Genomic DNA, 50,328 nt, shown 5'->3' with positions numbered 1-50,328 from the left:
CGGGCGGGTTCCGTCGCGACGACCGCGGCGACCGCCCCTCCTACCCCCGTCGTGACGACCGCGGTTCCGACCGCCCGTCCTTCCGCCGCGACGACCGCAGCGAGCGCCCCTCGTACCCGCGTCGCGACGACCGCCCGTCCTACCCGCGCCGTGACGACCGCGGTGGCGACCGCCCGCCGTTCCGCCGCGACGACCGGGGCGACCGTCCGTCGTACCCGCGCCGTGAGGACGACCGTCCGTCGTTCCGCCGGGACGACGACCGCGGCGGGTTCCGTCGCGACGACCGCGGCGACCGCCCCTCCTACCCCCGTCGTGACGACCGCGGTTCCGACCGCCCGTCCTTCCGCCGCGACGACCGCGGCGACCGCCCGTCGTACCCGCGTCGCGACGACCGCCCGTCCTACCCGCGCCGTGACGACCGCGGTGGCGACCGCCCGCCCTTCCGTCGCGACGACCGCGGCGAGCGGCCCTCGTACCCGCGTCGCGACGACCGGCCCTCGTACGGCCGGCGTGACGACCGCGGCGGCGACCGCCCGCCCTTCCGCCGCGACGACCGGGGCGACCGGGGCGACCGGCCCTCGTTCCGCCGGGACGACGACCGAGGCGGACGCCCCTCCTACGGGCGCCGTGACGACCGGGGCGGCGACCGCGGAGGCTACCGCGGGCGCGACGACCGCGGCGGCCACCGCGGCGGCGACCGGGACTTCCGGGCCGACCGCGACCGCGAGCCCGTCAAGCGGCTCCCCATCGACGACGACGTGACCGGCATGGAGATCGACGCCGACGTCCGCCAGGAACTCCTGAGCCTGCCCAAGGGCCTCGCCGAGGAGGTCTCCCGGAACCTCGTCATGGTCGCCCGCCTGATCGACGAGGACCCCGAGCAGGCGTACGCCTACTCGCGTATCGCCCTTCGCCTGGCCTCCCGCGTCGCCGCCGTCCGCGAGGCCGCCGGCTTCGCCGCGTACGCCACGCAGAAGTACAGCGAGGCCCTCGCCGAGTTCCGCGCCGCGAAGCGCATGACCGGCTCCGTCGAACTGTGGCCCGTCATGGCCGACTGCGAGCGCGGCCTCGGCCGCCCCGAGCGCGCCCTGGCCATGGCCGGCGAGCCCGAGGTGCAGAAGCTCGACAAGGCCGGCCAGGTCGAGATGCGGCTCGTCGCCGCCGGCGCCCGCCGCGACATGGGCCAGCTCGACGCCGCCATCGTCACCCTCCAGAGCCCCGAACTCGCCTCCCACTCCGTCCAGCCGTGGACCGCGCGCCTGCGCTACGCGTACGCCGACGCACTCCTCGCCGCCGGCCGCGAGGACGAGGCCCGCGAATGGTTCGCCAAGACGATCGAGGCCGACAAGGACGGCGCCACCGACGCCTCCGACCGCCTCGCCGAACTCGACGGCGTCGAATTCGTCGACGCCCTCGACGCGTCGCACGACGAGGACGAGGACGGCGACGACGACCAGGACGCGGCCGAAGTGGCCGCCGCCGAACGCGCCGCCGACCAGACCGAGTACTACGACGAGGACGACGACGAGTACGAGCCGCTCGACGCCCCGGAGGCCGACGCCGACGCCGGCCCGGCCGACGAAGCGGACCGTCCCGGCGACAGCGCCTGAGCGCGGAACCGACGCAAGGAGGGCGGCACCCCGACCGGGGTGCCGCCCTCCGGCGTCGTCCGGCGGCCCTCAGCCCAGGCTGCGCAGGACCAGGCCCGTCGCCGGCTTCGGACCGAACGACGTCGACTTGCGGGGCATCATCACACCCTGCCGGGCCAGCCCCCGCACGACATCCTCCCGCACCGGATGCATCAGCACCGCCGTCCCGCCGTGCCGCTCCGCCATCTCCACCGTGGCCGCCGCGTCATGGATGTACGTGATCTGGTCGGGGCTGTCCGGGATCTGCCACAGGCCGTCCAGAAGCGTCGCGTGCAGCACCGTCGCATCCAGCCGCCGCCACGCCTCCGGCCGGTCCCGGCGGACCGTCCGCTCCAGGAGATCCGGATCCGGGTCCGTCACCAGGTGGAACGAGCCGTCCCCGGCGACGAGGAAGGCGTTGCCGCGCTCCGCGGCATCCGCCAGCGCCTCCAAGGCCAGCGGCAGCGGGCCCTCCACCGGGCGCACCCGGAACGAGCCCCCCACCGCGGCCAGCGCGTCCGCCGGAGCCAGCCGGCGCAGCATCCGGTGGATCGCCCGCACCTCCAGCGGATAGCGCACCGTGTCCACCAGCAGCACCAGCCCGAAATCCCAGTCCGTCGGCGACGGGTGCTCCTCCCGGAGGCGCAGATACGTCGCCCACCGGTGGTGCCCGTCCGCGATCAGGGCCTGCCGGCGGCCCAGGTCCGCGGCGACGGCCTCCTGGTCGGCGGGATCCGTGACCGCCCACAGGCGGTGCCGGACCCCGTCCTCCGTGGTCGTCGCCAGCAGCGGCGCCCCCAGCGCCGTCCGCTCCACGACCTCCGCCGCACCGCCGCCCGCGTCCCCGCCTCGGTACGTCAGCAGCAGCGGCTCCAGGTTCGCCGAGGTGGCGCGCATCAGCCCGGCCCGGTCCGTCACCACGTGCGGCATGACGTCCTCGTGCGGCAGGACCACGCCCGCGTCCGCCCCCGACAGGGCCAGCGCACCGATGAGGCCGCGCTGCACCATCGGCCCCCTGCGCTGCTCGTACACGTACAGGGCCGGCTCCGGGTCCGCGCTCAGCACGCCCTTCTCCCGCCAGTCCCGCAGCGTGCGCGCCGCCTGCTCATTGCGCGCCGCCGGAGTGTCGGCCTGAGGCAGGATCAGCCGGACGATGTTGTGCGGATCGGCCGACTCCAGGTAGTCGACGCCGTCGGGGCGCACCACCACGTCGTACGGGGGAGAAGTGACCGCGGCCAGGCTGCCGACGCGTTCCGGGACGTAGCGCAGTCCGTGGAAGGGGAGCAGGCGCAGCCCGGCGGGCACGGTGGCAGAAGTGGTCATTGGTGCATGGTAAGGGGCGTCTCGGCATGCGGGATGATCGTGTGGAAAAGATCTCGGAGCACATGCGGCAGGATTCGGTCGGAGACGATCGGGCCGGGCGGACAAAGGGAGCGGACAGGATGACGCGGCGGAGCAGGACCATGCCGGCGGGCAGCGAGCGCAGCCTCCACGAGGCGTACGACACGGCCCTGCTCGACCTCGACGGCGTGGTCTACGCGGGCGGTGAGGCCATCGCGTACGCGGTGGAGTCGCTGGCCGCGGCCCGCGACGGCGGCATGCACCTGGCGTACGTCACGAACAACGCGCTGCGAACTCCGGACGCGGTCGCCGCGCAGCTGAGCGAGCTGGGCATCCCGGCCGGCGCCGACGACGTGATCACCTCGGCGCAGGCGGTGGCCCGGCTGGTCTCGGAGCAGGTGGAGCCGGGGGCGAAGGTACTGGTGATCGGCGGGGAGGGGCTGCGGGTCGCGCTGACCGAACGCGGGCTGGTGCCCGTCGACTCCGCCGACGAGGAGGGGCTCGCCGCGGTCGTCCAGGGCTACGGGGGGCCCGAACTGCCGTGGGGGCGCTTCGCGGAGGCCTCGTTCGCGATCAGGCGCGGCGTGCCGTGGTTCGCGTCCAACACGGACCTGACGATCCCGCAGGCGCGGGGCATCGGGCCGGGCAACGGGGCGGCGGTCGAGGTCGTGCGGATCGCCACCGGCGCCGAACCGCAGGTGGCCGGCAAGCCGCTGCCGCCGATGCACCGCGAGACGGTCCTGCGGACCGGGGCGCGGCGGCCGCTGGTCGTCGGTGACCGGCTGGACACCGACATCGAGGGGGCGTTCAACGGGGACGTCGACTCGCTGCTCGTCCTCACCGGCATCGCCGACGGCGCGCAGCTGCTGCGGGCCGAGCCGCGCCACCGGCCCACGTACGTCGACCGCGACCTGCGCGGGCTGCTGACCGGGCAGCCCCGGGTGGAGGCGGCCGGGGACGGCTTCCGGTGCGGCGGCTGGACGGCGGCAGCCGCGGACGGCGCCCTGCGCCTCGACGGCGCGGGCGACCCCGTCGACGGGCTGCGGGCGCTGTGCGCGGCAGCCTGGACGGAGGCTGGAGACGGCTCCTGCACGCTCGACGCGGCCGCGGCGCTGGGCCGGACCGGGCTGTGACAGGCGGCGGGCCGCCGGGCGCGGGAGCGCAGGTCGGAGGGCATCCGATGGCCGAAAATCGCGGAGGCTAGGCTAACCTAACCGCGTGTTGGTCGAGAGTCCTCCCGAACAGAGCGCGGCGCCCGGCGCCGCAGCCATCCGCAAGCGGCACGCCGCGCGCGCCGCCGGCCTGCTGGCCGCCCTGGCGGTGCTGGCGCTCGTCCTCGTGGCGAGCATCGCCGTCGGCGCCAAGCAGATGCCCCTCGACGAGGTGTGGCACGGGCTCTTCCACTACTCGGGGACCACGTCCGACGTGGTCGTCCGGGACCTGCGCGTACCGCGGACCATCCTCGGGCTGATGGTCGGCCTCGGCCTCGGCCTCTCCGGGGCCGTCATGCAGGCGCTCACCCGCAACCCGCTGGCCGAGCCCGGCATCCTCGGCGTCAACGCGGGCGCCGCGGCCGCCGTGGTGTCCGCCATCAGCTTCCTCGGGGCCTCGACCCTCACCGAGTACGTGTGGTTCGCGCTCCTCGGCGCCGCCGCCGTCTCCGTCGTCGTGTACGTGCTCGGCGGCAGCCGCAGCGCGACGCCGGTCCGGCTGGCGCTCGCCGGCACGGCGGCCAGCGCCGCCCTGGTCGGCTACATCAACGCCGTGCAGCTGATGGACAGCAAGGCGCTCGACAAGCTCCGCTTCTGGACGGTCGGTTCGCTGGCCTCCGCCAACATGGACACCGTCCGGCAGGTGGCGCCCTTCCTGCTGGCCGGGGCGGTGCTCGCGGCGGCGCTCGGCCGACCGCTGAACGCCATGTCCATGGGCGACGACACGGCGCGCGCGCTCGGCGCGAACCTCACCCGGACCCGAGTCGGGGCCATGGTCGCCATCACCCTGCTGTGCGGGGCGGCGACGGCGGCCTGCGGGCCGATCGTCTTCATCGGGCTGATGATCCCGCACCTCGCGCGCCTGATCACCGGGCCCGACATGCGGTGGGTGCTCGCCTACTCGGCGGTCCTGTCGCCGGTGCTGCTGCTCGGCGCGGACGTCGTCGGCCGGATCGTCACCCGGCCCGCGGAACTCCAGGTGGGCGTCGTGACCGCGCTCATCGGAGGCCCCGTCTTCATCTACCTCGTCCGGCGCAAGAGGATGGCCCAGCTGTGACCGTCGAACTCCCCACCGGCCGGACCCGGTCCCGGTCCCGGACCGTGCGCGCACCCGGCGGGCTGTCCCTGCGGGCCGAGCCGCGGGCCCTGCTGACGGGGCTGCTCCTCGCCGCCGCCGCGGCGGCCCTGTCGGTCGTGCTGATCGGCACCGGCGACTTCGAGATCGCCCCCGCGGACGTCGTACAGACCCTCCTCGGCAACGGCACCCCCGCGCAGGACTTCATCGTCAACGACCTGCGGCTGCCGCGGGTCCTGGTCGCCCTCCTCGTGGGCGCCGCGCTCGGCATGGCCGGCGCCGTCTTCCAGTCCGTCTCCCGCAACCCGCTCGGCTCCCCGGACCTGCTCGGCTTCGGATACGGCTCCGTCGTCGGCGCGCTCCTCGTGATCGTGCTGTTCAAGGGCGGTGCGACGGCCGTGGCCGGCGGCGCCCTCGCGGGCGGCCTGGCCACCGGCGTCGTGATCTACCTGCTGTCCTACAAGCAGGGCGTGCACGGCTACCGTCTCGTGCTGGTCGGCATCGGCTCCTCCGCGATGCTCATCGCGGTCATCCAGTGGTTGCTGACCAAGGCCCAGTTCATCGAGGCGACCCGCGCGATGGTCTGGCTGACCGGCTCGCTCGCCGGCCGCGACTGGAGCCAGGTGTGGCCGCTGCTGGCCACCTGCGCCGTGCTGTTCCCGCTCGTCCTCTCCCAGGGGCGGGCGCTGCGGATCGCGGAGATGGGCGACGACGCCGCGTACGCCCTCGGCGTCCGGGTCGAGCGGATGCGGATGCTGCTGATGCTCGCGGCGGTCCTGCTGACCACCGCCGCCGCGGCCGCTGCCGGGCCGATCAGCTTCGTCGCGCTGGCCGCACCGCAGCTCGCCCGGCGCCTGACCCGCTCGCCCGGCTCGAACCCGGTCACCGGCGCGCTGATGGGCTCCGTCCTGCTGCTGCTGTCCGACTGGGCCTCGCAGCGGGCCTTCGGCGCCGACCAGCTGCCCGTCGGCGTGCTGACCGGGCTGGTCGGCGGCGCCTATCTGCTCTGGCTGCTCGTCACCGAGCGCAGGGCGGGACGTATATGACGAACTCAAGGAGTACGCACGTGCAGCGGCTGTCCGCGCAGAACGTCACCCTCGGCTACGAGCAGCGGGTCATCGCCGAGAACCTGTCGGTGGAGATACCCGACAACTCGTTCACGGTGATCGTCGGCCCCAACGCCTGCGGCAAGTCCACGCTGCTGCGCGCCCTGTCGCGGATGCTGAAGCCGTCCGCCGGGCAGGTGCTGCTCGACGGGCACGCCATCGGCTCCCTGCCCGCCAAGAAGGTCGCCAAGACCCTCGGCCTGCTGCCGCAGTCCTCGGTCGCGCCGGACGGGATCACCGTCTTCGACCTCGTCTCCCGCGGCCGCTACCCCCACCAGGGGCTGCTGCGGCAGTGGTCGCAGGAGGACGAGCGGGTCGTCCTGGAGTCGATGGCCGCGACGGGCGTCGCCGAACTCGCCGACCGCACCGTCGACGAGCTGTCCGGCGGGCAGCGGCAGCGCGTGTGGATCGCGATGGCGCTCGCCCAGCAGACGCCGCTGCTGCTGCTGGACGAGCCGACGACGTACCTGGACATCCAGCACCAGATCGACGTGCTGGACCTCTGCGCCGAACTGCACGAGAACCAGGGCCGGACCCTCGTCGCCGTGCTCCACGACCTCAACCACGCCGCCCGCTACGCCACGCACCTGATCGCCATGCGCGGCGGCAAGGTCGTCGCGGAGGGCCCGCCGGCCGAGGTGGTGACCGCGGAACTCGTGGAGAAGGTGTTCGGGCTGCGCTGCCAGATCATCGACGACCCGGAGACGGGCACGCCGCTGGTCATCCCCGCCGCCCGCAAGCCGGCCCGGCCGCAGGCCGCGCCCGCCGCACCCGCACCCGCGGTGGAGGCGGCCGCCGGCGCCTGAGCCGGAGGCGGTGGGAGCCACAGCATCAGAGGAGCTTCTTCAGCCGGAGCAGGTCGCGCAGGCCCGCCTCCAGCCTGACCCGGCCCGAGGCCCACGCGCGGGCGAAGTTCAGCTCCCCCGCGACCAGCGCCACCAGGTCGTCGCCCGTCATCGCGAGCCGGATGTCCGCCTTGCCGGCCGGCGGGCCCGCCGCGACGCCGTCCACCCGGATCCGGCCCCCGTCGACGCGGCCGGTGAAGGTGCGGTCCAGGTCGGTGATGTGGCAGCTCAGGGAGCGGTCGAGCGCGGCCGCGCCGCGCACGTCGCCGTCGGCCCGCGCCAGGTTGCCGGAGAGTCGGTCGAGTGCGGCTCGGCACTCCTCGATCGTAGCCATCGTGATCTCGACCGTACCGCAGAGAGGTGCGGCCGCGCCCGCGCGCTTCGGGGTAGCGTCGGGGCATGACCGACGAAGCCGCCGCCGCACCGGCGGAGCCCGCCGGGGCCCCCGCGGAGCCGGTGGAGCCCGCCGCGCCGGCGCCGCTGGGCGTCGTCCGCACGCCCACCGGGCACCCCGGCGTCGACGCCTGCCTGGAGCGCCTGGCGGACGCCGACCACCTCCCGGCGGACGGGCACGCCGCCGTGTACGAGGATGTGCACAGGGGCCTGCGCGAGGCGCTGACCGCGCTGGACGCACCGCCCGCCCCCGGACCGAACGACAACAGGAGCTGAACCGAACGTGGCAGGAGTGGCACGCCGCCGCCTGGACGCCGAACTGGTACGCCGCAGCATGGCCCGCTCGCGCGAGCACGCCGCCCAGCTGATCGCCGCGGGCCGCGTCACCGTCGGCGGGACCACCGCGACCAAGCCGGCCACCCAGGTGGAGACCAGCGCGGCCCTCGTCGTCCTGAAGGACGACAGCGACCCCGACTACGTCTCCCGGGGCGGCCACAAGCTGGCCGGTGCGCTCGCCGCATTCCGGCCGCTCGGGCTCGTCGTCGAGGGCCGGCGGGCGCTCGATGCCGGCGCCTCCACCGGAGGCTTCACCGACGTGCTGCTGCGCGCCGGCGCGGCCCACGTCATGGCCGTGGACGTGGGCTACGGGCAGCTCGCCTGGTCGCTCCAGAGCGACGAGCGGGTCACCGTCAAGGACCGCACCAACGTCCGCGAGCTGACCCTGGAGCAGATCGACGGCGTCCCCGTCGACCTCGTCGTCGGCGACCTGTCGTTCATCTCGATCGGGCTGGTGCTGCCGGCGCTCGTCGCCTGCTGCGCGCCCGGCGCCGACCTGGTGCTGATGGTCAAGCCGCAGTTCGAGGTCGGCAAGGAGCGCCTGGGCAGCGGCGGTGTCGTCCGCAGCCCCGAGCTGCGGGCCGAGGCGGTGCGCGGCGTCGCCGAGGAGGCGGCCCGGCTGGGCCTCGGCGTGCTCGGGGTGACCGCCAGTCCGCTGCCGGGGCCCTCGGGCAACGTCGAGTACTTTCTGTGGCTGCGGGCGGGGGCACCGGCACTCGACCCGGCGGATGTCGACCGTGCAGTGGCGGAGGGGCCGCAGTGACAGATTCAGCGGGATCGAACGGCGGGACGGAACCGGCGGGGAAGCCGACGGGCGCAGGCGGGGCGGGGGAGGGGCGGCGGACGGTGTTCCTGCTCGCCCACACCGGGCGGCAGGCCGCAATCCGCAGCGCCGAACTCGTCGTCCGGGGCCTCGTCAAGAGCGGGCTCGGCGTACGGGTCCTGGAGGACGAGGCGCGGGACCTGCCGCTGCCGCCCGAGGCGGAACTCGTCGCCGAGTGCACACCCGAGGTGCTCGACGGCTGCGAGCTGCTGATCGTCCTGGGCGGCGACGGGACCCTGCTGCGCGGCGCGGAGTTCGCGCGCGGCTCCGGGGTGCCGATGCTCGGCGTCAACCTGGGGCACGTCGGGTTCCTCGCCGAGGCCGAGCGCGACGACCTCGACCGGGTCGTCGACCGGGTCGTGACCCGCGCGTACGAGGTCGAGGACCGCATGACCCTCGACGTGCTGGTGCGCTCCAACGGGGACGTCGTCCACAGCGACTGGGCGCTGAACGAGGCCGCTGTGCAGAAGGTGTCGCCCGAGCGGATGCTGGAGGTCGTCCTGGAGATCGACGGCCGCCCGGTCTCGGCGTTCGGCTGCGACGGGATCGTCTGCGCGACGCCGACCGGCTCCACGGCGTACGCCTTCTCCGCGGGCGGCCCCGTGGTGTGGCCCGAGGTCGAGGCGCTGCTGATGGTGCCGATCAGCGCGCACGCGCTGTTCGCGAAGCCGCTGGTGACCTCGCCGGACTCGGTGCTCGCCGTCGAGGTGCAGCCCGGCACCCTCCACGGCGTGCTGTGGTGCGACGGCCGGCGCATGCTGGAGCTGCCCGCGGGGGCGAGGGTCGAGGTCCGCCGCGGTGCGGTGCCGGTGCGGCTCGCGCGGCTGCACCACGCGTCGTTCACCGACCGGCTCGTCGCCAAGTTCGCGCTGCCGGTGTCGGGTTGGCGCGGGGCCCCGCACAAGGACTGACCGCCGGCCGGCCGTCATGCGGACGGGACCGGTCCGCGGGGACCGGGAACGACCGTTTCCCTAGCACATCCGTTCGAAGAATTCCCGGCGGGTGACGTCACATGCCACCGGTGAAACCTCGGTATGGTCGTCCCGTGCTTGAGGAGATGCGGATACGGTCCCTGGGGGTCATCGACGACGCGGTGGTCGAGCTGTCACCCGGATTCACCGCGGTGACCGGCGAGACCGGCGCCGGCAAGACGATGGTCGTCACCAGCCTCGGGCTGCTGCTCGGCGGGCGCGCCGACCCGGCCCTCGTACGGATCGGGGCCAAGGCGGCGGTCGTCGAGGGGCGCATCGTCATGCGCCCCGACGCCCCGGCCGCCGTACGCGCGGAGGAGGCCGGCGCCGAGCTCGACGACGGCGCCCTCCTGATCAGCCGGACCGTGTCCGCCGAAGGCCGCTCCCGCGCCCACGTCGGAGGCCGCTCCGTGCCCGTCGGACTGCTCGGCGAACTCGCCGACGACCTCGTCGCCGTCCACGGCCAGACCGACCAGCAGGGCCTGCTGCGGCCCGCCCGGCAGCGCCAGGCCCTCGACCGGTACGCCGGCGACGCCGTCGCCGTCCCGCTGGAGAAGTACGGGGCCGCCTACCGGCGGCTGCGGGCCGTCGCCGCCGAACTGGAGGAGATCACCACCCGCGCCCGGGAGCGCGCCCAGGAGGCCGACCTGCTGCGCTTCGGGCTGGAGGAGATCGCCGCCGTCGAGCCGGTGGCCGGCGAGGACGCGGAACTGGCCGCCGAGGCCGAACGGCTCGGCCACGCCGAAGCGCTCGCCTCCGCCGCGCAGATCGCCCACGCGGCGCTCGCCGGAGACGTCGAGGACCCGGAGGGCGTCGACGCCAACACGCTCGTCGCCGGCGCCCACCGGGCCCTGGAGGCCGTACGCTCCCACGACCCGGTCCTCGGCGCGCTCGCCGAGCGCATCGGCGAACTCCAGATCCTGCTCGCCGACGTCGCCGGAGAACTCGCCGGATACGCCGACGACCTCGACGCGGACCCGCTGCGGCTCGCCGCCGTGGAAGAGCGCCGGGCCGCCCTCACCCAGCTCACCCGCAAGTACGGCGACTCCGTCGACGCGGTGCTGGAATGGGCGCAGACGAGCTCCGCGCGCCTCCTCGAACTCGACGGCGACGACGAGCGGATCACCGAGCTGACCGCCGAACGCGACGGGCTGCGGGCCGAACTCTCCCAGCTCGCCCAAGCCCTGACGGACGCCCGGGTCGAGGCGGCGACCAGGTTCGCCGCGGCCGTCACCGAGGAACTCGCCTCCCTCGCGATGCCGCACGCCCGCGTCACGATCGACATCCGGCAGACCGGCGTCGCCGACGAGGACGGCGTCGAAGTCGGCGGCCGGGCCGTCGCCTACGGCCCGACGGGCGCGGACGAGGTCGAACTGCTCCTCGCCCCGCACCCCGGCGCCCAGCCGCGGCCCATCGCCAAGGGCGCCTCCGGCGGCGAGCTCTCCCGCGTCATGCTCGCCGTCGAGGTCGTCTTCGCCGGCTCCGACCCCGTCCCCACCTACCTCTTCGACGAGGTCGACGCCGGAGTCGGCGGCAAGGCCGCCGTCGAGGTCGGGCGCCGCCTCGCCAAGCTCGCCAAGTCCGCGCAGGTCGTGGTCGTCACCCACCTGCCGCAGGTGGCGGCCTTCGCCGACCGGCAGCTGCTCGTGGAGAAGACCAACGACGGCTCCGTCACCCGCAGCGGAGTCACCGTCCTGGAGGGCGAGGCCCGCATCCGCGAACTCTCGCGCATGCTGGCCGGCCACGAGGACTCCGTCTCCGCCCGCGCCCACGCCGAGGAACTCCTCGCCGCGGCGCGCGCGGACGCGTAGCGGAACGCACACCCGGGGCGGGCGCGTGCGGCGCCCCGGGGGTGGCGCAGGGGTGGCGCGAAGATGACGGACGCTACGCCGTGTGGGTGAGGCGCGGGGGCGCGTGACGGTATCTCGTACCGCATCCGACCCCGTATCGACGCGGAACGCGCGTACGCCCTGGCATCCTGGGCGGCGACTCTGCCCCCTCACCCAGGAGCCCCGGCCAGTGAGCAGCTCCCCGGCCCCGGTCCCGGCCCCCGCACAGCCGTACGGGCGGCCGCCCCTGCGCACCGTCCAGATCCTCGGCGGCGCCGGCGCGGACAGCAGCGCCCACGTCCGGTCGCTGACCACCGGGCTCGCCGCGCGCGGGGTACGCGTCACCGTGTGCGCACCGGTCGAAGCGGAAGGGGAGTACGACTTCACCGGCGCCGGCGCGCAGTTCGCGCCCGACGCGGTGAGCGCCATGCGCGCCGTGTGCGCCGGCGCCGACGTGGTGCACGCCCACGGCGTCCGGGCCGCCGCCCGCGCCCTCCTCGCCCTGCGCGGGCGCCGCGTCCCGCTCGTCGTCACCTGGGCCGGAAGCGGGCCCGGCACCCACGGCGCCCTCGGGCAGCTCGGCCGCGTCCTCGAACGGCACGTCGCCCGCGCCGCGGCCGTCGTCCTCGGCAGCTCCTCCGCCCAGGTGGACCTCGCGCGGGCCCGCGGCGCCCGGGACGTACGGCTCGCCCGGCCAGCCGTACCCGCCGGAGGCGGCGCCGGGCGGGCCGCGGCCGACGACCCGGGGAGGACCCGGGCCGAACTCGGCGCGGTCGGGCGGCCCCTCGTCATCGCCGTCGGCAGCCTCGTCCCGCACCGCGGATACAGCCTCCTCCTCGACGCCGCCCGGGCCTGGCGCGGACTGGACCCCGCACCGCTCGTCGTCATCGCCGGGGAAGGACCCATGCGGGCCGAACTCGCCGGCCGCATCGAGGCCGAACGCCTGCCGGTACGGCTCCTCGGCCGCCGCCGGGACGCCGGCCGGCTGCTCGCGGCGGCCGACGTCGCGGTGCTGCCGAGCCGGTGGGAGGCGCGGTCGCTGCTCGCGCAGGAGGCGCTGCGGGTCGGCGTACCGCTGGTGGCCACAGAGGTCGGGGGCGTACCCGAGCTGATCGGCGAGGCCGGAGTCCTGGTGCCGTACGGCGACCCGGACGCCCTCGCCGCAGCGGTGACGGCCCTCCTGGCCGACCCGGAGCGCCGCCGCCACCTCTCGGAGGCGGGCCGTGCCCTGGCGGCGACATGGCCGTCCGAGGACGACACGGTGGCCCAGATCCTGTCCGTCTACGACGAACTGACCCACCGCCGCTGACCAGCGGCTGGATGGTTTCGGGGCTCTGCCCCGGGCCCCGCGCCTCAATCGCCGGCGGGGCTGGAGTGGGCCGGAGTCGTGTGGAGGGGAGCGGGTGGTGGGTGGTTTCGGGGCTCTGCCCCGGGCCCCGCGCCTCAATCGCCGGCGGGGCTGGAGTGGGCCGGAGTCGTCCCGCGGGTGCGGGTCGTTGGCGGTTTCGGGGCTCTGTCCCGGGGCCCGCGCTTCAGTCCTCGGCGGGGCTGGAGGTTGCGGCGAGGGGGTTGGCGAGTTCAGCCTGCGCGGCGTTTGAGCGCGACGGGTGCGCAGCGCCCGGATTCGGTGCGGGCGGAGCCCGGCGGGGGCCGGGGCCGCAGGTCCCGGTTTCGGGAAGGGGCGGGGTGGGGGACTGCTCCGCGCAGCGGGAGCCCCCGCCGGTGCTGCCGGCGCCGTGGCGGGCCGGGCCGCGTTGCGGGAGTCCGGCCGCCGCCACACGACCCCCTGGCGGGCAGCGGCAGCGGCAGCGGCACGGCGGCGGGCCCGGATCAGGGGGTCGTGTGGCGGCGGGCGCGGAGGGCCAGGCTGAGGGAGAGGACCGTCTCCGGGTCGTCCAGGTCCGTGCCGAGGAGGTCGGCGATGCGGGCCAGGCGGTTGTACAGGGTCTGCCGGTTCAGGTGCAGCTCCCGCGCGGTCTCCGCCTTGCGGCCCGCATGGGCCAGGTACGTCTCCAGCGTCGGCAGCAGCGCGGGCCGCGCCACCGCGTCATGGCTGCGCAGCGCCCCGATCGCCCGCTCGACGAACGCCGCCAGGTCGGGATGCTCCCGGAGCCGCCACAGCAGCAGGTCGATGTCGAGCCGGCGGGCGTCGTACCAGGGCCGGGCGGGCAGGCCGTGCGCGGCGGTGGCGGTCTCGGCCGCGTGCCGCAGCCCGGCGGAGGCGGCGGCCCAGCCGCCGGCGACGCCGACGACGACCGCGGCGGGCGCCCCGGCCCGCTCCAGCCCGGCCCGCTCCAGGCCGGCGCGCAGCGCGGCGGCGACCCGGTCGGCGACGGCCGTCCGCTCGGACTCCGCCCGCAGCGACACCAGCAGCGGCACCCTGCCCTCCACGGGCCGCACCCCGAGGAGGACCGGCACGCCGACCGCCGACAGCTCCTCCAGGACGGCCCGGGCGAGCACGGCCCAGTTCCCCGAAGGCCCGAGGTCCGCGGACAGCCGCATCACCACGGGCAGCAGCGGCCCGTCCCCGGGCCGGAACCCCAGCACCCGGGCCTGCGCGGGGGCGTCCTCGGCGGAGATGCGGCCCTCCGCGAGGTCCGTCAGGAAGTCGCCGCGGCCGCGCGCCGCGAGTTCCTCCTCCTGCCGGGCCTGCATCATGACGACCGCCAGGACGCCCGCGGTCCGCTCCGCGGCCATCCGGTGCACCGGCAGCAGCGGCGCCGACACGCCGAGCAGGACGAGCCGCGCCCGGACGGATCCGGTGCCGGGCCCGCCGCCGGGTACGTCGACGACCACGGCGTGGGCGGACGGCTCGGCGGCCCGCTGGCCGCGCAGCCCCTCCCACACCTGGAGCGGGTCGGCCGCGGCCTCGCCCGCGACGGGCCCGGCCCCGTACAGCAGCTGCCCGTCGGGGGTCTCCAGGAACACCGGGTTCGCCGTGAAGTCGGCGAGGATGCGCAGCACCTGCGGGATGCCGCCGCCGCCGAGGAGGGCCTGCGTGCAGCGCCCGTGCACCTCCTCGGCCCTCTGGAGGAGCGCGTAGTGCCCGTTGACGATCTCGGTGTGGACCTCTTCCGTCACCGCCACGAACGGCACTTCGCGGTGCAGCTGCACCAGCGGCAGCCCGGCCGCCCGCGCCGTGTCGACGAGGGTCGCGGGGAGCCGGGTGAAGCGCGGACCCAGCTCGACGACCAGGGCGGCGATGCCGCGCTCCGCTAGGCGGCGTACGAACGCCCGCTGCTCGGCGGGCCGGGTGCCCAGCCCCAGCCCGGTCGTCAGGAGCAGCTCCCCGCCCTTGAGGAGCGACGCGATGTTCGGGACCTCGCCCGCGTGCACCCAGCGCACGGTCCGGCCGAGGCGGTCGGCGCACGCCACCACCTCCGGCAGCCCGCCGCGCAGTCCGGGGAGTTCGAGGGCCCGCTGAACGGTGATCCCGCCCTGGTTGTCCATGCCGCGGGACGCTACCGGGCGTCCGGCGTCGTTCCAAGGCGGGCCGGCGTCCGCGGCCACGGTCCCGTCCGGCTACAGGGGGGTGATGTTGTGGTTGAAGCGGAAGACGTTGTCGGGGTCGTACTGCCGTTTCAGGGTGCGCAGCCGCTGCAGGTTGTCCGCGCCGACGCCGGCGACGATCCGTTCGGGCCCCTCGTCGCCGGTGAAGTTCAGGTACACGGCGCCGGTGCTCCACGGCCGGGCGTCGGCGCGGACCCCCCGCACCCAGGCCATGGCCCGTTCGTCGTCCGCGGGGTCCTCCCACACGCCGAAGGGGTGCACGACCCAGGGCGCGTCCCGGTACGGGACCGGCCACTGCCGCGGGCCGGCGGCGATCGCGCCGCCCTGCGGGAACAGCACGTGCTGGCAGTTCGAGGGGACGGGCATGGAGTCGGCGCGGGCGCAGAACACGTCCAGCATGTCGTCGGGCGCCCCTGTCAGGTACTCGGCGGACCAGTAGTTCCGCAGGCCCGGCGGGTCGTCGAGCATGCACGCGAAGTCCGCGTAGGGGAGCTGGGCGATGAGCTCGGCCTCATGGGGGACGGCCAGGAGCGGTGCGGCCGCCTTGCGGACGCCTTCCTCGGGGCCGGTGAACGTCAGGAGCGCGGCGGCGAGGAGCGTGCCGGCCAGGTGGGGCGGGACGAATTCCTCCGGCGGGCCGGTGAGGTACAGGAAGCCGCCGCCGAGGTCGTCGGGGCCCTGCTCCACGATGTCCCGGTAGGCGCGGGCCAGGGCGGGCCCGTGCTCGGGCAGCGACATCAGCAGGGCGAAGGAGAAGGCGGGGAGGTCGTGCAGGCGCAGGGTGAGCGCGGTGGCGATGCCGAAGTTCCCGCCGCCGCCGTGCAGCGCCCAGAACAGCTCGGGGTTCTCCTCGGCCGTCGCCTCGACGACGGTGCCGTCCGCGGTGACGAGTTCGGCGCCGAGCAGGTTGTCCACGGCCAGGCCGAACTTGCGGTCGGTCCAGCCGCTGCCGCCGCCGAGGACGTAGCCGCCGACGCCGGTGGTGGAGACCCGCCCTCCGGTCGTCGAGAGCCCGTACGGCTCGCAGGCCCGGTCCAGGTCGCCCATGACGGCGCCGCCGGCGACGCGGACGGCCTTGGCCGCCGGGTGGACCGTCACGTCGTTCATCAGGCGCAGGTCGATCACCAGGCCGCCGTCGTTGAGGGACATTCCCGCGACGCTGTGGCCGCCGCCGCGTACGGCGATGGGCAGGTCGAGGTCGCGGGCGAACCGCACGGCGGTGACGACGTCCGCGACGCTCTCGCAGCGGGCGATCACGGCAGGCCGCCGGTCGATCATCGCGTTGAAGATGCGCCGGGCGTCGTCGTAGCCCGGGTCGCCGGGGGCGAACACCTCGCCGGCCAGGTCCTCGCGGAGCACGGCGAGCGCGGTGCCCGCCTTGGAGAGGGGAGCCATCGCCAACCCCTCCTTCCGGAGCGGTGAGCGGTCGAAGGACTCCTCCAGCGTAGGCGGACGGCACCCGGGCGGCGCGCCGGAGCCGGCCCGCCGCCCCCTGCTTCCGTCAGCCCCGTCAGCCCCGTCAGCCCCCGTACGCGCCGCTCGCGGTCAGCCGCAGCGCGGTGTCGATCAGCGGGACGTGGCTGAACGCCTGCGGAAAGTTGCCGACCTGCCGCTGGAGGCGCGGGTCCCACTCCTCAGCGAGCAGCCCGAGGTCGTTGCGCAGCGCGAGCAGCTTCTCGAAGAGGTGGCGGGCCTCGTCGACCCGGCCGATCATGGCCAGGTCGTCGGCCATCCAGAACGAGCACGCCAGGAAGGCGCCCTCGTCGCCCTCCAGCCCGTCCACACCGGCCTCGTCGCCGGCCGTCGGGTAGCGCAGGATGAACCCGTCGGGCGTGGACAGCTCGCGCTGGATCGCCTCGATGGTGCCGATGACCCGCTTGTCGTCCGGCGGCAGGAAGCCCATCTGCGGGATCAGCAGCAGCGAGGCGTCCAGCTCCTTGGAGCCGTAGGACTGCGTGAAGGTGTTGCGCTCCTTGTCGTAGCCCTTCTCGCAGACGTCCTGGTGGATCTCGTCGCGCAGCTCCCGCCACCGCTCCAGCGGGCCGTCCGCGTCGCCGCTTTCGATCAGCTTGATCGTCCGGTCGACGGCCACCCAGGCCATCACCTTGGAGTGGACGAAGTGCCGGCGCGGGCCGCGGACCTCCCAGATGCCCTCGTCGGGCTGGTCCCAGTGCTGCTCCAGGTACTTGATCAGCTTCAGCTGGAGCACCGACGCGTAGTCGTTGCGGGCCAGGCCCGTCATGTGGCCGAGGTGCAGGGCCTCGGTGACCTCGCCGTAGACGTCCAACTGGAGCTGGTGGGCCGCCCCGTTGCCGACGCGCACCGGGCGGGACCCCTCGTACCCGGGGAGCCAGTCCAGTTCGGTCTCGCCCAGCTCCCGCTCGCCGGCGATCCCGTACATGATCTGCAGGTTCTCCGGGTCGCCGGCGACGGCCCGCAGCAGCCACTCGCGCCACGCCTGGGCCTCCTCGCGGTAGCCGGTGCGCAGCAGCGAGGAGAGGGTGATGGCGGCGTCGCGCAGCCAGGTGTAGCGGTAGTCCCAGTTCCGCACGCCGCCGATCTCCTCCGGCAGGGAGGTGGTCGGGGCGGCGACGATTCCGCCGGTCGGCCCGTACGTCAGCGCCTTGAGCGTGATCAGGGAGCGGATGACGGCCTCCCGGTAGGGGCCGTGGTAGGTGCAGTGGTCGACCCACTCGCGCCAGAACGCGGTGGTCGCGGCCAGGGCCGGCTCGGCGTCGGGGACCTCGGGCGCGGGGCGGTGCGAGGGCGCCCAGCTGATGCAGAAGGCCACCCGGTCGCCGGGCCCGACGGTGAAGTCGGAGTACGTCGTCAGGTCCTTGCCGTAGGTCTGCGCGTCGGTGTCCAGCCACACCGAGTCCGGGCCGGCGACGGCCACGGTGCGCTGGTCCACCTTGTGGACCCAGGGCACGACCCGCCCGTAGCTGAACCGCATGCGCAGCGAGGACCGCATGGGCACGCGCCCGCTGACGCCCTCCACGATGCGGATCAGCTGCGGGGCGTGGTCCTCGCGCGGCGGCATGAAGTCGATCACCTTGACGGTGCCGCGCGGGGTGTCCCACTCGGACTCCAGGACCAGCGAGTCGCCCTGGTAGCGGCGGCGGTCGGCGTACGGGGCCTCGGCTCCGGCCTGGCCGGCCGGGCCGATCCGCCAGAATCCGTGGTCCTCCGTTCCGAGAAGGCTCGCGAAGACGGCGTGGGAGTCGAAGCGGGGAAGGCACAGCCAGTCCACCGATCCGTCCCGGCAGACCAGGGCGGCGGTCTGCGTGTCTCCGATCAGTGCGTAATCCTCGATGCGCCCGGACAAGAGCTTCTCCAGTCGAAACGGCCACGTCGCCCCGAAGGGCGCTTGCATTGCGCGGTTGCGCGGTCTTCCGTGTTGGATCCCCGCACTGAGCTCATGATTCCGGATGCGGCCGGGTTACGCCGTCTGCCGGACTGCTCGGCGGCGATGTGGAGCGATATCCGAGCAGGATATGACGGCACCCTAGTGATCCCCTGAAGTCTCGGGGGAATGCCGCTGGGCCGAACGGGTGACCGGCGGGGACGCCGCTCGACCGGCCCAGCGGGCCGCCCGTAGCGCAGCGTGGGAGGCCCGTGGCGGGGCGTGCCCGGAGGCGGAGCGCGCCGGGCGCTGATAGGCTGGTACCCCGTGGACCGGTGGTCTGCCTGTGCGAATCAGGCACCCCGAAACCGCAGCTTCGGCGCCCCCTGAGACCTTCCGGTTCGACGGTGGCCGGCGCCGGACGCACCTCACTTCGCGACCACGGGAGCCCCCTCTTGGCGATGCCGCCCGCTGCTTTTCGAAACAGCACAGCCATGACGACCAAGCACATCTTCGTCACCGGGGGTGTCGCCTCTTCCCTCGGCAAGGGCCTCACGGCCTCCAGCCTGGGTGCGCTGCTGAAGGCGCGCGGCCTGCGGGTCACCATGCAGAAGCTCGACCCGTACCTGAACGTCGACCCGGGCACCATGAACCCGTTCCAGCACGGCGAGGTGTTCGTCACCAACGACGGCGCCGAGACGGACCTGGACATCGGCCACTACGAGCGCTTCCTCGACGTCGACCTCGACGGCTCGGCCAACGTCACCACGGGCCAGGTCTACTCGACGGTCATCGCCAAGGAGCGCCGCGGCGAGTACCTCGGCGACACCGTGCAGGTCATCCCGCACATCACCAACGAGATCAAGCACCGCATCCGGCGGATGGCGACCGAGGACGTCGACGTCGTCATCACCGAGGTCGGCGGCACCGTCGGCGACATCGAGTCCCTGCCGTTCCTGGAGACCGTCCGCCAGGTCCGCCACGAGGTCGGCCGCGACAACGTCTTCGTCGTGCACATCTCGCTGCTGCCCTACATCGGCCCGTCCGGCGAGCTGAAGACCAAGCCGACCCAGCACTCGGTCGCCGCCCTGCGCAACATCGGCATCCAGCCCGACGCGATCGTGCTGCGCGCCGACCGGGACGTGCCGACCTCGATCAAGCGCAAGATCTCGCTGATGTGCGACGTCGACGAGGCCGCCGTGGTCGCCGCCATCGACGCCAAGTCGATCTACGACATCCCGAAGGTCCTGCACACCGAGGGCCTCGACGCGTACGTCGTCCGCAAGCTCGACCTGCCGTTCCGCGACGTGGACTGGACGGTCTGGGAGGACCTCCTCGACCGGGTCCACAACCCCGACCACGAGGTCAAGGTCGCGCTCGTCGGCAAGTACATCGACCTGCCCGACGCCTACCTGTCGGTGACCGAGGCGCTGCGCGCCGGCGGCTTCGCCAACCGGGCCCGCGTCCAGATCAAGTGGGTCACCTCCGACGAGTGCAAGACCCCGGCCGGCGCCGCCGCCCAGCTCTCCGACGTGGACGCGATCTGCGTCCCCGGCGGCTTCGGCGACCGCGGCGTGAACGGCAAGGTCGGCGCGATCACCTACGCCCGCGAGAACAAGATCCCGCTGCTCGGCCTGTGCCTGGGCCTGCAGTGCGTGGTCATCGAGGCGGCCCGGAACCTGGGCGGCATCGAGGAGGCCAACTCCACCGAGTTCGACCCCTCCACCCCGCACCCGGTCATCTCGACCATGGAGGAGCAGCTGGCCTTCGTCGAGGGCGCCGGCGACCTCGGCGGCACCATGCGCCTGGGCATGTACCCGGCGAAGCTCGCCGAGGGCTCGATCGTCCGCGAGGTCTACGGCGACCAGGCGTACGTCGACGAGCGCCACCGCCACCGCTACGAGGTGAACAACGCCTACCGCGGCGAGCTGGAGAAGACCGGCCTCGTCTTCTCCGGGACCTCCCCGGACAACAAGCTCGTCGAGTACGTCGAGTACCCGCGCGAGGTGCACCCCTACCTGGTGGCCACCCAGGCCCACCCGGAGCTGCGCTCCCGCCCGACGCGCCCGCACCCGCTCTTCGCCGGCCTGGTCAAGGCCGCGGTGGAGCGCAAGACCGGCAAGTGACCGCCTGATCAAGGGCATACCGTAGGCAGCCGGGGCACCACGTGCGTGCCCCGGCTGTCACGCGTTGCGGAAGGGTGCGGGGAATGAACATCAAGGACACGGCCGAGTCGTGGGAGACGCTGTCGAGCAGGCGCCCCTTCCAGGGGAAGAAGACGGCGGTCGTCACGGACGAGGTCCGCATGCCCGACGGCTCCGCCGCCACACGCGACTACCAGGCCCACCCCGGCGCCGTGTGCGTCCTCGCCTACGACGAGCAGGGGCGCGTCCTGGTGCTGAAGCAGTACCGCCACCCGGTGCGGCACCGGCTGTGGGAGCTGCCGGCCGGCCTGCTCGACGTGGCGGGCGAGAACCCGCTGCACGCAGCGCAGCGCGAGCTGTACGAGGAGGCGCACGCCAAGGCCGAGGACTGGCGGGTGCTGGTCGACTTCTTCGCCTCGCCCGGCGGCTCCGACGAGGCGGTCCGGGTCTTCCTCGCGCGCGGCCTCGCCGACGCGGAGGGCGACCGCTTCGAGGTGTCGGAGGAGGAGGCCGACATGGAGGTGGCCCGCGTGCCGCTCGCCGACCTCGTACGCGGCGTCCTCGCCGGCGACCTCGGCAACCCGGGCCTGGTCAGCGGCGTCCTGGCCCTCCAGGCGGCCCTCGCCGCGGAGGGGGGCCTCGACGCGCTGCGCCCGGCCCTGGCTCCCTGGCCGGCCCGCCCGTACGAGGCCTGAGGGGCGGCGGGGCGGGCGCAGCGCGCGGCAGGACCCCCGTACGGCGGTGCGGTGTGACCATCCGCTGATCCGATCGGGCGATGCGCCCGCCCTGCTCGCCACGGGTCGTCGCTCTGCGTGAACTACGCTCGCACCCCGAAGGCAGGGAGAGGAGCGGATCCGTGGCGGATTTCGTCGGGCGGCGGCGCGAGCTGAAGGAGCTGCGCGAGGACATCGCGCGCACGGGCCTCGACACCCTCTCCGGCCGCAAGGCCAAGTCCCCGCGCGCCCGGCTCCTGCTCATCGCCGGCCGTCCCGGCTCCGGGCGCACCGCCCTCGCCGAGGCCCTCGTCCGGCGGGTCGCCGCCGACTACCCCGACGGCGTCCTGCGTGTCCGGCTCACCGCCCCCGGCGGCGAGGGCATCACCACCGAACGGGCCCTGCGCATCCTGCTGGAAGGCCTCGGCGAAGCCACACCGCCGGGCGCCTCCGAGGACGAACTCAGCTCCGTCCTGCGGGCCGCACTGGCCGGCAGGCGCGTGATCCTCCTCGTCGACGACGCCGCCGACCCCTACCAGGTCGACGCCCTGCTCCCCGACACCCCCGAGTGCCTGGTCGTGCTGACCGCCGAGGGACCCCTCACCGGAATCCCGGACGTCCGCCCCTGCACCCTGGGCGGGCTGGAGCCCCCGGCTTCCGTCGAGATGCTCTCGGGCCTCATCGGCACCACCCGCATCGCCGCCGACCCGCGGGCCGCCGAGGACCTCGCCGAGGCGTGCGGGGGCCTCCCGGCCGCCCTGGCCATGGTCGGCGGCTGGCTCGCCGCCCGCCCCAAGGCCGCCGTCTCCGACACCGCCAAGCAGCTCCACGACATGCCGGCGGGCGGCTCCGGCGCCCTCGGCCGGGCCTTCCGGCTCGTCTACGAGTCCCTGCCGCAGCCGGCCCAGCGGACCCTCCGGCTGCTGCCGCTCGCGCCCGCCGGGATGGTCGACTCGCACACCGCCTCCGCCCTGGCCGGCTGCTCCGTGGCCGCCGCCCAGGCGCTCCTGGAGGACTTCGCCGGCCTCGGCCTGGTCCGCCACGCCCCCGACGGCCTGTTCCTGCTGCCCGGCTGCCTCGCCCCGCTGCTGCGCAGCCTGCTGGAGGCCAAGGAGCGGCCCGCCGAGGTCCAGCTCGCCCGCGCCCGGATGCTGGAGCGCACCGTCCGCCTGCTGCACTCCTGCGGCGCCATGGCCGGGACGGAGGACGCGGAGGGCGTACGCGAGCAGCTGGACGGGCTGCCGCGCGCCCTGCGCTTCGCCGACCGGCGTGCCGCCGCCACGTGGCTGGAGAGCCGGCTGCCCGCCCTGTCGGCCTCCGCGGTCCTCGCCGTCGCCGACGGCGGCCTCGACACCCTGGCGCGCCGGCTCGTCGCGGGCCTGGTCCGGGCCCTGGCCGAGCACCGGGGCACCGCGGCCGCCGCTCCCGAGCTGTACGGGCTGCACCGGCTGGTCCTCGACGTCGCCGAGCGGCGCAGCCTCTACCGGGAGCAGGCCGCCGCGCTGCTGAACATCGCCGACCTCGACGCCGAGACGGGCCGGACCCGGGAGGCCCTGGAGCGGTACCGGGCCGCGCTGGACGCCGGGCGGGCGGCGAACGACCCGTACGCGACGGGCCGCGCGATGGAATCCGTAGGCGGCGCCTACCAGGAGCTCGCCGACTGGCACCGGGCGGCCGACTGGTTCGGCCGCGCCCTGGCCCAGGCGCTGGCCCGTGGCGAGCGGGCGGACGAGGCCCGGCTGTACGGGCGGCTCGGCAACGCGCACACCCACGCCGGCCGGTACGGGGACGCCCTGCGCAGCTGGCGGGCGGCCGCCGCCGGCTACCGGAAGCTGGGCGATGTCCCCGGCCAGGCAAGGGCGTTGAGCGAGATGGCCCGGATCCAGGAGTACGCCGGACGGCCCGAGGAATCGCTGCACACCTGCCGGGAGGCGGTGGAGCTCGCGCGTCGTGCCGGGGACCTGCGGTTGCAGGCCGCGCTCCAGGTCAGACTGGCCGACACCCTCGACCGGCTGGGTGATCCCGCGGCTGCCCGGCTGCACCGCTCGGCGGCTGACAAGTTGCTGGGAGACGACCCCGCAGCCTGCGAAATCCGCAGTGGTAACGACTGAGATTATTGGTTTGCAAGGCTAGACAGCGCCTCATCCTTCATTAGACTGGCTCCACCACGTCATCTCGTGGTGCATCCCGTTGCGCGCCTTGTGGACGGGTATGTATGGAAGTGCCCCGAAAAATCCCCTGAGCCAAGGACCGTGATCGACGATGAAGGTCGGCATCCCCCGCGAGGTCAAGAACAACGAGTTCCGGGTCGCCATCACGCCTGCCGGCGTGCATGAGCTGGTCCGCAACGGCCACCAGGTCTTCATCGAGCAGAACGCCGGTGTCGGCTCCTCGATCTCGGACGCCGAGTACGTCGCCGCGGGTGCGGAGATCCTCCCCACCGCCGACGAGGTCTGGGCGACCGCCGACCTGCTGCTGAAGGTCAAGGAGCCCATCGCGGAGGAGTACCACCGCCTCCGCAAGGACCAGACCCTCTTCACCTACCTGCACCTGGCGGCCTCCCGCGAGTGCACGGACGCCCTGCTGGAGTCCGGCACCACCGCCATCGCATACGAGACGGTCGAGCTCGCCAACCGCGCGCTGCCGCTCCTCGCCCCGATGTCCGAGGTCGCGGGCCGCCTGGCCCCGCAGGTCGGCGCCTACCACCTGATGCGCTCCGCCGGCGGCCGCGGCGTGCTCCCGGGCGGCGTCCCCGGCACCCACGCCGGCGAGTGCGTCGTCATCGGCGGCGGCGTCTCCGGCTGGAACGCGGTCCAGATCGCGATCGGCATGGGCTTCCACGTGACCCTGCTCGACCGGGACATCAACAAGCTCCGCGAGGCCGACAAGATCTTCGGCACCAAGGTCAAGACGATCGTCTCCAACGCCTACGAGCTGGAGAAGGCCGTCATCGAGGCCGACCTCGTCATCGGCGCGGTGCTGATCCCGGGTGCGAAGGCCCCGAAGCTGGTCACCAACGAGCTGGTCGCCAAGATGAAGCCCGGAAGTGTCCTTGTCGACATTGCGATCGACCAGGGCGGCTGCTTCGAGGACTCCCGTCCGACCACGCACGCCGAGCCGACCTTCCAGGTCCACAACTCGGTCTTCTACTGCGTGGCCAACATGCCGGGCGCCGTCCCGAACACCTCCACCTACGCCCTCACCAACGCCACCCTGCCCTACATCGTGCAGCTCGCGAACCTGGGCTGGGTCGAGGCGCTGCGCCGCGACCCGGCGCTCGCCCTGGGCCTCAACACCCATGAGGGCAAGGTCGTTTACGGTCCGGTCGCCGAGGCCCACGGCCTCGAGTCCGTCGAGATCGGCACGCTGCTCGGCTGAGTCGAACGACCCGTCAACGGCTGACGCCAATGTCGCGTCCCCGGCCGGACCTTGCCCGCAAGGTCCGGCCGGGCGCGTTTGCCGCGTGCGCGCCGGCCGGGCCCAACCCGCCTCAAAGGTAGCCCTTTAACCCATTCGCACACCTGCGAAACTTCACAGTGACGGGTCCGACGCCCTTGACAGAACGGTGTTCGGTTGCCGACACATCGTTGCCGGTCCGGCGGATTGTGTTGCCGCTGGGCGGTGACACGCCATAGAGTCGCCAACCGTCGGCATGGTGCCACGCTGACCTATCGATAAGTGTCCTGGTCACGTCCGAGGAGGTAAGACGACTTGTGAATGAGTCGACATTTACTCCTGGGGGTGGTCGCGCAGGGACGCCCGAGCGGGGCCAGGGCCCGACCGGGCTCGAAGCGGTCGGCTCCGTCGCAGTCCGCACGTTCGCAAACCACCAGCACATGACGACGCCCCAAAAGAGCATGGACGGCCTAGACGTGAACTCCACGGCCGGCGACCACAGCGGCGATGCGCCCATTGGTTTCGCCGACTACGACCAGGTGCCCGAGGGGCACTTCTACGACCCCGACGCGGAATACGAGCCCGACCCCGAGTACGCGGCCACCCTCGCGCCCGACGCTGCCCGCCAGCGCCGCGAGCGGATCGGCCCGACCGGACGTCCGCTGCCGTACTTCCCGATCCCGGGTCCGCTGACCGACCACGGTCCGGCGAAGATCATCGCGATGTGCAACCAGAAGGGCGGCGTCGGCAAGACCACGTCGACCATCAACCTGGGCGCCGCACTCGCCGAGTACGGGCGGCGGGTCCTCCTCGTCGACTTCGACCCGCAGGGCGCGCTGTCCGTGGGCCTCGGCGTGAACCCGATGGAACTCGACCTGACGGTCTACAACCTGCTCATGGAGCGGGGCATGTCGGCCGACGAGGTGCTGCTGAAGACGGCGGTCCCCAACATGGACCTGCTGCCCAGCAACATCGACCTCTCCGCCGCCGAGGTGCAGCTGGTCAGCGAGGTCGCGCGCGAGTCGACGCTCCAGCGGGCGCTGAAGCCGCTGATGAACGACTACGACTACATCGTCATCGACTGCCAGCCCTCCCTCGGCCTGCTGACCGTCAACGCCCTGACGGCGGCCCACAAGGTCATCGTCCCGCTGGAGTGCGAGTTCTTCGCGCTGCGCGGCGTGGCCCTGCTGACCGAGACCATCGAGAAGGTGCAGGAGCGGCTCAACCCGGAGCTGGAGCTCGACGGCATCCTCGCCACGATGTACGACTCCCGCACGGTGCACAGCCGCGAGGTGCTGGCGCGTGTCGTCGAGGCGTTCGACGACCACGTGTACCACACGGTCATCGGCCGCACCGTGCGCTTCCCGGAGACCACGGTCGCCGGCGAGCCGATCACCACGTACGCCTCGAACTCCGTCGGTGCCGCCGCCTACCGCCAGCTGGCCAGGGAGGTGCTCGCCCGGTGTCACGCCGAGTGAGTCTGCCCGGAGCCGACGAACTGTTCCGTACGACCGGGGGGATGGCGCTGCAGTCGTCCTCGCCGAGGCGGGGCGGCGAGGAAGCCGCGGCGGCCCTGCCCGACCACTCGGCGGTGCCGGCCGAGGGTACGGCGGGGGAGGGCCGCGGCCGGGAGGCGGCGGCCGACACGGAGCGCACGGACCCCGTGGTGGGGGCCCCGAGGCGGCCGCAGGAAGGTTCTGCCACCCCGGCGGCGGCCCCCGCGGCGGCGACCCGCCGCGGGAAGGGCACCGGCCGCGGGGCGGGCCGCCGGCCGAGCGGGCGCGAGCGCCACGACGAGAAGATCACGGTCTACGTCTCCGCCGAGGAGCTGATGGACCTGGAGCACGCCCGGCTGGTGCTCCGCGGCGAGCACGGCCTCGCGGTGGACCGCGGACGCATCGTCCGCGAGGCGGTGGCGGTCGTCCTGGCGGACCTGGAGTCCCGCGGCGACGCCAGCATCCTGGTCCGCCGCCTCCGCGGCCGCTGACCCCCGAGGCCGCCGGCCCCTGCGACCGCCCGGCCCCTGCACGGCCCTCCGGCTCCCGCATCCCACCGGGCCGCTGCGCCCGACGCGCCGCCCCGCGGCCTCCGGCCCCGAGGCGACCAGCCTGTGCGGCCCGCCCGGTCCCTGCCTGCCCTGCCCACCGCGGACCACAGGCTTCCCGGTTGCAGCCGCCTGGTCATCCGGCCCTTGGGAGACAACCCCCTTGGCGGGCCACCGGCCTTGGCGGGCCGCGGGCCTCAACGGAATCAGGTCCTCCCTTCCCGCGGGAGTCGGGCCGCGCCGCCCCTGTTCCGCCGCGGGCGGGTCCGGGGGACGTCGCGGTCCCGGTTCGTGGGAGCCTTGTGGCGGGCCGATCGGGCCCGCCCCCGTACCCTTCCTGGACTGCGATGCCCTCTCCCGCCGAAGCCGGCCGCCCGCCCCGCCGGACCCTCGGGCGAGGCCCCGGCGCATCCCCCGCGCCCTCCGCGCCGACGGAGGAGCCGCAGGAGGCCGCCTCACGGCCCGCGCCCGCCGCGCCGACGGAGGAGCCGCAGGAGGCCGCCTCACGGCCCGCGCCCGCCGCGCCGACGCCGGTCCCGGGGGAGCCGCAGGAGCCGGCGTCCCGGCCCGCGGCCGCCGACGCGGCATCTGCTGCCCCGGCAGCCCCACAGGGCCCCTCAGGGGCCGCACGCGGCGCCGCTGCGGCCCTCCGGGCCGACGGCGGATCCTCCGCCGGGGACGGCGTGGGTGCCGAAGGGGGCGACGGGCGGTTCACGTTGCGGCTGGACAACTTCGAGGGGCCCTTCGACCTGCTGCTCCAGCTCATCTCCCGGCACAAGCTCGACGTCACCGAGGTCGCGCTGTCCAAGGTCACCGACGAGTTCATGGCGCACATCCGGGCCATGGGGCCCGACTGGGACCTCGACCAGACCACCGAGTTCCTCGTCGTCGCCGCGACCCTCCTCGACCTCAAGGCCGCGCGCCTCCTGCCCGCCGCCGAGGTGGAGGACGAGGCGGACCTCGCCCTCCTGGAGGCCCGCGACCTGCTCTTCGCGCGGCTGCTCCAGTACCGCGCGTACAAGCGCATCGCCGACATCCTCGGGGACCGCGCCGAGGCGGAGGGCCGCCGCCATCCGCGCACCGTCGGCCTGGAGGACCACCACGCGGCGCTCCTGCCGGAGGTCGTCCTCGGCATCGGCGCCGAGGGGTTCGCCCGCCTCGCCGCCAAGGCCATGCAGCCCCGCGCCGAGCCCCAGGTCTACGTGGACCACATCCACGCCCCCCTGGTCAGCGTCCGGGAGCAGGCCGCCGTCCTCGTGGCAGCTCTCCGGGACCGCGGGGCGGCCACCTTCGAGGAGCTCACGCAGGACACGGAGGACACCCTCACGGTCGTCGCCCGGTTCCTGGCCCTGCTGGAGCTGTACCGGGAGAAGGCGGTGGCCCTGGAGCAGGAGGAGGCCCTGCGCACGCTGACCGTCCGGTGGACGGGCGGCGACGCCGGCGCGATGCCCGCCGTGACCGACGAGTTCGACCGGATCGCCGAGGCCGGGGAATGAAGGAGCGAACGACATGGAACGACCCGGACCCGCCGAGGACGCCCTCCCGGGAGAAGCCGGCCCGCTCGGAGACGACCCGTACGGGGACGCCGGCGACGGCCCGGCCGGCCTGCCGCTGAAGCCCGCCCTGGAGGCCGTCCTCATGGTCGTGGACGAGCCCGCCACCGAGGCCCACCTCGCGAAGGTCCTCGACCGCACCCCGCGGGAGATCGCCGCCGCCCTGCGCGAGCTGGCGGACGAGTACGCCGTCCAGCAGCGCGGCTTCGAGCTGCGGCTCGTCGCCGGGGGCTGGCGCTTCTACACGCGCCCCCGCTACGCGGCCGCAGTCGAGCGCTTCGTCCTGGACGGCCGGCAGGCCCGCCTCACCCAGGCCGCCCTGGAGACCCTCGCCGTGGTCGCCTACCGCCAGCCGGTCAGCCGCTCCCGCGTCTCCGCGGTGCGCGGGGTGAACTGCGACGGGGTCATGCGCACCCTCCTCCAGCGCGGTCTGGTCGCCGAGGCGGGCACGGAACCCGAAACAGGTGCGATCCTGTACAGGACGACGAACTACTTTCTGGAGCGGATGGGCCTTCGAGGCCTGGACGAGCTCCCGGAGCTGGCGCCCTTCCTCCCCGAGGCGGAGGCGATCGAAGCCGAGACGCAGGAAGGCGTTCCGTCGTTCGATCCGGACGCACCGGACACCGAAGAAGACGACAAGACGACGGAACTTTGATGCGAAGCAGCGGCAACGGCAACGGCGGCAACCGGAACACGGGCGGCGGCAGCGGCAGGGGCGGAGACGGACGCGGGCGCGGCAACCCCCGCGGCGCCGGCGGCGCGCGCGACGAGCGGGCGGGCGGCGCGCCGCAGCGCCCGCGCCGCCCGCGCCCGGAGGAGCGCCGCTACGACGTCGGCCCCGAGGGCGAGCGCACCCGCGGCTCCCGCGGTGCGGACGCCCGCGGCGGCGCCAAGGGCAGCCCGAAGAAGCCGGGCCGCCCCCAGAGCGGCGGACGAGGCGGCCAGGGCGGCGGCGCGCGGCGCGGCGAGGCGGGCTTCGGCAGCCCGTCGCGGCCGCGCGAGTTCGACGCCCGGATCGAGGAGCGCGTACGCGACCGGTACGCGGACAAGCCGGTGATCCGCACCCCGAAGACCTTCCCGGGCGCCGAGCAGGAGGGCGAGCGGCTCCAGAAGGTGCTCGCGCGGGCGGGCATGGGCTCGCGCCGGGCGTGCGAGGAGCTGATCGAGCAGGCCCGGGTCGAGGTCAACGGCGAGATCGTCACCGAGCAGGGCAAGCGCGTCCAGCCCAAGGACGAGATCAAGGTCGACGGCCTGACCGTGGCGACCCAGTCGTACCTGTTCTTCGCGCTGAACAAGCCGGTCGGCGTCGTCTCCACCATGGAGGACCCGGACGGCCGGCAGTGCCTCGGCGACTACGTCACCAACCGCGAGACCCGCCTCTTCCACGTCGGCCGGCTCGACACCGAGACCGAGGGCGTCATCCTGCTCACCAACCACGGCGAGCTGGCGCACCGCCTGACGCACCCCAAGTACGGGGTGAAGAAGACCTACGTCGCCGCCATCACCGGCCCGCTGCCGCGCGACATCGGCAAGCGGCTCAAGGACGGCATCGAGCTGGAGGACGGCTGGGCGCGCGCGGACCACTTCCGCGTGATCGACCAGGTCGGCAAGAACTACCTGGTGGAGGTCACCCTCCACGAGGGCCGCAAGCACATCGTGCGCCGGATGCTCGCCGAGGCCGGCTTCCCGGTCGAGAAGCTCGTCCGCACCGCCTTCGGCCCGATCGAGCTCGGCGACCAGAAGTCCGGCTGGCTGCGCCGCCTGACCAACACCGAGGTCGGCATGCTGATGCGCGAGGTCGGCCTGTAGGACGGCCGCGGCCGGTCCGCTCCCGCATCCGAAGCCCGCAGTGCCCCACACGGCACTGCGGGCTTTCTGCTTGCCCGGCGCAGCCCTCCCTGTTTATAGTCAGATCGACCATTAAAGGCCCGGGCGCTTCACCGGCCCGTCACGGAAAGGCGCTGACCGCCATGCCGGACTACGACCCGCGCGCCTTCGCGCCCTTCGCGGTCACGGTCGACCTCGCCGTCTTCACCGTCCGCGCCGGCGCCCTCCACGTCCTGCTGGTCCGGCGCGGCCAGGACCCGTACGCGGGCGCCTGGGCGCTGCCCGGCGGCTTCGTCCTGCCCCGCGAGTCCGCAGAGGAGGCGGCCCGCCGCGAACTCGCCGAGGAGACCGGGCTGCCCGAGCCGGTCGTCGCCGCGCTCCACCTGGAGCAGCTGCGCACGTACAGCGAACCGGACCGCGACCCCCGGATGCGGGTGGTGTCGGTCGCCTTCACCGCGCTCGTCCCCGACATGCCCGAGCCGGCCGCGGAAGGCGGCGGCGACGCGGACCGCGCCCGGTGGGCTTCGGTGGGGGAGGCCGGCCCGCTCGCCTTCGACCACGCGGCGATCCTCGCCGACGCCCGGTCCCGCATCGGCGCCAAGCTGGAGTACACCTGCCTGGCCACCGCCTTCTGCCCGCCCGAGTTCACCCTCGGCGAGCTCCAGGCGGTCTACGAGACGGTCTGGGACACCGCCCTGGACCGGCCCAACTTCCGCCGCAAGGTCCTCGCCACCCCCGGCTTCGTCGAAGCCGTGCCCGGAGCCGCCCGGCTCACCGGCGGCCGCGGCAAACCGGCCGCCCTCTACCGGGCCGGCCCCGCCACCGCCCTGCACCCCCCGCTGCTCCGCCCCACGCCCACGCCCCCGGAAGGAACCCCGACGACATGACGACGACGGCGACGAAGCGCGCGGCGGCCGGATCCCTGTTCGGCCTGGCCCTCGGCGACGCCCTGGGCTTCCCCACCGAGTTCAACGACGTCCCGGCGATCCTCGCGAAGACCGGCCCCTGGCGGCAGATGCGGCTGCCCCGCCCGGCGATCGTCACGGACGACACCCAGATGACCCTCGCCCTCGCCCGCGGCATGCGCACCGCGGCCGACCGAGGCCCGCTGACCCCGGAGGGGCTCGCCGGTCCCGTCCGCGACGAGTTCACGGCCTGGTACCGGTCCCCGGAGAACAACCGCGCCCCCGGCAACACCTGCCTGCGGGCGTGCAGCCTCCTCACCGACCCCGGGCGGGACTGGCGCGACGCCAGCCAGACCGGCTCCAAGGGCTGCGGCGCGAACATGCGCGTGGCACCGATCGGGCTCGTCCCCGGCTGGACGGAGGAGGAGCGGGCCGGCGCCGCCCAGCTCCAGTCGGCCCTCACCCACGGCCACCCCACCGCCCTCGCCGCCTCGGACCTGACGGCCCGCGCGGTGTGGCTGCTCGCCCAGGGCGCCGAGGTCACCGGGCTCGTCGGGCTGCTGCGCTCGTACGCCCTCGACAACCGCACCCGCTACCACGAGCGCTGGCTCGGCGGCCTCTGGATGCGCACCGGCTGCGACGCGAGCCCCCGGTCCTTCATCGCCCGCGGCTGGGACGACTGCCTGGCCGCCCTGGACCGACTGGCGGCGGCCCTGAGGACCCCGTCCCCGGAGACGGACCCCTGCCTGACCACCGGCGAGGGCTGGATCGCGGAGGAGGCCCTCGCCACGGCGCTCCAGTGCTTCCTGCTCTTCCCGGACGAACCCCTGACGGCCCTGCGCCGCGCCGCCTGCACGTCCGGCGACTCGGACTCCCTGGCCTGCCTGACCGGCGCCTTCGCAGGCGCCCACCTGGGTGCGGCCGCCTGGCCGGAGGACTGGACGACCCGCATCGAATACCGCGAGGACCTCGACACCTTCGCCACCCTCTGGGACGCCTGAGCCCTACGCCGCCCCGGCGCTCCTGCGGCGGGCGCGGTGGAGGAAGGACTCCACCGCTGCCCGGTCCGGCGCGTCCGGGATCGGGGAGCGGGGGAGGGCCGCGTCCGATTCGTCCGCAAGGCGGGAGGCCCAGGCGTCGATCTCCGACCAGGACAGCTCGCCCCGCCTCACCGCCAGCAGGCGGTCCCGGTACGGGGTCGCGTCGATGTCCAGGCGGCCCGTGCGGAGCATGTCGCGGCAGGACAGCAGCAGCCGCAGCAGGTGCATCGCGTGCTTCCAGCGCGGGGCGCCGTGGAGCCGCACGTCGGCCAGGAGCCTGCCGTGCTGGGCCTTCGCGTAGCGGGTGAACGAGGTGTGCACCCGCCGGGAGAGGAACGCCCCGCGGAGCGTGAGGAGTTCCTCTCCGACCGGGGTCAGCCGCTCGACCAGCGGCGAGTGCAGGCACTCCAGGATGTTCGGGTTGCTGCGCAGCGCGAGTTCGCAGAAGCGCTCCAGCTCCCAGGAGAACTCCTCCTCCCGGGGTCCCTCCACGTGCGTCGGCGGCTTCTCGAAGCGCCAGAACAGCGGGGTCGGGGCCAGGTAGACGCCCCGCCGGTCGGTGTCGCTCGACCCGGTCGCCAGGCCGAACGCCCGCGAGCCCATGACGCACGCGTAGACCGTGTGGTCGCGCACCAGGGCGTGGTCGCCGGACGCGGCGGTCGCGCCCGCAGGAGTGGTCTGCTCGGTCATTCCCGGAGGGTAGGCGCGGGGGCGGGCGCCGGTCGACGGGATTTGCCCCGCCCCCCGCGGCGCCCCCACTACGCGAGGGACACCCGGCCACCCGAGACCGTGATCTCCGCCTCCGGGAGGGGGCGGGTCGCCGGGCCCTTCGCGACCGCCCCGTCCGCGAGGGAGAACCGGCTGCCGTGGCAGGGGCAGTCGATGGTGCCTGCGGCCACCTTGTTCACCAGGCAGCCCTGGTGCGTGCACACCGCCGAGAAGCACTTGAACGTCCCCGCCACCGGCTGGGTCACCACCAGCTTCCGGTCCTTGAGCACCGTGCCGCCGCCCACCGGCACCTCCGACGTCTTCACGAGCGCCGTCCCGGCGCTCTCGCTCGGGGCCGCCGCCTGCGGGCCGGACGTGCCGGGCGGCGCGCTCTCCGGGGTGCGCGCGGGCTCCTCCCCACCGCAGCCGGCCAGCGTGCCGCCGGCCAGGGCGGCGGCTCCCGCCGCCAGGGCGGTGCGTCGGGTGGTGGGCGCGGGATCGCTCATGGGCTCCTCCTCGTACGGGCCTGGACCGGCGAAGAGCATCCTGGCGCGCGCCGGCGCCCGTGCGGTGCTCCGCCGCGCCGCCCGTCAGGCACCCGGCTCCCACGGGGCGAGCTCCGGCGCGGCACCGGGCCGGAGGACGACCTCCCAGACGCGGACCACCGCCGCCCGGTCCAGCGGCCCGTGCACGTGCGGGTAGCGGCCGCCCGATTCACCCTCCCGGCGGACCTCCGAGGTCAGGGCGCGCTCGTCGAGCTCCACCGCCAGCACCGGGCCCTCCACCTCCCGGTAGTGCCGGTCGGCGATCTCCAGGGCGGTGGGGCGGTCGGCGGAGCAGTGCACGAAGCCGTCCGCGTCCAGCGAGGGCGGGGCGTACGGGAGCTCGGGCGCGGCGGACCAGTCGGCGAGCGGGACGATGTGGAAGATCATGCCGACGTTCTACCCCGGCCCCCGCCGCTGGCTACCCTGGCCCGGAGTGACCCGCCGCAACACCACCCCACCCTGGAGCGCCCCGTGAGAACCGCCGTCGTCATCGGAACCGGCCTGATCGGAACCTCGGCGGCCCTCGCCCTCGCCGCCCGCGGGGTCCGCGTCCACCTCGCCGACCACGACCCCGACACGGCCCGCACGGCCGCCTCCCTCGGCGCCGGCACCGACGAGCCGCCCGTCGGGAAGGTCGACCTCGCGATCGTCGCCGTACCGCCCGCCCACGTCGCGGCGACCCTCGCCGACGCCATCGGGCGCGGCGTGGCCCGCGCGTACGTGGACGTCGCCAGCGTCAAGGGCGGCCCGCGCCGGGAGCTCGCCGCGCTCGGCGCGGACACCAGCGCGTACATCGGCACCCACCCCATGGCCGGCAAGGAGCGGTCCGGGCCGCTCGCCGCCACCGCCGACCTCTTCGAGGGCCGCCCCTGGGTGCTCACGCCCACCCGGGAGACCGACCACGAGGTGCTCAACCTCGCCCTGGAACTCGTCGCCCTGTGCAACGCCGTCCCCGTCGTCATGGACGCCGACGCCCACGACCGGGCGGTCGCGCTCGTCTCGCACACCCCGCAGCTGGTGTCGAGCATGGTCGCCGCCCGCCTGGAGGAGGCCGACGAGACCGCCGTGCGGCTCTGCGGCCAGGGCATCCGCGACGTCACCCGCATCGCCGCCTCCGACCCCCGCATGTGGGTGGAGATCCTCTCCGCCAACCCCGGCCCCGTCGCCGAGGTCCTCGCCGGCATCGCCGCCGACCTCCGGGCCACCGTCGACGCCCTGCACGCCCTGGAGTCCGCCGACGTGGACAAGCGGCGCGGCGGCGCCGGCGGCATCGAGGACGTGCTGCGCCGCGGCAACGCCGGCCGCGAGCGGGTCCCCGGCAAGCACGGCGCCGCCCCGATGGCGTACGAGACCGTCGCCGTCCTGATCAGCGACCAGCCGGGCGAGCTCGCCCGGATCTTCGCCGACGCCGGCCGGGCCGGGGTCAACATCGAGGACGTGCGCATCGAGCACGCCACCGGCCAGCAGGCGGGCCTCGTCCAGCTCATGGTCGACCCGAGCGCCGCCGCCGCCCTCACCGCGGAGCTGCGGGACCGCGGCTGGGCCCTGCGCCGCCCGTAACGGCCGTCACCGCCCGCCGGGGCGGCCGGGCCCGCAGCCGCCCGGCAGCCCCGGCGGCCCCCGCGGCGGCATCCGGGCAGCGCCCGTTCCGGGGCCCGGTAACCTTGGGGAGGGGCGCTTTGGCGCGCCCTGACACGCACGCGCAACCAGGAAGGTGCCCGCACCGTGGAAACCGCAGCTCCGTCCGCCGTGATCGTCGCCATCGACGGTCCCTCCGGCACGGGCAAGTCCAGCACCTCCAAGGCCGTGGCCGCCAAGCTCGGGCTGCGCTACCTGGACACCGGTGCCCAGTACCGGGCCATCACCTGGTGGATGATCACCAACGGCATCGACACCGGCGACGCGGACGCCGTCGCCCTGGCCGCCGGCAAGCCGGCGATCGTCTCGGGTACCGACCCGTCCGCGCCGACGATCACCGTGGACGGCGTGGACGCCTCCGGCCCGATCCGCACCCGCGAGGTCACCTCGAAGGTCAGCGCGGTCAGCGCCGTCCCCGAGGTCCGCGCGCTGATCACCGACCTCCAGCGCAGCATCGCCGCCGAGGCCGAGGGCGGCATCGTCGTCGAGGGCCGCGACATCGGCACCACCGTCCTGCCCGACGCCGACCTGAAGGTGTTCCTCACCGCCTCCGCCGAGGCCCGCGCCGCCCGCCGCAGCGGCGAACTGCGCGGCAAGGACGCCGCCGACGTCGCGGCCACCAAGGAAGCCCTGATCAAGCGGGACGCCGCCGACTCCGGCCGCAAGACGTCGCCGCTCGCGAAGGCCGGCGACGCCGTCGAGGTCGACACCACGGAGCTGACCCTGGAGCAGGTCGTCGAGTGCGTCGTGACCCTGGTCGAGGAGAAGAGGGCGGGCCGCAAGTGACCCGGACGCCCTCCCCGAAGGGTGCGGCGGTCGGCCGGCGGATCGGCGTCGGGCTCATGTACGGGCTGTGGAAGCCGCGCGTACTGGGGGCCTGGCGGGTGCCCGCCTCCGGTCCCGTCATCCTCGCCGTGAACCACGCCCACAACATCGACGGGCCCATGGTCATGGGCACCGCGCCGCGCCCGCTGCACTTCCTCGTCAAGAAGGAGGCGTACGTCGGCCCCCTCGGGACCTTCCTGGAGGGCATCGGACAGGTCCCCGTCGACCGCCGGGGCACCGACCGCACCGCCATCACCAAGGCCCTCGCCGTACTCGACAACGGCGGCGCACTCGGCATCTTCCCCGAGGGCACCCGGGGCGAGGGCGACTTCGCCTCGCTGCGCGGAGGCCTGGCCTACTTCGCCGTCCGCAGCGGCGCACCGGTCGTCCCGGTGGCCGTCCTCGGCAGCACCGACCGCCGGGGCCGGCTGATACGCGGCCTGCCCCCGTTCAAGAGCCGGGTCGACATCGTCTTCGGCTCCCCCTTCGACGCGGGCGACGGCACCGGCCGCCGCACCCGCACCGCCCTGGACGAGGCCACCGTGCGCATCCAGAGCAGGCTCACCGCCCACCTCGCGGACGCCAGGCGCCTGACCGGGCGCTGAGCGCCGGGCGCCCGGACGGGCGCTGAGCGAGACTTGACCCAGTAGTGGCGTCCGGCGCGGTACCCCGCACGGCCGCCACCGACCACCACGAACGACGAGGAACGGACTTCATGAACGACCAGCACGACCACGGAGCGCTCGGCGACGCCGAGTACGCGGAGTTCATGGAGCTCGCCGCGGAGGAAGGCTTCGACCCCGAAGAGGTCGAGGGCGCGATCGAGGAGGCGGGCCACGGCCCGCTGCCCGTCCTCGCCGTCGTCGGCCGGCCCAACGTCGGCAAGTCGACCCTGGTGAACCGCATCATCGGCCGCCGCGAGGCCGTCGTCGAGGACAAGCCCGGCGTCACCCGCGACCGCGTCACCTACGAGGCCGAGTGGGCGGGCCGGCGCTTCAAGGTCGTCGACACCGGCGGCTGGGAGCAGGACGTCCTCGGCATCGACGCGTCCGTCGCCGCGCAGGCCGAGTACGCCATCGAGACCGCCGACGCCGTCGTCTTCGTCGTCGACTCCAAGGTCGGCGCCACCGACAGCGACGAGGCCGTCGTCAAGCTGCTGCGCCGCGCCGGCAAGCCCGTCGTGCTGTGCGCCAACAAGGTCGACGGCCAGAGCGGCGAGGCCGACGCGGCGATGCTGTGGTCCCTCGGCCTGGGCATGCCCTACCCGGTGTCCTCGCTGCACGGCCGCGGCACCGGCGACCTCCTCGACGCCGTCCTGGAGGCGCTGCCCGAGGCCCCGGCGCAGTCCTTCGGCGGCGGGCAGATCGGCGGGCCGCGCCGCATCGCGCTCATCGGCCGCCCCAACGTCGGCAAGTCCTCCCTGCTGAACAAGGTCGCCCGGGAGGAGCGGGTCGTCGTCAACGAGCTGGCCGGCACCACCCGCGACCCGGTCGACGAGCTCATCGAACTCGGCGGCGTCACCTGGAAGTTCGTCGACACCGCCGGCATCCGCAAGCGTGTCCACCTCCAGCAGGGCGCCGACTACTACGCCTCGCTGCGCACGGCCGCCGCCGTCGAGAAGGCGGAGGTCGCGGTCATCCTGATCGACGCCACCGAGAACATCAGCGTCCAGGACCAGCGCATCATCACCATGGCCGTCGACGCCGGCCGCGCCGTCGTCGTCGCCTACAACAAGTGGGACGAGCTCGACGAGGAGCGCCGCTACTACCTCGAGCGCGAGATCGAGACCGAGATGCAGCAGGTCGCCTGGGCGCCCCGGGTCAACGTCTCGGCGAAGACCGGCCGCCACATGGAGAAGCTGGTCCCCGCGATCGAGGCCGCGCTGGCCGGCTGGGAGACCCGCGTCCCGACGGGCCGGCTCAACGCCTTCCTCGGCGAGCTCGTCGCCGCGCACCCGCACCCGATCCGCGGCGGCAAGCAGCCCCGCATCCTGTTCGGCACCCAGGCGGGCAGCAAGCCCCCGCGGTTCGTCCTCTTCGCGTCCGGCTTCCTGGAGCACGGCTACCGCCGCTTCATCGAGCGCCGTCTGCGCGAGGAGTTCGGCTTCGAGGGCACCCCGATCCACATCTCGGTGCGGGTGCGGGAGAAGCGCGGCGGCCAGCACAAGAAGAAGTAGCGCCGCCGGGGGTCAGTAGCCCCGGCGCGGAGCGGGCGGCAGGGCCGCCGGGAGGTGCTGCATCCCGGTCTGGTGCTGCCGCCCGCCGGCGTACGCGTACGAGGGCTGCGGCGGGGCCGGCGCGGGCGCGTACGGCGGCTGCCACGGCTCCGGCTGCCAGCCGGAGCCGCTCCAGCCGGCGCCGTACCCGCCGGTGCCGGCGGTGTAGGAGCCGTCGTACGAGAACCCCGTGAAGGCGAGGTCCTCCTCGCCGCTGCGGTCGCCCGGCAGCGCCCGGAAGGCCCGCAGGTACTCCGCGCACAGCATGTCGTAGATGGGGGTGTGCGAGGCGGCCGGAGCGCCGTCCCGGTCCTGTACGGGGCGCATCCGGGAGATGCTGCTGGAAGGGGCAGAGGCGCGGGAGGGGTCGTATGAATGCACGTATCAGCCAACGACCCCGGGGCGCTGCGGATGCGGGCGGACGGGCAGGAAACGCAGATCGCCGGGGGTGTGCGGGCGGCCCGCACACCCCCGGCGACATGCGCTGCCCCGCCCCTCGTGAGGGGCGGGACGGGCGCTCCGGGCCCGCTTCCCGTCAGGCGCCCGGGGTGCCCGCCAGCGGCATCGAGGCGGCCACCAGCTTGCCGGCCGCGGCGGCCTTGTCGAGTGCGTCCCGCAGGAGGTCCTCCCGCGGCTGCTGGCCGATGGAGCCGACGGGCGCCGCGTAGACGAGGACGCGCTGGGACTTGTTGACGGCGGTCCGCCAGCCCTCGGTCACCGACAGGGCCTGGTGCGCCTGCCACCAGGCGACCGGGCCGGAGCCGTCGGTGCCCGGCTGGAGCACGGCGTGCAGCTGGCCCGCGGCGAGCAGCACCGACCAGCCGGCCAGCGGGGTGGGCAGCTCGGAGGTGTCGGTGACCGGGATGAAGCCCTGCTCGATGAGGAGCGGCAGGAAGTCGTCGCCCGGGCCGGTGGTGCCGGGGCGGGCGATGGGCGCGGTCGGCTCGACCACGAGGGCCGGGTGCAGCTCGCCGCCGATCAGGACGAGGCCGCTGGTGATGCCGAGGACGGCCTGGCCGCCGGGCACGCTCTGCGGGACGGCTCCGGCGGGGGCGGGGGCGGGGGCCTCGGGGGCGGGGGTGTCGCCGGTGATGCTGCGGACGGCGCCCTGGAGCTGCTCCTCGGAGACCGACACGACCTGGGAGGGGATGCAGCCGGCGTGCGCGAAGGCGAGGACGGCGGTCTCGTCGCCGACGAACAGGACGGTGCTCGTGGGGTCGGTCTCGGGGTCCCCGGGGGTGCGGCAGGAGGTGCAGTCGTAGCTGCGCGGTGCGTCGTCGCCGGTGAGCAGCCTCTCGGCTTCTTCGTCACCGATCTCGGCACGTACCTCATCACTGACGTCGAGCATGCGGGGCACGGGGTGGCTCCTCGGGCTAGGCGAGCGGGGGCCGGGCGGTTCCCGGCCTGCCGGGATCAACGGCGGATCGGTGGCCCGAGTCACGCCGTTTGAGGGAACGGAATCGAACCCGGCGGCCAGAGGAGTGAACGGTCGACCAGGGCTTCGGATCGATGCCAACCGGTGCCTGTTCGTGTCCTGTTGCTGTCCGGTCGTGGGCGTTTCCGGGTAAGGGGGCGCGTCCGCCGACCGGGTGGGGTATCGCGCGGGCCGCGTGGCGCGGGCGGACGGCGGCTCCGGGCTGCGTACCGTGACCCGGTGCCCGACCCCCGGATCCGGCCGGCCGCCGCGGCGGCCGCGGCCGCCGCCGCGCTGGCTCTCGTCCTCGTACTCCCCCCGGGAGCCGGCGCGGCCCCTCCTCCGCCGGCGCCCGGGCCCGCGGCCGCTGCGTACCCCGGCTCGCCGGGGACCGCCGGCAGCGGGCCGGGCGACTGCGGGCCGGGCGGGGAGTGGCCCTGGGACTGCGTGGCCGACTGCGAGAGCAGCGGGCGGTGGGCCGTCGACACCGGCAACGGCTTCTACGGCGGTCTCCAGTTCCGGCAGTCGACCTGGGAGGAGTACGGGGGCCTGGCCCACGCGCCGCGGGCGGACCTGGCGACGCGGGAGCAGCAGATCGCGGTGGCCGAGGAGGTCCTCGCCGAGCAGGGCTGGGAGGCCTGGCCGGTGTGCGCGCGGCGGTACGGGCTGGCCGGCCGGATGCACGTGGTGCGGGCCGGGGACACGCTGGCGGGGATCGCCCGCGAACGGCGCGTCGTCGGCGGGGCGCAGGCGCTGTACGAGGCCAACCGGCCGCTGATCGGACCGCGTCCGGACGTGCTCGCCGTCGGCCTCCTGCTGGTCCTCCCGCCGCCGCGGCCCGCGCCGTCGGCCCCGGCGGAGCAGCCCCCTCCGGCCGTCCCGGGCGGCCCGGGAGCGAGTTCCGAAGCGGCGGACGAACAGAGTCCGCAGACGGCGGCGGACGGGTCCGGCGCAACCGCTCCGGCAGGGAGGGCCTAAGCGAACCGGAACGCCCCGGCGGTGCGCCGCAGACCGCCGCGCACAATACCGCCGCCGAATTCCCGGGCGCTCGAACGGAATGCGAAAGCGGGCCTCCCGCGGATGCGTCGGCGCGCCTCATAAACAATGGCGGCGGCCGGTTCGGGGCGGGCTTCGCACGGTCGTCCGGGGAAGTCTGACGCCCCGTAAAACTGTCGACATTCCGTGACACAAGTGTGACCCGGTACGGACGAACGGCCGGGCGCGGTGCTGACGCAGGGGCCCCGGGAACGGCCGAGGCGGGCCGGATGGGCTCCGGCCCGCCTCGCTCCGCGCGGGTTGGGGTGGTGCGTACCGCCCCGCGCGGTCCGTCGTGCCCGGGGTGGCCCGGGCCGGCCCGTCAGCCGCCGCCCGCGGCGGGTCGGGCGGCCGCGCGGGCGGCTCCCGCCCGCTCGGCGTGGGCCGGGCGGCGGGCGCCGGCCGGGCTGCCCGGCAGGCGCTCGGGCCGCACCAGGTGCGGCCGGCCGGACAGGTGCGCGCCCGGCCGGGAGACCGTCGCGTGCCCCGGGGCCGCTGCGGGCGCCGCGCCCTGGGCGGCCGCGCCGGCCGCCTGGGCGGGCACCGCGGCCGGAGCGGCGCCGGCCGGGGCACCCGCCGGCGGCCGCCACTTGCCGCCCGCGGACAGCACCGGGACGAGCGCCGCGGCGACCGGCGCGGGCACGGTCCCGGCCTCCACCCGGCGGCGCATCGCCTCGCGCTTGGCGAACACCCAGGCCTCGACGGCGGCGATCAGCGGCTCGAACCAGGGCAGCGCCAGCATGATCAGCAGCCCCGCGGACCAGCCGAGCAGCACGTCGCTGACCCAGTGCGTGCCGAGGTAGACCGTGGTGGCGCCGACGCTCAGCGAGACCACCGCGGAGACGATGGACAGCACGCGCCGCGTGGTCACGGTCGAGGCCAGGTAGGCGAGGATGCCCCACGTCACGACGGCGTTGGCGGTGTGCCCGGAGGGGAATATGTCGCCGCCGGCGAAGAGTTCGGCCGAGCCGATCGTGGTGGCGTAGTGCGGACCGAGCCGGCCGAGGCCGAGCTTGACGGAGCCCACCGTCACGTTCAGCAGGAGCAGCGCCACGCCGAGCGTGATCAGCGGGCGGAGGGTGTGCTGCCGCCAGGAGCGCCAGCCCAGCCATGCGGCGACCATGACCGCGGTGGGTCCGCGCTGGCCCAGCACGACGAGGTAGTCGAGGAAGGCGTGCAGCTGCGGCCACTGCTCGTAGGGCCGGAAGAACATCACCTGCCAGTCCAGGCGGACGAGCCAGGACGTGGTCAGGACGGCCACCACGATCGCGAGGTAGAACGCGAAGGTCGATCCGAGGAGCACGACGCGATGCCGGCTCATCCGCGGTGTTTGCAGATGAGCCGGCCGCTCGGGTTCCCGGTCGAGTCGGGCGAACACCCGCTCCAGCCGGGTCAGGATTTGGTCGGTACGCACTCAATCGACGTTACCGCGCGATGCTGTGCGGCCCGCTCGAATCACCGGGTTTGTGATGACCATGTGATGTGGAGTTGGTCTCAGGCGGTGCGTAATTCCTGGGATTAAGGCATTAGTTGGTGCATCCGGCTCTTTGGTGCGGCCATTCTTTCGCACCGCTTACACGGTCTTTATCTCTGCCGTTCAATTCCTTTCTGCCGCGTGCGGAGGAACGCGCGCCGCCCCACCCGCCCGGCTCGCGCCGCTACGGCGGCCCCGAGCCGTTCAGCCAGAACGCCCCGTACACCGCCGACGCCAGCGCCACCGCGCCCAGCAGCGCCGCCGCGCGCCGCGGCCGCCACCGGGCCAGCGCGAGGGCCGCCGGCAGCAGCAGCGGGAACGCCGGCAGCAGCAGCCGCGGCTTGGAGCCGAAGTACCCCGACGCCCCCAGGGCCAGCGCGACCACGATCCCCGTGTACACCAGCAGCGGGGCCGGCTGCCGCTGCCGCACGCACAGCGCGTACAGCCACAGCACCAGCAGCACCCCCGCGGCCAGCCCCAGCCCCGCCGCGGCCGGCTGCGCCGCGGCGAACCGGGCGAAGGCCAGCCCCCCGTCGAAGCCGTTGCCCCAGCCCTCCTGCACCCGCAGGTAGCCGAGCAGCCCCTCCCCGGTGTACGCGCCCACCCACAGCACGTACGCCGCCGCACCCGCCGGAGCCAGGGCCGCCCCCGCCGCGATCCGCCACGACCGCTCGCCCCGCCGCCACGCCAGCGCCGCAGCGACCCACACCGCCGCCACGACCGCGGCGCCGACCGGGCGGGTCAGGCCGGCCCCCGCCGCGAGCAGGCCCGCCGCCGGCCACCACCCGCGCAGGACCGCGTACAGCGCCCACGCGGCCAGCGCCGTGAACAGCGCCTCGCTGTACGCCATCGACTGCACGACGCCCACCGGCAGCGCCGCCCACACCGCGACCGCGCACACCCCGACCCGCCGGGCGTCCGCCTCCGGCCACCGCTCCCGGCACACCGCCCCGGCCACCGCGAAGACCGCCCAGGCCGCCGCGAGGCCCGCCACCGCCGACACGGCCAGGCCCGCCGAGCCGTACCCCAGCCCCGTCGCCCCCGACACCAGCCGCTCCAGCCACGGCAGCAGCGGGAAGAACGCCAGGTTCGCGTGCACGTCCCCGTTCGGCAGGACCACCTCGTACCCGTAGCCCTCCGCCGCGATCCGCGCGTACCACAGCGAGTCCCACCGCGCCGACAGCAGCGTGTGCGCACTGCTGCCGACGGCGGCCCCCCACCCGGCAAGGACGGCCGCACCGAGCAGCCGGACCGCCGCGAAGACCGCCAGGGCGGGCGCGGCCCGGCGCAATCCAAGATCTTCCACAGGCATGATTATCCGCAGGGCCCTCCCCCGCCGACCGGCCCAGAACCACGGGCCGTGACGGCGCGTGTACGCAGACGGGGGGCGACCGCGGGAAGGGGGCGGGGCGAGTGGCGCACGCCACAGGGAGGCCGCCGCCGCGATGAGAGCTTGACCACGTGTGGCACCGGCGAACTCGCGTACGCTGACCCTTCACTCGCACGTCGCCGCCGGACCCGCAGGGCGCCGCACCGCACACCGCCGCCGCGGCCCCGCCGAACACGCCGGTCCGCCGGGTGCGAGCGATTCATCTGGGAGGTACATGCATGTCGGGGACCAACGCGGCCGGCGGCAGGATCGCCGACACCGACAGAGGGCCCCTCCGGAACCGGCTGCGGGCCGCCTCCGGCGGAACCAACCGGTGGCTCGTCCTCGCGGTCCTCTGCGTCAGCCTGGTCCTCGTCGCGCTCGACGCGACGATCCTCCACGTCGCCGTCCCCGCCGTGACCGAGGACCTGCGCCCCGGCCCCATCGAACTGCTGTGGATCGTCGACGCCTACCCGCTCGTCTGCGCCGCCCTGCTGATCCTCTTCGGCACCCTCGGCGACCGGATCGGCCGCCGCCGGATACTCCTGCTCGGCTACGCCCTCTTCGGCACCGCCTCGGCCGTCGCCGCCTTCGCCGACCAGGCCCAGGTACTCATCGCCGCCCGCGCCCTCCTCGGCACGGGCGGCGCGATGATCATGCCGGCGACCCTGTCGATCCTGCGGCAGGTCTTCCCCGACCGCCGCGAGCGGGCCCTCGCCATCGGCATCTGGACGGCCGTCGCCGCCATCGGCGCGGCCGGCGGCCCCGTCCTCGGCGGGTTCCTCATCGAGCACTTCTGGTGGGGCTCGGTCTTCCTCATCAACATCCCGCTGATGGCCCTCATCCTCCCGCTCGGACGCTGGCTGCTCCCCGAATCCAAGGGCGCCGCCGACGGGCCGTGGGACGTGCTCGGCGCGCTCATGGCCGCGGGCGGCGTCCTCGGCGTCGTCCTCGGCGTCAAGCAGCTCGGCGCCGAGCGCCGGCTCCTCGACGCCGGATCCCTCGTACCGCTGCTCCTCGGCATCGCCCTGCTCGTCCTCTTCACCCGCCGCCAGAGGCGCCTCGCGCACCCGCTGATCGACATGCGGATGTTCACCCGCGCCGCCTTCTCCACCTCCGTCGGGTGCATCGTCCTCGCCATGCTCGCGCTGGTCGGGCTCGAACTCCTCGCCGTCCAGTACCTCCAGCTCGTCCTGGAGCTCAGCCCGCTCGAAACCGGGCTCCGGCTGCTCCCGCTGACCTTCGCCGCGATGGCCGCGGGCGCCACCGGCTCCTACACGCTGGCCCGGATCGGGCCCCGCACGATGGTCTCGCTCGGCTTCCTGCTGACGGCCTTCGCCGTGCTGCTGCTGACCCTGATGGGCCAGCACGACCGGCCCGTGCTGCTCACCACCGGCTTCGTGCTGCTCGGCTTCGGGCTCCAGACGACGCTGTTCGCCGCGTACGAGTCGATGCTGAGCGAGGCCCCCGCCGAGACCGCGGGCGGGGCGGCCTCCATAGGCGAGACCTCCTACCAGCTCGGCGCCGGCATGGGCATCGCCCTCCTCGGCAGCGTGATGAACGCGGCGTACGCGCCGGGCCTGCTCGACGTGCCCGGGGTGTCGCCGCAGGAGGCGCGGGGCGCCGCCAACTCGCTGGGCGAGGCCTACCAGATCGCCGGTCACCTCGGCGGTGCGGCGGGCGACGCACTGTACGCGGCCGCCCGGCACTCGTTCGTCCACGGGCTCCACATCACGCTGGTGGTCAGCGCCGGACTGCTGCTCGCCGGGGCGCTGATGGCGCTGAAGCTGCCGCGCGCCATGGACTGCGCCGCCGCGGAGGAGCCCGACACCGCGGGCGGCGCCGCGCCCGTCCACCTGCCCGTCCAGGCCGGCCCGGCCGACGCGGAGGACCGCCCCACGGCCAAGGCCGTCTGACCCCCGGGGCCGTCCGCCCGGGTAGGCGGGGGGTGGACCGGCGCCCGCCGCGGCGACAGACTGGCACCGCCAGCTTCACCCCCAGGCCCGCCGGGAGGCCCCGTGTCCTTCGTCCCCACCGATCCGCTCGGCCTCGACGAGCTCCTCAGCCCCGAGGAAGCCGCCATCCGCGGCACCGTCCGCGCGTGGGCCGCCGACCGGGTCCTCCCGTACATCGCCGACTGGTACGAGCGCGGCGAACTCCCCGGCATCCGGGAGCTCGCCCGCGAACTCGGCGCGCTCGGCGCCCTCGGCATGTCGCTGGAGGGGTACGGCTGCGCCGGGGCGACCGCCGTGCAGTACGGGCTCGCCTGCCTCGAACTGGAGGCGGCCGACTCCGGGATCCGCTCCCTCGTCTCCGTCCAGGGCTCCCTCGCCATGTACGCGATCCACCGCTACGGCTCCGAGGAGCAGAAGCAGCGCTGGCTCCCCGGCATGGCGGCGGGCGAGCTGATCGGCTGCTTCGGCCTGACCGAGCCCGACGTCGGCTCCGACCCGGCGGCCATGCGCACCCACGCCAAGCGGGACGGCACGGACTGGATCCTGAACGGCCGCAAGATGTGGATCACCAACGGCTCGGTGTCCTCGGTCGCAGTGGTCTGGGCGCAGACGGACGAGGGGATCCGCGGCTTCGCCGTGCCCACCGACTCGGCCGGCTTCTCCGCCCCCGAGATCAAGCACAAGTGGTCGCTGCGCGCCTCGGTCACGAGCGAGCTGGTCATGGACGACGTCCGGCTGCCGGCCGATGCCGTGCTGCCGGGGGTGACGGGCCTGAAGGGGCCGCTGAGCTGCCTCAGCCACGCGCGGTACGGGATCGTCTGGGGCGCCATGGGTGCGGCGCGCGCCAGTTTCGAGGCGGCGCTGGACTACGCGCGGACGCGCGAGCAGTTCGGCCGCCCCATCGGCGGGTTCCAGCTCACCCAGGCGAAGCTGGCGGACATGGCGCTGGAGCTCCACAAGGGCATCCTGCTCGCCCACCACCTGGGCCGGCGGATGGACGCGGGCACGCTGCGGCCGGAGCAGGTCAGTTTCGGCAAGCTCAACAACGTCCGCGAGGCGATCGAGATCTGCCGCACCGCGCGGACGGTCCTCGGGGCCAACGGGATCTCCCTGGAGTATCCCGTCATGCGGCACGCCACCAACCTGGAGTCGGTGCTCACCTACGAGGGCACCGTCGAGATGCACCAGCTGGTGCTGGGCAAGGCGCTCACCGGTCTCGACGCCTTCCGGTGAGGCCCTGCCTCAGCTCTGGTTGAAGAAGTCGCGGGAGCGGCCGCCCGGCTCGCCGCTGACGATCTGGGTGTCGGCCGGGGTCAGCAGGAAGACCCTGGTCGCCACCCGTTCGATGGAGCCGCGCAGTCCGAAGGTGAGGCCGGCGGCGAAGTCGACGACGCGCTTGGCGTCGGCGGGGTCCATCAGCGACAGGTTGACGATGACGGGCACGCCCTCGCGGAACAGCTCGCCGATGGCGCGGGCGTCGCGGAAGCCGTCCGGCGTGACGGTGGCGATGCGGCGGCCGCGCTCGACGGCGGACTCGGACGCGACCCGGACCCGCGGGTCGGTGGCCCACTGGTCGCCGGGGCCGGTGACGGAACCGTGCCCGGCCTCCGCGTATTCGTCGTCGTAGTAACGCTCGTCGTCACTGTCCTCCACGAGACCCAGCCAGGCGCTCGCCTTGCGTACCGAACCCATGGACGCCTCCTTTCACCGCGGTCAGTCTGTCTTTTTCTCCGCAACCCCTATGGTCCTCCATGATGCTGACAACGCGCCAAGCGGATGGCCGCCGCGAACTTCTTTCGTGACGGTACTGGTGCAGAACATCCGTTGCACGGTGGAGGATCCTGGTCGGTGCCACTGCTGACCGAGTGAAAATACGACCGGTGCGGCCGCGCGGGTGGTCGGCGGGGGCGGACGGGTGACTGATCTGGCTGGATACGATGCCCATCTTTCCGCGGATGACACTCGGGGGGCCCGTATTGTTCGGCATCGTCAGGCCTTGTTCGCACCGGCTCGGAGAGCGGTTCAAGGCGGAGTGGACGGCCCATTTGTGCGGGCTCTGCCTGGCACTCAGGGGTGACCACGGACAGTTCGCCCGCATCGTGACCAACTACGACGGGCTTCTCATATCGGTTCTGACGGAAGCTCAGTCGGGTCCTGTCGCGGGCGGCCGGCGCACCGCCGGCCCGTGCCCCCTGCGCGGGATGCGGACGGCCGCCGTGGCCGACGGCGAGGGCGCGCGGCTCGCGGCGGCCGTCTCGCTCGTCCTCGCCTCGGCGAAGATGCGGGACCACGTCGCGGACGGCGACGGGCTGTTGGCCCGCGCGCCGATGGCCGCGGCCGCCCGCCGGGTGGCCCGGCGCTGGGACCGGGCGGGCGCCCGCACCGGCGCCTCGCTGGGCTTCGACACGGCCGTCCTCGTCGACGCCGTGGACCGGCAGACCGGCATCGAGACGCTGGCCGGTCCGGGCACGCCGGTGCTGGTGGTGACCGAGCCCACGGAGACGGCGACGGCCGCGGCGTTCGCGCATACCGCACGGCTGGCCGGGCGGCCCGGAAACGCCGCCCCGCTCGCCGAGGCCGGCCGGTACTTCGGCCGGCTCGCGCACCTGCTGGACGCGGTCGAGGACCAGGGCGAGGACGCCGTGAACGGCGCCTGGAACCCGCTGACGGCGACCGGGACCCCGCTCGCCGAGGCGCGCCGGCTGTGCGACGACGCCCTGCACGGCATCCGGCTCGCGCTGGACGAGGTGGAGTTCGCGGACGCCGGACTGGCCCACCGGCTGCTGGTGCACGAGCTGCGGAACTCGGTGGACCGCGCCTTCGGCACCTCCTCCTGCGGGCACGCGGCCGTGAACGCCGCGGGCCAGGGCGGCGGCTTCGGCGCACCGCCGCCGCAGGGCTTCGGGCCGGGCCACGGGAACCCGTACGGCGGCGCGCCGGGGACCCCGTACGGCAGCGGGCCGGGGAACCCGTACGGCGGGGGCGCGCAGGGCGGCGGGCCGTACGGCGGCGGGCCGTACGGCGGCGGCCCCGGGATGCCGCCCACGGGCGGCCCGGGCGGCGGCGGGCAGCCGCCGCGGAAGCCGCGGCGCGGGCTGCTCGCGGGCTGCGTGGTCGCGACGTGGATGTTCTGCACCTGCCAGCTGTGCTGCACCGACCACGAAGGCCCCTGGTCCCGCAAGAAGCGTGACGCCTGGTGCGACTGCTGCGACTGCTGCAACTGCGGCAACCCCTGCCCCGGAGGCGGCAGCGGTGGTGGAGGGGGAGGCGGAGGCGGAGGAGGCGGTGGCGGTTGCGGCAACTGCTGCGACTGCGGGTGCGGCTGCGACTGAGCCGCCGTCAGGGGCCGCAGGCCCGGACGGCGTACTGCCGGGTTGCCGTCCGGGCCGGGCGTGGAAGGGTTGGCGACACCAGCGATCACGCACCCGACCCCGAGGCGGACTGCCGTTCATGACGCGAACTCCCGCCGGCGCCCGCCCGGTGCCCCCGCCGACCCGCCGGCTGCCCCGGCGGGTCGATTTCCGGCCGTTCCGCGGCCCGGGGGCGACCGCCGCGCCGAGGGGGGCCGCGGCCGGACGCCGCGGCCGCTCCCCGGCTCCGCCGACCACGTCCTCCGCCCGCTCCCACCGCCGGGCGGCCCCCCGCCGCCCGGGGCGGCCGCGGGCGGGCGGAGGCCGAAACGCGCCCTTGTCCCCGGTATCCGGCGCCGAGACACTCCCGTCAGCGCCGCCCGGGGATTTGTCAGGGGCACGACGAAAACTGTGCGCCCGCCGTACCCCCGGCCGCGCCTCACGGGCTCCGGCTCCCCCACACCGCCGGGCCCCCGATCCCTCCCGGGAGGACGACAAGTGAGGATCAAGAGCATCACCCGTACCCGGCTGCTCGCGGTGGCCGCAGGCCTGGCAGCCGTCGCCGGGCTCGCCGCGCCCACCGCCGCCAGCGCGGACAGCGGCTTCAGCGCCGCACGGCTCGCGGCGGCCGGCGCCTCCGTCGAGCGGGCCGACGTCGCCGGCACGGCCTGGTACACCAACCCCGCCAACGGCACCCTGGTGGTCGCCGCCGACTCCACGGTCACCGAGGCGGACCTCGCCAGGATCCGCAAGGAGGCCGGAGCCGACGCCGCCGCCCTGCGCGTCGAGCGCATCCCCGGCCAGCTGCGCAAGCTGGTCTCCGGCGGCGACGCGATCTACGCGTCGAGCTGGCGCTGCTCGGCCGGCTTCAACGTCCGCAGCGGTACCACCTACTACATCCTGACCGCCGGCCACTGCACCGACGGCGCGGGCACCTGGTACACGAACTCGGCGCGCACCACGGCGATCGGCCCGACCGTGGGATCGAGCTTCCCCAACAACGACTACGGCCTCGTCCGCTACGACAACACCTCGCTGTCCCACCCCGGGACCGTCGGCAGCCAGGACATCACCAGCGCCGTCAACGCGACCGTCGGCATGTCGGTGACCCGCCGCGGCTCCACCACCGGCACCCACAGCGGCACCGTGACCGGCCTGAACGCCACCGTGAACTACGGCAACGGCGACATCGTCTACGGCATGATCCGCACCAACGTCTGCGCCGAGCCCGGCGACAGCGGCGGCCCCCTGTACTCCGGCACCCGCGCGGTCGGCCTCACCTCCGGCGGCAGCGGCAACTGCTCCTCGGGCGGGACGACCTTCTTCCAGCCGGTCGTCGAGGCCCTGAACGCGTACGGGGTCAGCGTCTACTGACCCGGCAGGAGCGCAGCGGCCCGCCCGGGCCCCGGACCCCGGGCGGGCCGCTGCGTGCGCCGGTCACGCGGCGGGCCGCTCCTCGGGCAGGCCGCTGCCGACGGGGGCCCCGGAGCGGCCCCTGCGGAAGGCGGCGCAGGCCAGGGTGACGGCCGTGCCGCCCACCGCCCAGGCGGCCAGCACCAGCAGCGGCCCGGTCGTGCCGTGGCCGCCGAAGTACGCGAGCGAGCGCGCCGCGTACGTCCCCGCGCCCGGCGGCAGGGCCGGGCCGACGGCCTGCCAGAACGGCGGCAGCAGCGCGTACGCGTAGGCGCCGCCCGCGCTCGGGTTGCCGACGACCACCACCAGCAGGATCGCCAGGCCGATGCCGACCACCCCGGCCAGCCCCTGCAG

At 74.6% G+C, this 50,328-nt stretch carries 44 protein-coding genes (1 of these 44 only partly in view); 30 read left to right on the top strand and 14 right to left on the bottom strand.

The annotated features are described in order from the left end of the window. Positions 1-767 precede the first annotated feature (767 nt). Entirely contained in the window at positions 768-1,610 is an 843-nt protein-coding gene (locus ACZ462_RS14060) for a tetratricopeptide repeat protein (protein ID WP_467806131.1), read from the top strand. Positions 1,611-1,679: 69 nt separating this feature from the next. On the opposite strand, the gene ACZ462_RS14055 is transcribed toward ACZ462_RS14060, so the two are convergent. Beyond that, positions 1,680-2,951, bottom strand: coding sequence for a DUF1015 family protein (locus ACZ462_RS14055; protein WP_467805977.1), 1,272 nt, complete (start codon positions 2,949-2,951; stop codon positions 1,680-1,682). Between the two features lie 119 nt (positions 2,952-3,070). Here ACZ462_RS14055 and ACZ462_RS14050 point away from each other — a divergent pair, with 119 nt between their 5' ends. From ACZ462_RS14050 to ACZ462_RS14035, 4 genes are all read left to right on the top strand, one after another. Further along, complete coding sequence (locus ACZ462_RS14050; RefSeq protein ID WP_467805978.1) at positions 3,071-4,102, top strand: HAD hydrolase-like protein; 1,032 nt, start codon at positions 3,071-3,073, stop codon at positions 4,100-4,102. 85 nt (positions 4,103-4,187) lie between these two features. Continuing rightward, the gene (locus tag ACZ462_RS14045) at positions 4,188-5,237 is read left to right on the top strand and encodes a FecCD family ABC transporter permease (protein WP_467805980.1); all 1,050 of its coding nucleotides are present in this window, start codon (positions 4,188-4,190) and stop codon (positions 5,235-5,237) included. Next, on the top strand, positions 5,234-6,301 hold the full coding sequence (locus ACZ462_RS14040) for a FecCD family ABC transporter permease (RefSeq protein ID WP_467805981.1): 1,068 nt from the start codon (positions 5,234-5,236) through the stop codon (positions 6,299-6,301). The genes ACZ462_RS14045 and ACZ462_RS14040 overlap by 4 nt, the downstream gene beginning before the upstream one ends. Continuing rightward, positions 6,298-7,167 carry an ABC transporter ATP-binding protein gene (locus ACZ462_RS14035; protein ID WP_467805983.1) on the top strand — a complete coding sequence of 290 codons (870 nt, stop codon included), beginning with the start codon at positions 6,298-6,300 and terminating at the stop codon, positions 7,165-7,167. Before ACZ462_RS14040 ends, ACZ462_RS14035 begins: the two co-directional genes overlap by 4 nt. Before the next feature lie 25 nt (positions 7,168-7,192). Here the strand turns inward: ACZ462_RS14035 and ACZ462_RS14030 are convergent, their stop codons facing one another. Then, on the bottom strand, positions 7,193-7,540 hold the full coding sequence (locus tag ACZ462_RS14030; RefSeq protein WP_467805984.1) for an SCP2 sterol-binding domain-containing protein: 348 nt from the start codon (positions 7,538-7,540) through the stop codon (positions 7,193-7,195). A 65-nt stretch (positions 7,541-7,605) separates the two neighbouring features. On the opposite strand from ACZ462_RS14030, the gene ACZ462_RS14025 reads away from it, so the two are divergent. The 5 genes from ACZ462_RS14025 (at position 7,606) to ACZ462_RS14005 (ending at position 12,867) form a co-directional block, all read left to right on the top strand. Continuing rightward, positions 7,606-7,875: a hypothetical protein gene (locus tag ACZ462_RS14025; RefSeq protein WP_467805986.1), complete on the top strand. Its 270-nt coding sequence runs from the start codon at positions 7,606-7,608 to the stop codon at positions 7,873-7,875. Positions 7,876-7,882: 7 nt separating this feature from the next. Then, the gene (locus tag ACZ462_RS14020) at positions 7,883-8,698 is read left to right on the top strand and encodes a TlyA family RNA methyltransferase (protein WP_467805987.1); all 816 of its coding nucleotides are present in this window, start codon (positions 7,883-7,885) and stop codon (positions 8,696-8,698) included. After that, complete coding sequence (locus ACZ462_RS14015; RefSeq protein ID WP_467805988.1) at positions 8,695-9,669, top strand: NAD kinase; 975 nt, start codon at positions 8,695-8,697, stop codon at positions 9,667-9,669. The genes ACZ462_RS14020 and ACZ462_RS14015 overlap by 4 nt, the downstream gene beginning before the upstream one ends. Positions 9,670-9,815: 146 nt before the next feature. Beyond that, positions 9,816-11,540 (top strand): DNA repair protein RecN, encoded by a 1,725-nt coding sequence (gene recN / locus ACZ462_RS14010; protein ID WP_467806133.1) that lies wholly within the window; start codon positions 9,816-9,818, stop codon positions 11,538-11,540. A 208-nt stretch (positions 11,541-11,748) separates the two neighbouring features. Further along, the gene (locus ACZ462_RS14005) at positions 11,749-12,867 is read left to right on the top strand and encodes a glycosyltransferase family 4 protein (RefSeq protein ID WP_467805989.1); all 1,119 of its coding nucleotides are present in this window, start codon (positions 11,749-11,751) and stop codon (positions 12,865-12,867) included. A gap of 521 nt (positions 12,868-13,388) precedes the next feature. On the opposite strand, the gene ACZ462_RS14000 is transcribed toward ACZ462_RS14005, so the two are convergent. From ACZ462_RS14000 to ACZ462_RS13990, 3 genes are all read right to left on the bottom strand, one after another. Then, complete coding sequence (locus ACZ462_RS14000; protein WP_467805990.1) at positions 13,389-15,008, bottom strand: PucR family transcriptional regulator; 1,620 nt, start codon at positions 15,006-15,008, stop codon at positions 13,389-13,391. 72 nt (positions 15,009-15,080) lie between these two features. After that, complete coding sequence (locus ACZ462_RS13995) at positions 15,081-16,463, bottom strand: FAD-binding oxidoreductase (protein ID WP_467805991.1); 1,383 nt, start codon at positions 16,461-16,463, stop codon at positions 15,081-15,083. Between the two features lie 124 nt (positions 16,464-16,587). Further along, positions 16,588-18,441, bottom strand: coding sequence for a glycoside hydrolase family 15 protein (locus tag ACZ462_RS13990; RefSeq protein ID WP_467805992.1), 1,854 nt, complete (start codon positions 18,439-18,441; stop codon positions 16,588-16,590). Positions 18,442-18,872: 431 nt separating this feature from the next. On the opposite strand from ACZ462_RS13990, the gene ACZ462_RS13985 reads away from it, so the two are divergent. The 11 genes from ACZ462_RS13985 (at position 18,873) to ACZ462_RS13935 (ending at position 31,994) form a co-directional block, all read left to right on the top strand. Further along, on the top strand, positions 18,873-20,537 hold the full coding sequence (locus ACZ462_RS13985) for a CTP synthase (protein WP_467806134.1): 1,665 nt from the start codon (positions 18,873-18,875) through the stop codon (positions 20,535-20,537). A gap of 83 nt (positions 20,538-20,620) precedes the next feature. Beyond that, complete coding sequence (locus tag ACZ462_RS13980; protein WP_467805994.1) at positions 20,621-21,250, top strand: NUDIX domain-containing protein; 630 nt, start codon at positions 20,621-20,623, stop codon at positions 21,248-21,250. Positions 21,251-21,330: 80 nt separating this feature from the next. Continuing rightward, positions 21,331-23,379 (top strand): tetratricopeptide repeat protein, encoded by a 2,049-nt coding sequence (locus ACZ462_RS13975; RefSeq protein ID WP_467805996.1) that lies wholly within the window; start codon positions 21,331-21,333, stop codon positions 23,377-23,379. Between the two features lie 151 nt (positions 23,380-23,530). Continuing rightward, positions 23,531-24,646, top strand: coding sequence for an alanine dehydrogenase (ald, locus tag ACZ462_RS13970; RefSeq protein WP_114056970.1), 1,116 nt, complete (start codon positions 23,531-23,533; stop codon positions 24,644-24,646). 335 nt (positions 24,647-24,981) lie between these two features. Continuing rightward, the gene (locus ACZ462_RS13965) at positions 24,982-26,142 is read left to right on the top strand and encodes a ParA family protein (RefSeq protein ID WP_467805997.1); all 1,161 of its coding nucleotides are present in this window, start codon (positions 24,982-24,984) and stop codon (positions 26,140-26,142) included. After that, complete coding sequence (locus ACZ462_RS13960) at positions 26,127-26,651, top strand: hypothetical protein (protein ID WP_467805998.1); 525 nt, start codon at positions 26,127-26,129, stop codon at positions 26,649-26,651. Before ACZ462_RS13965 ends, ACZ462_RS13960 begins: the two co-directional genes overlap by 16 nt. Positions 26,652-27,055: 404 nt before the next feature. Next, complete coding sequence (locus ACZ462_RS13955; protein WP_467805999.1) at positions 27,056-28,204, top strand: segregation and condensation protein A; 1,149 nt, start codon at positions 27,056-27,058, stop codon at positions 28,202-28,204. Between the two features lie 13 nt (positions 28,205-28,217). Then, positions 28,218-28,916 (top strand): SMC-Scp complex subunit ScpB, encoded by a 699-nt coding sequence (scpB, locus tag ACZ462_RS13950; protein WP_467806000.1) that lies wholly within the window; start codon positions 28,218-28,220, stop codon positions 28,914-28,916. Next, positions 28,916-30,070, top strand: coding sequence for a pseudouridine synthase (locus ACZ462_RS13945; protein WP_467806001.1), 1,155 nt, complete (start codon positions 28,916-28,918; stop codon positions 30,068-30,070). Before scpB ends, ACZ462_RS13945 begins: the two co-directional genes overlap by 1 nt. Positions 30,071-30,231: 161 nt before the next feature. Further along, complete coding sequence (locus ACZ462_RS13940; RefSeq protein WP_467806002.1) at positions 30,232-30,975, top strand: NUDIX hydrolase; 744 nt, start codon at positions 30,232-30,234, stop codon at positions 30,973-30,975. Next, the gene (locus ACZ462_RS13935) at positions 30,972-31,994 is read left to right on the top strand and encodes an ADP-ribosylglycohydrolase family protein (protein WP_467806003.1); all 1,023 of its coding nucleotides are present in this window, start codon (positions 30,972-30,974) and stop codon (positions 31,992-31,994) included. Before ACZ462_RS13940 ends, ACZ462_RS13935 begins: the two co-directional genes overlap by 4 nt. Before the next feature lie 3 nt (positions 31,995-31,997). Here the strand turns inward: ACZ462_RS13935 and ACZ462_RS13930 are convergent, their stop codons facing one another. The 3 genes from ACZ462_RS13930 to ACZ462_RS13920 all read right to left on the bottom strand — a co-directional run bounded on the left by ACZ462_RS13930 (position 31,998) and on the right by ACZ462_RS13920 (position 33,673). Then, the gene (locus ACZ462_RS13930) at positions 31,998-32,723 is read right to left on the bottom strand and encodes a nucleotidyltransferase domain-containing protein (protein WP_467806004.1); all 726 of its coding nucleotides are present in this window, start codon (positions 32,721-32,723) and stop codon (positions 31,998-32,000) included. A gap of 68 nt (positions 32,724-32,791) precedes the next feature. Continuing rightward, a complete protein-coding gene (locus ACZ462_RS13925) occupies positions 32,792-33,247 on the bottom strand; it encodes a Rieske (2Fe-2S) protein (protein ID WP_467806006.1) in 456 nt (151 codons plus the stop codon). Positions 33,248-33,331: 84 nt separating this feature from the next. Continuing rightward, positions 33,332-33,673: a DUF952 domain-containing protein gene (locus ACZ462_RS13920; protein WP_467806007.1), complete on the bottom strand. Its 342-nt coding sequence runs from the start codon at positions 33,671-33,673 to the stop codon at positions 33,332-33,334. Between the two features lie 84 nt (positions 33,674-33,757). Here ACZ462_RS13920 and ACZ462_RS13915 point away from each other — a divergent pair, with 84 nt between their 5' ends. The 4 genes from ACZ462_RS13915 (at position 33,758) to der (ending at position 37,925) form a co-directional block, all read left to right on the top strand. Further along, positions 33,758-34,846 (top strand): prephenate dehydrogenase, encoded by a 1,089-nt coding sequence (locus ACZ462_RS13915; RefSeq protein WP_467806008.1) that lies wholly within the window; start codon positions 33,758-33,760, stop codon positions 34,844-34,846. 165 nt (positions 34,847-35,011) lie between these two features. Then, positions 35,012-35,710, top strand: a complete 699-nt coding sequence (cmk, locus tag ACZ462_RS13910) for a (d)CMP kinase (protein WP_467806009.1) — start codon at positions 35,012-35,014, stop codon at positions 35,708-35,710. Continuing rightward, entirely contained in the window at positions 35,707-36,354 is a 648-nt protein-coding gene (locus ACZ462_RS13905; protein WP_467806010.1) for a lysophospholipid acyltransferase family protein, read from the top strand. The genes cmk and ACZ462_RS13905 overlap by 4 nt, the downstream gene beginning before the upstream one ends. 110 nt (positions 36,355-36,464) lie before the next feature. Next, entirely contained in the window at positions 36,465-37,925 is a 1,461-nt protein-coding gene (gene der / locus ACZ462_RS13900) for a ribosome biogenesis GTPase Der (RefSeq protein ID WP_467806011.1), read from the top strand. A gap of 12 nt (positions 37,926-37,937) precedes the next feature. On the opposite strand, the gene ACZ462_RS13895 is transcribed toward der, so the two are convergent. Continuing rightward, positions 37,938-38,291 carry a hypothetical protein gene (locus ACZ462_RS13895; protein ID WP_467806012.1) on the bottom strand — a complete coding sequence of 118 codons (354 nt, stop codon included), beginning with the start codon at positions 38,289-38,291 and terminating at the stop codon, positions 37,938-37,940. A gap of 208 nt (positions 38,292-38,499) precedes the next feature. Beyond that, positions 38,500-39,321 (bottom strand): hypothetical protein, encoded by an 822-nt coding sequence (locus ACZ462_RS13890; RefSeq protein WP_467806014.1) that lies wholly within the window; start codon positions 39,319-39,321, stop codon positions 38,500-38,502. A 297-nt stretch (positions 39,322-39,618) separates the two neighbouring features. Between ACZ462_RS13890 and ACZ462_RS13885 the strand changes: the two genes are divergently transcribed. After that, entirely contained in the window at positions 39,619-40,356 is a 738-nt protein-coding gene (locus tag ACZ462_RS13885) for a LysM peptidoglycan-binding domain-containing protein (protein ID WP_467806015.1), read from the top strand. Positions 40,357-40,735: 379 nt separating this feature from the next. Here ACZ462_RS13885 and ACZ462_RS13880 read toward each other — a convergent pair whose 3' ends face one another. Further along, on the bottom strand, positions 40,736-41,827 hold the full coding sequence (locus ACZ462_RS13880) for a phosphatase PAP2 family protein (protein ID WP_467806016.1): 1,092 nt from the start codon (positions 41,825-41,827) through the stop codon (positions 40,736-40,738). 244 nt (positions 41,828-42,071) lie between these two features. Then, positions 42,072-43,199, bottom strand: coding sequence for a hypothetical protein (locus tag ACZ462_RS13875; RefSeq protein WP_467806018.1), 1,128 nt, complete (start codon positions 43,197-43,199; stop codon positions 42,072-42,074). Between the two features lie 296 nt (positions 43,200-43,495). On the opposite strand from ACZ462_RS13875, the gene ACZ462_RS13870 reads away from it, so the two are divergent. Together ACZ462_RS13870 and ACZ462_RS13865 are read left to right on the top strand one after the other, a co-directional pair. Then, positions 43,496-45,172 carry an MFS transporter gene (locus ACZ462_RS13870; RefSeq protein ID WP_467806019.1) on the top strand — a complete coding sequence of 559 codons (1,677 nt, stop codon included), beginning with the start codon at positions 43,496-43,498 and terminating at the stop codon, positions 45,170-45,172. A 102-nt stretch (positions 45,173-45,274) separates the two neighbouring features. Then, positions 45,275-46,444: an acyl-CoA dehydrogenase family protein gene (locus ACZ462_RS13865; protein WP_467806021.1), complete on the top strand. Its 1,170-nt coding sequence runs from the start codon at positions 45,275-45,277 to the stop codon at positions 46,442-46,444. Positions 46,445-46,453: 9 nt separating this feature from the next. On the opposite strand, the gene ACZ462_RS13860 is transcribed toward ACZ462_RS13865, so the two are convergent. Next, positions 46,454-46,903, bottom strand: a complete 450-nt coding sequence (locus tag ACZ462_RS13860; RefSeq protein ID WP_467806022.1) for a cell division protein SepF — start codon at positions 46,901-46,903, stop codon at positions 46,454-46,456. Positions 46,904-47,187: 284 nt separating this feature from the next. Here ACZ462_RS13860 and ACZ462_RS13855 point away from each other — a divergent pair, with 284 nt between their 5' ends. Next, entirely contained in the window at positions 47,188-48,543 is a 1,356-nt protein-coding gene (locus ACZ462_RS13855) for a DUF5685 family protein (RefSeq protein ID WP_467806023.1), read from the top strand. A gap of 516 nt (positions 48,544-49,059) precedes the next feature. After that, complete coding sequence (locus ACZ462_RS13850) at positions 49,060-49,935, top strand: S1 family peptidase (protein WP_467806025.1); 876 nt, start codon at positions 49,060-49,062, stop codon at positions 49,933-49,935. Positions 49,936-49,998: 63 nt separating this feature from the next. On the opposite strand, the gene ACZ462_RS13845 is transcribed toward ACZ462_RS13850, so the two are convergent. Beyond that, positions 49,999-50,328: the end of a DUF3533 domain-containing protein gene (locus ACZ462_RS13845; RefSeq protein ID WP_467806027.1), read on the bottom strand. The gene runs 759 nt beyond the window's last position; the window shows 330 of its 1,089 coding nt (coding positions 760-1,089); the start codon falls outside the window, past its right edge; it ends in the stop codon at positions 49,999-50,001.

The organism is Streptomyces sp. NPDC031121 (genome assembly GCF_055570615.1).
The sequence above is the reverse complement of the archived record's forward strand: the minus strand, read 5'-3'. Positions and strand labels throughout refer to the sequence as shown.

Bases quoted from the DNA above. Each gene is read 5' to 3' on its own strand.
- ACZ462_RS14060 (WP_467806131.1), top strand. From the start codon at position 768: ATGGAGATCGACGCCGACGTCCGCCAGGAACTCCTGAGCCTGCCCAAG.
- ACZ462_RS14055 (WP_467805977.1), bottom strand. From the start codon at position 2,951: ATGACCACTTCTGCCACCGTGCCCGCCGGGCTGCGCCTGCTCCCCTTC.
- ACZ462_RS14050 (WP_467805978.1), top strand. From the start codon at position 3,071: ATGACGCGGCGGAGCAGGACCATGCCGGCGGGCAGCGAGCGCAGCCTC.
- ACZ462_RS14035 (WP_467805983.1), top strand. From the start codon at position 6,298: ATGACGAACTCAAGGAGTACGCACGTGCAGCGGCTGTCCGCGCAGAAC.
- ACZ462_RS14030 (WP_467805984.1), bottom strand. From the start codon at position 7,540: ATGGCTACGATCGAGGAGTGCCGAGCCGCACTCGACCGACTCTCCGGC.
- ACZ462_RS14025 (WP_467805986.1), top strand. From the start codon at position 7,606: ATGACCGACGAAGCCGCCGCCGCACCGGCGGAGCCCGCCGGGGCCCCC.
- recN (WP_467806133.1), top strand. From the start codon at position 9,816: ATGCGGATACGGTCCCTGGGGGTCATCGACGACGCGGTGGTCGAGCTG.
- ACZ462_RS14000 (WP_467805990.1), bottom strand. From the start codon at position 15,008: ATGGACAACCAGGGCGGGATCACCGTTCAGCGGGCCCTCGAACTCCCC.
- ACZ462_RS13995 (WP_467805991.1), bottom strand. From the start codon at position 16,463: ATGGCTCCCCTCTCCAAGGCGGGCACCGCGCTCGCCGTGCTCCGCGAG.
- ACZ462_RS13990 (WP_467805992.1), bottom strand. From the start codon at position 18,441: ATGCAAGCGCCCTTCGGGGCGACGTGGCCGTTTCGACTGGAGAAGCTC.
- ACZ462_RS13985 (WP_467806134.1), top strand. From the start codon at position 18,873: ATGCCGCCCGCTGCTTTTCGAAACAGCACAGCCATGACGACCAAGCAC.
- ACZ462_RS13980 (WP_467805994.1), top strand. From the start codon at position 20,621: ATGAACATCAAGGACACGGCCGAGTCGTGGGAGACGCTGTCGAGCAGG.
- ACZ462_RS13975 (WP_467805996.1), top strand. From the start codon at position 21,331: ATGCGCCCGCCCTGCTCGCCACGGGTCGTCGCTCTGCGTGAACTACGC.
- ald (WP_114056970.1), top strand. From the start codon at position 23,531: ATGAAGGTCGGCATCCCCCGCGAGGTCAAGAACAACGAGTTCCGGGTC.
- ACZ462_RS13955 (WP_467805999.1), top strand. From the start codon at position 27,056: ATGCCCTCTCCCGCCGAAGCCGGCCGCCCGCCCCGCCGGACCCTCGGG.
- scpB (WP_467806000.1), top strand. From the start codon at position 28,218: ATGGAACGACCCGGACCCGCCGAGGACGCCCTCCCGGGAGAAGCCGGC.
- ACZ462_RS13945 (WP_467806001.1), top strand. From the start codon at position 28,916: ATGCGAAGCAGCGGCAACGGCAACGGCGGCAACCGGAACACGGGCGGC.
- ACZ462_RS13940 (WP_467806002.1), top strand. From the start codon at position 30,232: ATGCCGGACTACGACCCGCGCGCCTTCGCGCCCTTCGCGGTCACGGTC.
- ACZ462_RS13935 (WP_467806003.1), top strand. From the start codon at position 30,972: ATGACGACGACGGCGACGAAGCGCGCGGCGGCCGGATCCCTGTTCGGC.
- ACZ462_RS13930 (WP_467806004.1), bottom strand. From the start codon at position 32,723: ATGACCGAGCAGACCACTCCTGCGGGCGCGACCGCCGCGTCCGGCGAC.
- ACZ462_RS13925 (WP_467806006.1), bottom strand. From the start codon at position 33,247: ATGAGCGATCCCGCGCCCACCACCCGACGCACCGCCCTGGCGGCGGGA.
- ACZ462_RS13920 (WP_467806007.1), bottom strand. From the start codon at position 33,673: ATGATCTTCCACATCGTCCCGCTCGCCGACTGGTCCGCCGCGCCCGAG.
- der (WP_467806011.1), top strand. From the start codon at position 36,465: ATGAACGACCAGCACGACCACGGAGCGCTCGGCGACGCCGAGTACGCG.
- ACZ462_RS13895 (WP_467806012.1), bottom strand. From the start codon at position 38,291: ATGCGCCCCGTACAGGACCGGGACGGCGCTCCGGCCGCCTCGCACACC.
- ACZ462_RS13875 (WP_467806018.1), bottom strand. From the start codon at position 43,199: ATGCCTGTGGAAGATCTTGGATTGCGCCGGGCCGCGCCCGCCCTGGCG.
- ACZ462_RS13870 (WP_467806019.1), top strand. From the start codon at position 43,496: ATGTCGGGGACCAACGCGGCCGGCGGCAGGATCGCCGACACCGACAGA.
- ACZ462_RS13860 (WP_467806022.1), bottom strand. From the start codon at position 46,903: ATGGGTTCGGTACGCAAGGCGAGCGCCTGGCTGGGTCTCGTGGAGGAC.